35 protein-coding genes are annotated in these 45,134 nt (G+C 51.5%); 6 read left to right on the forward strand and 29 right to left on the reverse strand.

Features of this window, described 5'->3' with window-relative positions; genetic code table 11:
• From wzm to KQJ19_RS10520, 24 genes are all read right to left on the reverse strand, one after another.
• On the reverse strand, positions 1–544 hold a 544-nt coding region (wzm, locus tag KQJ19_RS10405; protein ID WP_216403630.1), incomplete at its 3' end, for an O89/O101/O162 family O-antigen export ABC transporter permease subunit.
• On the reverse strand, positions 541–2,757 hold the full coding sequence (locus tag KQJ19_RS10410) for a glycosyltransferase (protein ID WP_216403631.1): 2,217 nt from the start codon (positions 2,755–2,757) through the stop codon (positions 541–543). The genes wzm and KQJ19_RS10410, both read right to left, overlap by 4 nt.
• A 33-nt stretch (positions 2,758–2,790) precedes the next feature.
• Entirely contained in the window at positions 2,791–3,807 is a 1,017-nt protein-coding gene (gene galE, locus KQJ19_RS10415; protein ID WP_216403632.1) for a UDP-glucose 4-epimerase GalE, read from the reverse strand.
• Between the two features lie 444 nt (positions 3,808–4,251).
• Positions 4,252–5,145, reverse strand: coding sequence for a GalU regulator GalF (gene galF / locus KQJ19_RS10420; protein WP_000609089.1), 894 nt, complete (start codon positions 5,143–5,145; stop codon positions 4,252–4,254).
• A 164-nt stretch (positions 5,146–5,309) separates the two neighbouring features.
• Positions 5,310–6,704, reverse strand: coding sequence for a colanic acid biosynthesis protein WcaM (gene wcaM, locus KQJ19_RS10425; protein WP_216403633.1), 1,395 nt, complete (start codon positions 6,702–6,704; stop codon positions 5,310–5,312).
• 11 nt (positions 6,705–6,715) lie between these two features.
• Entirely contained in the window at positions 6,716–7,936 is a 1,221-nt protein-coding gene (wcaL, locus tag KQJ19_RS10430) for a colanic acid biosynthesis glycosyltransferase WcaL (RefSeq protein WP_181221557.1), read from the reverse strand.
• Complete coding sequence (gene wcaK, locus KQJ19_RS10435) at positions 7,933–9,213, reverse strand: colanic acid biosynthesis pyruvyl transferase WcaK (protein ID WP_216403634.1); 1,281 nt, start codon at positions 9,211–9,213, stop codon at positions 7,933–7,935. Before wcaK ends, wcaL begins: the two co-directional genes overlap by 4 nt.
• A 23-nt stretch (positions 9,214–9,236) precedes the next feature.
• Entirely contained in the window at positions 9,237–10,715 is a 1,479-nt protein-coding gene (gene wzxC / locus KQJ19_RS10440) for a colanic acid undecaprenyl disphosphate flippase WzxC (RefSeq protein WP_200051503.1), read from the reverse strand.
• Position 10,716: 1 nt separating this feature from the next.
• Positions 10,717–12,111: an undecaprenyl-phosphate glucose phosphotransferase gene (gene wcaJ / locus KQJ19_RS10445; RefSeq protein WP_016156914.1), complete on the reverse strand. Its 1,395-nt coding sequence runs from the start codon at positions 12,109–12,111 to the stop codon at positions 10,717–10,719.
• Between the two features lie 54 nt (positions 12,112–12,165).
• Positions 12,166–13,536 carry a colanic acid biosynthesis phosphomannomutase CpsG gene (cpsG, locus tag KQJ19_RS10450; RefSeq protein ID WP_181221553.1) on the reverse strand — a complete coding sequence of 457 codons (1,371 nt, stop codon included), beginning with the start codon at positions 13,534–13,536 and terminating at the stop codon, positions 12,166–12,168.
• A gap of 127 nt (positions 13,537–13,663) precedes the next feature.
• Positions 13,664–15,100 carry a mannose-1-phosphate guanyltransferase gene (cpsB, locus tag KQJ19_RS10455; RefSeq protein WP_053388855.1) on the reverse strand — a complete coding sequence of 479 codons (1,437 nt, stop codon included), beginning with the start codon at positions 15,098–15,100 and terminating at the stop codon, positions 13,664–13,666.
• Complete coding sequence (gene wcaI / locus KQJ19_RS10460; RefSeq protein ID WP_216403635.1) at positions 15,100–16,326, reverse strand: colanic acid biosynthesis fucosyltransferase WcaI; 1,227 nt, start codon at positions 16,324–16,326, stop codon at positions 15,100–15,102. The genes cpsB and wcaI overlap by 1 nt, the downstream gene beginning before the upstream one ends.
• Complete coding sequence (locus KQJ19_RS10465) at positions 16,323–16,802, reverse strand: GDP-mannose mannosyl hydrolase (RefSeq protein WP_049281947.1); 480 nt, start codon at positions 16,800–16,802, stop codon at positions 16,323–16,325. Before KQJ19_RS10465 ends, wcaI begins: the two co-directional genes overlap by 4 nt.
• A gap of 2 nt (positions 16,803–16,804) precedes the next feature.
• A complete protein-coding gene (locus tag KQJ19_RS10470; RefSeq protein ID WP_049281948.1) occupies positions 16,805–17,770 on the reverse strand; it encodes a GDP-L-fucose synthase in 966 nt (321 codons plus the stop codon).
• 2 nt (positions 17,771–17,772) lie between these two features.
• Complete coding sequence (gene gmd, locus KQJ19_RS10475) at positions 17,773–18,894, reverse strand: GDP-mannose 4,6-dehydratase (RefSeq protein WP_016156920.1); 1,122 nt, start codon at positions 18,892–18,894, stop codon at positions 17,773–17,775.
• Positions 18,895–18,918: 24 nt separating this feature from the next.
• A complete protein-coding gene (gene wcaF / locus KQJ19_RS10480) occupies positions 18,919–19,473 on the reverse strand; it encodes a colanic acid biosynthesis acetyltransferase WcaF (RefSeq protein ID WP_016153587.1) in 555 nt (184 codons plus the stop codon).
• Positions 19,474–19,482: 9 nt separating this feature from the next.
• Positions 19,483–20,229 (reverse strand): colanic acid biosynthesis glycosyltransferase WcaE, encoded by a 747-nt coding sequence (gene wcaE / locus KQJ19_RS10485; RefSeq protein ID WP_049270706.1) that lies wholly within the window; start codon positions 20,227–20,229, stop codon positions 19,483–19,485.
• A 5-nt stretch (positions 20,230–20,234) separates the two neighbouring features.
• Entirely contained in the window at positions 20,235–21,452 is a 1,218-nt protein-coding gene (wcaD, locus tag KQJ19_RS10490; RefSeq protein ID WP_216403636.1) for a colanic acid polymerase WcaD, read from the reverse strand.
• Positions 21,427–22,644 (reverse strand): colanic acid biosynthesis glycosyltransferase WcaC, encoded by a 1,218-nt coding sequence (wcaC, locus tag KQJ19_RS10495; RefSeq protein WP_216403637.1) that lies wholly within the window; start codon positions 22,642–22,644, stop codon positions 21,427–21,429. The genes wcaD and wcaC overlap by 26 nt, the downstream gene beginning before the upstream one ends.
• Complete coding sequence (gene wcaB, locus KQJ19_RS10500) at positions 22,641–23,129, reverse strand: colanic acid biosynthesis acetyltransferase WcaB (protein WP_016156923.1); 489 nt, start codon at positions 23,127–23,129, stop codon at positions 22,641–22,643. Before wcaB ends, wcaC begins: the two co-directional genes overlap by 4 nt.
• A 2-nt stretch (positions 23,130–23,131) precedes the next feature.
• On the reverse strand, positions 23,132–23,974 hold the full coding sequence (gene wcaA, locus KQJ19_RS10505; protein ID WP_016153592.1) for a colanic acid biosynthesis glycosyltransferase WcaA: 843 nt from the start codon (positions 23,972–23,974) through the stop codon (positions 23,132–23,134).
• Positions 23,975–24,094: 120 nt separating this feature from the next.
• A complete protein-coding gene (gene wzc / locus KQJ19_RS10510; protein ID WP_016156924.1) occupies positions 24,095–26,257 on the reverse strand; it encodes a tyrosine-protein kinase Wzc in 2,163 nt (720 codons plus the stop codon).
• Entirely contained in the window at positions 26,254–26,703 is a 450-nt protein-coding gene (gene wzb, locus KQJ19_RS10515; protein WP_016156925.1) for a low molecular weight protein-tyrosine-phosphatase Wzb, read from the reverse strand. Before wzb ends, wzc begins: the two co-directional genes overlap by 4 nt.
• 5 nt (positions 26,704–26,708) lie before the next feature.
• Positions 26,709–27,848, reverse strand: a complete 1,140-nt coding sequence (locus tag KQJ19_RS10520) for a polysaccharide export protein (protein ID WP_047499630.1) — start codon at positions 27,846–27,848, stop codon at positions 26,709–26,711.
• Positions 27,849–28,502: 654 nt separating this feature from the next.
• On the opposite strand from KQJ19_RS10520, the gene KQJ19_RS10525 reads away from it, so the two are divergent.
• Positions 28,503–30,086 (forward strand): TerC family protein, encoded by a 1,584-nt coding sequence (locus tag KQJ19_RS10525; protein ID WP_019077138.1) that lies wholly within the window; start codon positions 28,503–28,505, stop codon positions 30,084–30,086.
• 44 nt (positions 30,087–30,130) lie between these two features.
• On the opposite strand, the gene asmA is transcribed toward KQJ19_RS10525, so the two are convergent.
• From asmA to udk, 3 genes are all read right to left on the reverse strand, one after another.
• On the reverse strand, positions 30,131–31,981 hold the full coding sequence (asmA, locus tag KQJ19_RS10530; RefSeq protein WP_047501043.1) for an outer membrane assembly protein AsmA: 1,851 nt from the start codon (positions 31,979–31,981) through the stop codon (positions 30,131–30,133).
• A gap of 25 nt (positions 31,982–32,006) precedes the next feature.
• Positions 32,007–32,588, reverse strand: coding sequence for a dCTP deaminase (gene dcd, locus KQJ19_RS10535; protein ID WP_016153598.1), 582 nt, complete (start codon positions 32,586–32,588; stop codon positions 32,007–32,009).
• Between the two features lie 91 nt (positions 32,589–32,679).
• A complete protein-coding gene (udk, locus tag KQJ19_RS10540; RefSeq protein WP_003036776.1) occupies positions 32,680–33,321 on the reverse strand; it encodes a uridine kinase in 642 nt (213 codons plus the stop codon).
• Between the two features lie 315 nt (positions 33,322–33,636).
• On the opposite strand from udk, the gene KQJ19_RS10545 reads away from it, so the two are divergent.
• The gene (locus tag KQJ19_RS10545; protein ID WP_019077140.1) at positions 33,637–36,966 is read left to right on the forward strand and encodes a diguanylate cyclase; all 3,330 of its coding nucleotides are present in this window, start codon (positions 33,637–33,639) and stop codon (positions 36,964–36,966) included.
• Here the strand turns inward: KQJ19_RS10545 and alkA are convergent.
• Positions 36,934–37,803: a DNA-3-methyladenine glycosylase 2 gene (gene alkA, locus KQJ19_RS10550; RefSeq protein WP_216403638.1), complete on the reverse strand. Its 870-nt coding sequence runs from the start codon at positions 37,801–37,803 to the stop codon at positions 36,934–36,936. The two genes, KQJ19_RS10545 and alkA, sit on opposite strands and share 33 nt — an antisense overlap.
• A gap of 136 nt (positions 37,804–37,939) precedes the next feature.
• On the opposite strand from alkA, the gene yegD reads away from it, so the two are divergent.
• Entirely contained in the window at positions 37,940–39,292 is a 1,353-nt protein-coding gene (yegD, locus tag KQJ19_RS10555) for a molecular chaperone (RefSeq protein ID WP_216403639.1), read from the forward strand.
• A 99-nt stretch (positions 39,293–39,391) separates the two neighbouring features.
• On the opposite strand, the gene KQJ19_RS10560 is transcribed toward yegD, so the two are convergent.
• Positions 39,392–39,451 (reverse strand): type I toxin-antitoxin system Ibs family toxin, encoded by a 60-nt coding sequence (locus tag KQJ19_RS10560; RefSeq protein ID WP_109017525.1) that lies wholly within the window; start codon positions 39,449–39,451, stop codon positions 39,392–39,394.
• Positions 39,452–39,730: 279 nt separating this feature from the next.
• Between KQJ19_RS10560 and KQJ19_RS10565 the strand changes: the two genes are divergently transcribed.
• The 3 genes from KQJ19_RS10565 to KQJ19_RS10575 all read left to right on the forward strand — a co-directional run.
• On the forward strand, positions 39,731–40,978 hold the full coding sequence (locus KQJ19_RS10565) for an MdtA/MuxA family multidrug efflux RND transporter periplasmic adaptor subunit (protein ID WP_216403640.1): 1,248 nt from the start codon (positions 39,731–39,733) through the stop codon (positions 40,976–40,978).
• Positions 40,978–44,100 carry an MdtB/MuxB family multidrug efflux RND transporter permease subunit gene (locus KQJ19_RS10570; protein WP_216403641.1) on the forward strand — a complete coding sequence of 1,041 codons (3,123 nt, stop codon included), beginning with the start codon at positions 40,978–40,980 and terminating at the stop codon, positions 44,098–44,100. The genes KQJ19_RS10565 and KQJ19_RS10570 overlap by 1 nt, the downstream gene beginning before the upstream one ends.
• A partial coding sequence (locus tag KQJ19_RS10575) for an efflux RND transporter permease subunit (protein ID WP_216403642.1) occupies positions 44,101–45,134 on the forward strand: 1,034 nt, incomplete at its 3' end.

Here is a 45,134-nt window from a genome sequence, read left to right on the forward strand (position 1 = left end):
GCATAAAACTCATGACCATTTGCGGAAAATCTCTAAAACGTACAGAAATTACTGCAAATAAAGTTGCAATCCAGATCAGATTAACAACTACGATCATAAATCCAAGTATAAAAAGCGGGAAATTCTTCAACGAAAAAACGTTGAATATAATCAACACACCAATCACTATTACTATATTATGGCAAAGCATCATGAAATTTCGCCATAACATTTGCATAATGTATATGAATTTTTTAGTTGGTAACTGACTTATAAAAGAGCTGGACGATATGAAAGTTACACACCCTTCATTTATAACGCCACTAATAAAGTTCCAGAACACCAAACCAACTGCTAGCATCGGGAGATACTCTTTAACTTCTAATTTAAATAGTTCCCCATAAATTACCCCTAAGGCAATAATAAGGACCGCCATACTTAATGTAATCCAAAACGGTCCAACAATGGATCTTTTATATCTCTGCCTTAATTCCAACCAACCTAATGTAGTCCAAAGATGCCAGGATTTTATTGACAAATATATATCTGTTAATGATTCTTTCATTGCTTCAGCTCTTTATACATCTTCTCTTTAATTAGTTCTAACCTGGAATTGTATTCCAAAACAAATGCGTTAAGTAAAACCTTAACTTCCGCGTAATTATCACGAACTAATTGTAACCGATTCCTGATTGCAGTTGGATTATCAACCTCTTTTTCAACCAAATACAATTCTAACTCAGGAAAACCTTTATATATGTTTCCGGCTGGACCTACAACGCATGGCGTTCCAACGCTTGCTGATTCCAGCGCGATCATTGGTGAACATTCCGTATTCGTTACATAGCACACAACATGTAAACGAGATAGCAGCTCGATAAACCGCTTATTATTTAAATTCTCTGATAATGCCGTAAGTTTGATGTTTGAGGTAATCCACTTCATATTATTTTCAAGATGCAAGTTGGTAACCAGCTCACACCCTTTTAATGAACCAATCGCTAGTAACTGAGGAAATGGATTTTTATACCAACTGAACATTGCGGCAAACAAACCGACGCGGAAATTGGCCGAATCAGGTACAGCTAACTTTTTAGAAAACGAAGTGCCTGATACAACATAGTTCGATACTGAGAATGCACGAATACCGTATGCATTGAGTATTTCATCTAGCTCAGGCTTAAACGAGATGACCCCATCAACAATCCCTTCCCGATAAAGTTCATACCATCCATCAAAAGTTGAATATTGCGAGGAGTCAACCCACTGAGCAGGTGAGCCATGCCATGCAAAAAATATTTTTATTTTTGGATTTAAATCCTTAATCTTTTTGGCAAGTTCCATTTGTAATTGTGTTCCACCGCTCATGATCACACTTTTTAGTGTCTTCGAAGCAGCAAGTTTTTCAGCCAACCTGTTTAGATAGATATGGTTAGAAACTTGTGGGAACTCATATGAATAGTATGGATATTGGATGCTATCATCTTTAAAGAAACTGGCTGTTGATGTGGCAACACCAGACCAATAGGCGGAGTAAAATGCTAAGACTTCTTTATCCGCTATTGCATTACTATAGAACTCATCCAACAAATCATAATCAACTTGATTTGTAGTTGTACCAGCAACCTTATAATATATTTTTCGTAGCAGGCTGTATTGCTTCAGCGTATTCATCAAATTCAAACGGAGAGCAAGCCTGCTTAGATTATAAATAGTTTTTGATATTAAACGTTCTTTCAAAGATGGAGCTTTTTGCTCGCGAAGGAATATATTCTTAAATTCATTTTGCGATTTTGAACACATGTCTTTGAAGAACAATGCCCATTTATCAGCTATAAGGACATTATCTACAAATTGCTGACGATATGCTAAATAATTCATTCTTTGTAATTCTTTAAGACCACGTTGATCATCAAGAAGATTTCTCAAAGAATCATAAAATGCCTCGGCATCCCGAGACACAATATACTGCCGCTGCTTTTCAGGTAACACTTCATTTGCTATGCCGACGTCTGTTGACACAATAGCGCAACTATTTGCCATTGCTTCAAGAAGTGGCAATGGCGTACCTTCACATTCAGAACTGATGAGTAGAATATCTGCATCAGACAGTGTTTTAAGAATTACTTCACGTTCGGTCTTGCCCTTAGAACTATCAAACTCAATAAAATCAAACGTATATCCAGATTTTTTTAATTTATCCAGAGCCGGCAAAACTATTTTATTTAGGCCTTTATAATCTTTATAACCAAGATATTCGCCCCATTTGCTATTTCCAATCCATACGATTTTTTTTCTATCGCTATTATCATGACTATTTCCTTCGCTCATAGGAATTTCTGGATTATCATAGATAACACTATGAGGAGGTGGAAAATCAGACAGTTCAGAATATAGCTCTTTCAACTTTGCGGATGTAACAAAATACCCATCCACAAAATTCATAAGAGGAATTCGTCTCTCATAGTTCGCGATATCATCATAAGTGAATAGGTGATCAGGAATATGTGTGGTGACAATATTACTGATCAAAATTTCTTTATATTGGGGATTCCGCTGAGTGAAGTTCATCACTTCCATGAGATAGTCACGCCAGAAAAAGTGTAAGATACTCTTTTCTTTTACGTTTTTATCCAAGTGTAAAACAAGGTCCGCCACCGTTTTAAAATCATCGGTGCAAACTATTTTTACATTAAAGTCACTCAACTCTTTTGCTATATTTTGGGCTATTTTTCCGAATGCCCAATCCAACTTATCGACTATGAAAAATAAATTCATTGATACGCCATTATGATATTAAATAGATAAGTACTAGCTTCCATAGCCATTAGGGTTTTGCTTTTGCCAATTCCAGGTATGAGCCATCATATCTTCAATATTGTACTTGGCTTTCCAGCCTAAAACCCTTTCTGCTTTAGACACATCAGCCCAAGAAGATCCTATATCGCCCTCTCGCCTGGCGACAATTTCATAGTTAACTTTCTGGTCACTTGCCTTTTCAAAGGCATCAATTACTTGTAAAACTGATACACCATTGCCGGTGCCAAGATTAAAAACGTCATATCCTTGTAATTTATCAATATGCCTTAAAGCACTAACATGGCCTGAGGCAAGATCTACTACATGGATAAAGTCGCGTACCCCTGTTCCATCAATGGTTTCATAATCGCCACCATAAACGGACAATTTTTCTAATTTTCCAATAGCAACCTGAGAAATATAAGGGACAAGATTATTTGGAATGCCGTTCGGGTCCTCCCCAATAAGACCACTAGGATGTGCGCCTGTAGGGTTAAAATAACGAAGAGCAATAATCTTCAATTTATCATCAGATTTCGCATAGTCTGATAAAACCTGCTCCAGCATGACTTTAGTAGTTCCATAGGGGCAGGAAGCATTTCCAATAGGATATTCCTCCAGGTTGGGAACCGGAGAATGGTTACCATAAACAGTTGCGGACGAACTAAAAATGAACTTATAAACACTTGCTTGCTTCATAACTTCAAGCAGGGTGAGGGTCCCACTGACATTATTAATATAATATTCCAGCGGTTTTTTTACCGACTCACCCACAGATTTTAATCCTGCAAAATGAATCACTGCATCGATATCGTAGTTTTTAAAAACTTCTTCAAGTTTTTGTTTATCGTTGATATCAGCTTCAATGAATGTAATTTTTTTCGAAACCAAAGAACCAACACGATGAAGTGACTCTTGAGATGAATTACTCAGGTTATCAAGCACAATCACATCATATCCGCCCTCAATTAACTGTAAAACGGTATGTGAACCAATATAACCAGCGCCACCTGTCACAAGTATAGTCATGTAGTCTCCGAAATTGTATTAATCTTTTATGCTAATTACGTGTTAAATTATTTAATTTTATATTTTTCTAAATTAGCCTTTAACATAAAATTAGCTTATTTTGCCACAAAAATGTTAATTTAATCAGGCACGCTACCGCCCCTGGCTCAACAGCTACCAGTGTACTGTACACTCCAATTTTTGAGGGGTCTTAGCCTATCAATTATTGATTAGATTTTGACACATTTAGCCCCAAAACATCCCAAATATTGTCGTATTAATCTAACTAAGAAACAAGAAGAAATCGATTTTTGCTACAAGAAAAGGTAGAGCATTGATCTTTTTACTACTTGATTTTTATCATAAAAAAGGCAGTGAAGACATGCCTGTATACTGATAGCATCATGAGTCTTCCCCTGCCATTTTTCATGAAGTATTACTAATATAATTAATCTTTCGTCTTGCCTATTCTCCGAGCAACTTCTCAATGCTCTTACGGAACTTTGGCCCTTCCTTCAGGTTACGCAGGCCGTACTTAACAAACGCCTGCATATAGCCCATTTTCTTCCCGCAATCGTAGCTATCGCCTGTCATCAGCATGGCATCAACAGACTGTTTTTTCGCCAGCTCAGCAATAGCATCCGTCAACTGAATACGTCCCCAGGCACCTGGCTGGGTATGCTCCAGTTCTGCCCAAATATCAGCAGAAAGCACGTAGCGCCCTACTGCCATCAGATCGGAATCCAGAGTCTGCGGCTGGTCTGGTTTTTCAATGAATTCAACGATACGGCTGACTTTGCCTTCGTTATCTAAAGGCTCTTTGGTCTGAATAACAGAGTACTCAGACAGATCGCCTTCCATACGCTTAGCCAGCACCTGACTACGCCCGGTCTCATTAAAACGAGCAACCATGGCAGCCAGGTTGTAGCGCAGCGGATCCGCGCTCGCTGTATCAAGAACCACATCAGGTAATACGACGACGAAAGGGTTATCCCCAACAATTGGGCGAGCACAAAGAATTGAATGGCCCAGGCCCAGTAACTGAGCCTGACGAACGTTCATAATAGTCACGCCTGGAGGACAGATAGACTGCACCTCGGCTAATAGCTGGCGCTTAACACGCTGCTCAAGCAACGATTCGAGTTCGTAAGAGGTGTCGAAGTGGTTCTCAACCGCGTTCTTAGACGCATGAGTCACCAGCACGATTTCTTTGATACCTGCAGCTACAATTTCGTCGACAATGTATTGAATCATCGGCTTGTCTACGATCGGTAGCATCTCTTTAGGGATTGCCTTCGTGGCAGGCAACATGTGCATCCCCAGACCTGCTACCGGAATAACTGCTTTCAAATTAATCATTAAGTCATTCACCTATTCAATTGTTGCTGAATTATAGCTTTTTAGCTTGTTTTAGCCAGTATGAATTACATTACTCCGATGCAGCGTATGTTACGCCGCTTAACTTCGCAATGCAGTAATCTTAATCCCAGGGAGTGTCACTTTAGCCAGGAATGGTCGCAAAGTTACAGCTCCCGTCCCGGGAGTCGAAAATTCACCGCTTCGACATTCACCACCTGATGGTTTACCCGGTCGATGTCAACTGAGCTTTGCCCGGTTTCGTTTACCGCATGGACATTCGCCAGCGAGAGTAATGTGTCCTGTTTAGCCATAAACTTGCCCCGCACATCCTGACGGAGATCGAAGTGCATCTTGAGTGCAGGTCCCGTCGCGGATTGCTGCATAACCCTGATGTTACGTAAAAAAAGGTGCTGTGGTTGGTTATGCAACTCAAGCGTGGCATGCTTCATCTCCACGTTGGTGATCGCCACAAATGAAGTCGCATTACCAGAGGAGATCTGAATACCGCGCAATTTGTATTCACGTTTCGTATTATCCAGATGAATATTATTTAACTTAAAGTTTTGTGGAATGGATAAATAACGCCCTTTGATTACGCCGTAACCAATGAGCATACCTGCGCTATTCTCCATATTGATATTATCAATTACGAAATTATCACATCCGTAAATAGCGACCGTCGCATTATCAATGCCCGCTTTCTTACTGAAATCCGGGGTGATATTTCGCGCGGTAATATTACGAATAATAAAGTGTTTGCCGTTCTCTACATGGACTAGCTGTCGACAGTCGCTACCGGTGATGTTCGCTACCACAAAGTTTTTTACCGCCAGTTCATCAGGATAGGTATTGTCATAGGTACTCCCCGCCAGACCGATGCCGATGCCCCAGTTCACGTTGCCGTTGGTACAGTTGATACGTTCAATGACATGGTCAGAAATGAGGATATTGCTGTCGTTTATCGCCACATTCCACTCAATTGCATCACCCTGTAAATCGCTAAAACGGCTGTTCGTGATCTTTACGCCGTCCATTCGATTATGAAAACCCTGACGCAAAATGCCATAGTTAGCGCGCGTGACGGTAATATCATCGATCGTCAGATTACGCATCAGCCTCGAGGTTTTACCGCCGATATAGATTTGCGTCACCGGACCGAAACCGCTCATGGCAATCCCTTTTATCACACAGTCCGCCCCCCGCACATCGAGGGTAACGTTCCTCAGGCTCCCGCCCTGCTCGCCCATCACCTTGCATCCATCCTGCAGAACAAAGCGCCCACGGCCATTGCCACTTATTCGCCCTTGCAGGAATAGCGTTTTGCCTGGCGGGATAACGATGGCGGTATTGATATCCTTACATTCCAGGCCTGTTGGTACGACGACCGTTTGTCCTTCTTTGAACGCCTGCCTGAAAGAAGCCACCCAATCCTGTGGGTTGTAATCCTGAATGTTGACGCTGCCCGGTGATTCTAGCGCCCGAACAACGGGAGAATGCAGCACGACAAGCGCAGAGCCTGCCGCCAGAAAAGTACGGCGTGAGAGTTTTTTCTCTGACATACAACCTCGATTTACATCGTTTGCAGCAGACTGGCTAACTGTTTATTGATCGCTAACTGATTAAATTCAGCTGCAATTTTTTCTCGCGCGCACTGCACAATCGGCTGCACCTGCTCACTGTCGAGCAGGCTAAATGCCGCTAATCGCTCTGCCAGCGCCTGCGCATCGTTTTCCGGTGCCAGCCAGCCAGACTTGCCCGACTCGACCAGTTCAGGGATCCCACTATGGACGGTGGAAATCACCGGGATCCCCACTGCCATCGCCTCCATCAGCGCCACCGGGATCCCCTCCATATCGCCATCCCTTCCGGTGATCGACGGCAGCAAAAAGACATCCGCCTGCTCAAGCATTTCCTTCACCTGATGGCTGGGTTTAAAGCCAGGCATCTCAATCACATCATCAAGTTGATATTGCTCAATTAGCGTACGCAGACGACGCTCCCAGGGGCCAATGCCAAGGATGCGATAACGGAATGCAACGCCCTGCTCTTTCAACTGACGACAGGCTTCGATGGCAACGTGCAGTCCTTTTTTCTCAGTTAACCGGGCTACAGAGATAATCTCCAGCGGTGCGGCTGGCGATTTCAACTGGCGGGGCGTAAAGCGCGTCATATCGATTCCCATGCGCGAGACCGCGATTTTCTGCGGCGGGCACCCCATATTTTTTAAACGTCCGGCCCAGAGGTTGCTGATGGGTAACATCAAATCCCCACGTTCAAACAGTTGCTGATATTCAGGGGTGTAGTGGGCAAGCACATCCCGATGCGAAACATCAATGCCGTGAAATACCGTGGCGATTTTGCCGCGGATCATCCCTAGCTCACGCAGCTTGGCGGCCGTTACGCCTGCGGGTCCAAAATGAGCGATAAACACATCCGCTTCAAACGCCCGCGGGTTCGCGCCACAAATGGCCGCCAAAATCAGATTGCGCGCCTCATCGCCATAGCGTGAAACATTCAGCGCTTTCCAGGTGGCTGAGCGGGTAATACCGCGCAGGGCCGCCACTGCCCTATACTTAAGCTTCGCCAGTTTGCTGTTCGGCTCATTCAGTAACCAGCGCGTTTTTTCACCCAGACGGTAGGTATTAAATGAAGCATGGGTATTTTCAAGATCGCCCTTGTGCAACGCGACAATTTCCACGTCGTAGCCCATGTCGATAAATGCGGTAATCTGATTGAGTACAAAGGTCTCGGAGGAGAGCGGAAATTTAAGCAGGAAAAAGCCAACCTTCATTTTTCCCCCTCAATACGCGTTAAAACCGATTGCACCATGTTCACCCCACGTTCACGCTCACGCCTAACCGCGTCGCCGAGACGTATGTTCAGCTCAGGTAGCTGTCCGAGAGCATCGTCGACCTTCCCTTCCAGGCTGCCATCGAGCAGATGGCGAATATCGACGGCCATCTCTGCTAACCCCAGTTGTTGCATGATCCCTGCCGATTTATGCTCATAATTAATGGCGATGGCTGGCGTCATAAAATTCATCGAGATGATGGCCGAGTGTAAACGAGTCCCCACCGTCAGATCGCATGCAGCCAAAATTTTCCCCATCTCCAGGTCGTTGAGTTCATCCATCACCACGTGATAACGGCCTGGGTCGTTAATATACTGGCGCAGGTTCAACGCCACCATGCGGTCATCTTTGTTGTAACTATCAATACCGGTACAGGTTGACAGCGCTATCACCTGGTAACCTTCATCAAGGATGCGGTTCACTACCCCAGCAAAAGCTTGCTCATAGGCCTGCTGCGTTGTCCCCAGACGCTTATCAAAAGGAGCCAGCTCACGCAGAGTAATGGCAACAGTCTTCTGTTTTGCCGCCATGTGTAACCAGTGCTGTACGGCATAACCAGGCTCATAATCCTCATCATGGTTATTTACCAGCCAGGCGGTATCTACCCCGGTTTCGACTTTATCCGTGTTTATTGCACTGCGCTTCATCAGATCCAGACTGACGGATTCACGCAAAATCAACGCATTACAGTGTCCAAAAACGTAGTTCGCCAGTTGATTAAACTGTTCATCCTGGAATGGCCCCACGCTGTGGCCAATCATGTACAGCGGTTTTTTCGCCATAAACGTACACAGGGCATGTTCAAACTGCGGTACGCCATACAAATCGACAAAAAACGATCCGCCGACCTGGATAATGGCGTCGTAGCGCGACAGCAGACGAACAAAATCGGTAAACCCCTGGGCGATAGCGATATTGCGCAGATTACCGGAATCGGTGACACGCGAGAGCAGCACCTGATGCTGATAGCGACGACGCAACACTTTCTTCACGCGTCCCATAACGCCCGCAGCATTATTGTGTTGCTTCATCTGCGAATACAGCGGATCGCCCATCACCGGGCGGTTCAGCAACCACGAAGAACTCACCGGATAACGGCTCATAACATCCACTTCAGTCTCAGGACGCAACGCGTTAATGGCATCCAGCAAACCGCGCAGAATCGCGCTATCCCCACGGTTCCCACAGGTATGGTTGCCTAAAATTAATAGTTTCATTATGACCTCTTAAAGCGTTGTTCTTATCCTGCACGAAGCAAGGTTTTCATTTTTTCACTGCGGCAGAGCTGGCGTTTTATTTCCACCACTAACGGATGGCGCGACACCACAATCATCGCCGCGAACGCCAGTGCTCCTGCCACTACCTGGATCCCCAGCAACGCGCCTGGCGACAGTTGGCTGCGCAGCATTACGTCCAGCGCATAGCTCACCACAAGGGTAGGTAAAGAGAGATATAACGGCAGCCACAGACTGAGCATGTACTGGCGGTAGCTGGAGCCAAGAACAGGTTTGATCATCACGAAGTAACTGAGGATCGTGTTAATCACCTGGACCAGCAAAAAGCCCAGCGTCACGCCAATCGCCCCGGCCTGATGACCACCGATGAAAATGGCGGGAATAAACAGAAAGGTTTTGAACACATTGAATTTGAAGCTGATGTCGACCCGTGCTTTCGCCATCAGCAGTGAACCGATCGGATTCCCCACAGAGCGCAGCAGTCCAACAATGCACAGCAGTTGCAAGACGGGAATAATACCGTTCCACTTCTCGCCAAATACCAGCGGCACCACATTGTTCGACACCACCATCAATCCCAGGAGTACCGGGAAGTTGATGATCCCGACCACCGACAGCAGCTTGTAAAAATTCACCCGTAGCTTTTCACTGTCGTCCTGAATTTTGGCAAACGCCGGAAACAGGACACGGGTAATAATCGGGTTCAGTTTGATCGGGGGAACAACCGCCACGTTCCAGGCGAGATTGAATCCGCCCGCCACACCTGCGCCCAACGTTCTGGCTAAAACCAACGTGGAAAGGTTGGTATTGAGGTAATTGATAATGCTGTCTGCCGTCAGCCACGCACCAAAACGCAGGTTCGACGAAACGGATGCCAGCGAAAAATGCAGCCCCGGACGGTAAATCCGGCGACCAAAATAGCCGAACAGCAGCGTTCGTAGCGTACTGTTCACCAGATACCCGAGAATGGCCGTCAGCGCGAGGGGCCAGAAATAGGCGCTGACCACGGTAAAGGTAAAACCGGCCAACACCGAACTGGTTTCAATCATGCCAATTTTGTTGAAGGCCAGCTCTTTTTGCATCAGCGCGCGAAACTGCTGCCCGTGCGGTATCACCACAAACGCCAGCGATAAGGTTTTGATGAGTGGCGCCAGTTCGGGATTGTTGAGCACGCTGGCAATCGTCCCGCTAAGCAGAAACATCACCACACATACCACCATACCCAGCCCAACGTTGAGCCAGTACAGCGTCGTCAGCTCAAGATAACCGATGTCTTTGCGCTGAATAATTGAATTGGCGATACCGAAATCCGACAGCGTATCGGCCAGCGCAATGATCACCAGCGACACGGTTAGCAACCCAAACTGGTGGTTATCAATAATCCGCGCCAGGACGGTCATCTGGATAAGTCCCAGACCAATAATGATCACCGTGGCAATCGCCGACCACTTTGCGCCATTAAGCGTTTTTTCTCGTAAGCTCATGTTAATACGCCGCTTTGTTCACAAAGCCTTTAAATACCGTCAGAAAAACAATTTTGATATCGAACCACACGCTCCACTCGCGAATGTATTCGAGGTCAAACTCCACACGTTTTTCCATTTTTTCCAGCGTATCGGTTTCACCGCGCCAGCCGTTGATTTGCGCCCAGCCGGTAATGCCCGGTTTCACCTTATGGCGTAACATGTACCCCTCGATCAGTTGGCGGTACTGTTCGTTATGCGCCACCGCATGCGGACGTGGCCCGACGATAGACATCCCCCCGGTCAGGACGTTAATAAACTGCGGCAGTTCATCGAGCGACGTCCGGCGCAGGAAATTTCCCACAGGGGTAACGCGCGGATCGTTTTGCGTCGCCTGCGTTACCACCGCGTCGTTCTCCATCACTTTCATCGAGCGAAACTTCCAGACTTTGATCGGCTTCCCGTCCATGCCATAGCGGGTCTGGCGGAAAATCACCGGACCTTTGGAGGTCAGTTTTACCAGCAACGCAATACCACACAGCACCGGGGAAATAAGCAGCAGGATCAGTGAAGCCAGCACGATATCTTCCGCGCGCTTTAACAGGCGATTAATCCCCGAAAGCGGCGTGTCATACAGCGGCACTACCGGAACGCCGTTCATCTCTTCAATCCGTGAATGCAGAATATTGAAGGTAAAGACATCAGGAATGAGGATCACCGAGCAGGTGGTGTCGGCCAACTCACGCACCAGTTTTTTTACGCTGGCGCCATCGCTCATCGACATGGCGATATAAACGTTATGAATGCGTGAAGCTTTGGCGTCGTCCACCAGTTGTTGCAGATTACCGGCCCAGTCGCGGGAGTTTTTTCCAGGGATTGGGTCGTGATAGACCCCCGCCACTTCAAATCCCAGCCACGGTTCATGGCGAAAACTGTCCAGCAGCATTTGTCCGGCGGGCAGGTCGCCAGCCACCGCCACCCGGCGGGTGTTGTAACCACGATTACGCAACCACCCCGCACCGTAGCGAATAAACGAACGACTCAACACCAGGCCGACGCTTGAAAGCAGATACCATGCCAGCCAGACGGCGAGACGGTTATCGAAATCGTTATTAAAGGCGATCAGACCTGCGCTAAAAATCAGACTCAGCGTCCAGTTTTGTAGTAACAGCACCAGCTCAGTGGAAATTTTGACGCCGCGCCAGGAGCGATAAAAATCCGTTATGCCACCGAGCATCTGAAAAACGACCAGCGTGATCAGCGCCACCAGCAGGTGCATATACAGGAAAGGCAAACCGCTTAATTCGCAGATCACCCACAACCCGCCAAACATGATGGTGATATCTGAAAAGCGTTGCACCATCGAAATTAACGACGCATTGGTTTTGGCGCGTTCGCGCTTTTTTAGATGTGTCATCGTGGTTCCTGTTAGTCACCCTTTGCCCATAAGCGGGCAAAGGAAGCACCGGCATTACTGATTCAGTAACGCCAGAAGAGTGCGCGTTCGCGCTTCCATCAACGGAATATTTCCGCGCGATTCCACGTTCAGGCGCACCACCGGTTCGGTATTGGAAGAGCGTAAATTGAAGCGCCAGTCGACAAACGCCATGCTGATACCGTCCGTTCTGTCCACCGTCAGCGCCTCACGGGAAAAGTGCTGCTCCACACGCGCAATCGCTGCCGCCGGCTCTGCCAGCGTGCTGTTGATTTCCCCACTCGCCGGATAGGCCACCATCCGGTCACGGACCAGTTCACCCAGCGACTGTCCTTTCAGACTCAGCAGTTCCGCCACCAGCAGCCACGGGATCATTCCGCTGTCGCAGTAAGCAAAATCACGGAAATAGTGATGCGCGCTCATTTCACCGCCATAAATGGCATCTTCATGGCGCATGCGCTCTTTGATAAACGCGTGCCCGGTTTTTGACATCACCGGTTTACCGCCTGCCGCCGTCACCACGTCCACGGTATTCCAGGACAGGCGCGGGTCGTGGATAATTTTCGCCCCCGGATTCTTCTCCAGAAACGCTTCTGCCAGCAGGCCGACAATGTAGTAGCCCTCAATGAACTGACCTTTTTCATCGAACAGGAAGCAGCGGTCAAAATCACCGTCGAAGGCAATCCCCATATCCGCACCGTGTTCAATCACCGCATTGCGCGTGTCGGCCCGGCATTCCGGCAGCAGAGGATTGGGGATACCGTTGGGGAAGTTGCCATCCGGCGTATTGTGAATTTTGATGAACTCGACCGGCACCCCCAGCGCCTTAAAACGGGCTTCAATGACGTCAACCACTGGACCTGCCGCACCGTTGCCGGAGTTGAGCACCAGCTTCATCGGTTTCAGGCTGCCGGGATTGATGTAACCCAGCAGGTGGTCGATGTAGGCATCGCGGGTAGTAATACGCTGATAGTGACCACGTTTTGTCGCATCAACCGCCGGGAAGTCGTTGGCTTCCGCCAGGCGCTGCACGTCGCGCAGACCGGTATCACCGCTGATGGGCCGCGCCCCTTCCCGCACCAGCTTCATGCCGTTGTAATCCATCGGATTATGGCTGGCGGTCACTTCAATACCGCCGTCAATGCCAAGGTGGAAGGTGGCGAAGTAAATCTCTTCGGTGCCCGACATGCCAATATCCAGCACATTCACCCCCGCATCCTGCAGCCCTTTCGCCAGCGCCAGCTTTAGCGTCTCGCTGGTCAGACGCACATCGCCGCCCAGAACAATAGATTTAGGCTTCAGGAACTCGCCGTAAGCGCGGCCAATTCGCCACGCAATCTCTTCATTCAGCTCTTCGCCCAGCCTGCCGCGAATATCGTAGGCTTTGAAACAGGTTAATTTCGTCATGATTTCCCCTTCTTCAGGCAACAGTTAGCCCTCTCCTGACTGGAGATATTTTTCACAAAATGACTAGCCGTTAGTTTTTAGGCCGGATAAGGTGTTCACGCCGCCATCCGGCAACGATGATGTTGTGTTACGCGCGCCCGTAGCGATCCGCAAACCGCACCACATCATCCTCATCGAGGTAAGATCCGGAGCGCACTTCAATCAGATCGAGCGGGATTTTCCCGGGGTTCTCCAGACAATGGGTCGCCCCCAGCGGAATATAGACAGACTCGTTTTCAGCAAGCAGTTTGATATCATCATTGATTGTCACCTTCGCGGTACCGGCAACCACAACCCAGTGTTCAGCCCGGTGATGATGCATCTGCACAGACAATCCCTCACCAGGCTTGACGGTAATTCGCTTCACCTGGTAACGTTCTCCGGCATCAATTGAGTCGTACTTGCCCCACGGACGATAAACTTCGCGGTGAATATGATGCTCATGACGCCCGTCAGCCTTAATTTGCTCTACCACTTTTTTGACGTCCTGCACCGCGTTGCGATCGGCTATCAGCACCGCGTCTTTGGTCTGCACCACCACCAGATCTTTCACCCCGACGGTCGTCACCAGGCCGGATTCGGCATACACGTAACTGTTTTCCGTTTTGTGGCTAATGACGTCGCCGTGATGCACATTGCCTTCAGCGGTATGGGCACTGATTTCCCACAGCGATGACCAGGAGCCAACATCGCTCCAGCCTGCGTTCATTGGCATCACCACCGCATCGGCGGTACGTTCCATTACCGCATAGTCCACAGACTCTTCCGGGCAGGCGAGAAACGCCTGTTCATCAACGCGGATAAAATCGAGATCGGGGTCGACCGTACTCATGGCGTTCTCACAGGCTTCGAGAATGTCGGGACGATACTTTTTCAGTTCTTCCAGGTAACGTCCGGCCCGGAACAAGAACATGCCGCTGTTCCAGTAGTAGTCGCCGCTCGTCACGTAAGCCTGCGCGGTTTCCAGATTGGGCTTTTCAACAAACTGTGCCACTTCAAAAGCCACGGCGTCGGTATTCGTCGGCGAGACTTCCCCCCGGCGGATATAGCCATAGCCGGTTTCCGGCTGGTCCGGCACGATACCAAACGTCACCAGCTTACCCGCTCCGGCATAGGGCATCGCATTGCGAACCGCCTCGCGGAATGCCTCTTCGTTGGCAATCATGTGATCGGCCGCCAAGACCAGCAGCAGCGGATCCTCACCCGGACTTTGACGTTTTGCCGCCAGCGCGGCCAGCGCTATCGCCGGTGCCGTATTACGCCCGGCAGGTTCGAGAATGATGTTCTCAGTCAGCTTGTGCAGTTGTCGTAGCTGTTCCGCTACGATAAAACGGTGTTGTTCATTACAGATAACCACCGGGCTTTCGCACTCCACGCCGTTCAGACGGCAAATCGTCGTCTGCAGCATGGTGAGATCGCCTTTCAGGCACAGGAACTGCTTTGGGTACAGCACGCGGGACAGTGGCCATAAACGGCTCCCTGAGCCACCGGCCATCACCACCGGAAAGAGTTTGCTTTGACTCATCATGTACCCCGTATATCTGCAAGAAATTGACTCAGCACGTTTTCTTTATCCAGCGTGCGTTCGGCATAATCACGTGCCACCGTGTTTACTTTTGGCATCATCAGCGCCCGTTTAATACCGCAAACCAGCGCGTTTACCGACTCCGGCTCCACGCACACCGCAATGCCAGGGTGAGCGTCACAAAGCTGACCCAGCTCGGTTTCAGGTTCGGCAGTAATAACTGCGTTACCACCAACAGCGAGGATATTGGTCAATTTGGAGGGCAGTACGGCATCTGCCGCACCACGCTTTTGCACGACCAGATGACAATCCGCCATCTTGAGCAGCGCAGGCAGCGCGTCATATGATTGCAGCGGAAAGAACATCACGTTGTTCAGGCCGCGTTCGCTGACCATACTCTCCAGCCGCGCTTTACCACCGCCCTGCCCGACAATCACAAACAGCCAGGGTTGTTCGCTCAACTCGACCGCTGCGTCTATCACGCTCTCCAGCCCCTGCTTTTCACCGATATTGCCTGAGTAAAGAACGATCTTTTGATCGGCAGGCAATCCCAGTTGCTGGGACAACGCCAGGGCATCGGCGTCGCTCACATCACGAAAGCGCGTCACTTCTGACCAGTTCGGAAAGAAAATAACCTTGTGCGGCGCAACGCCTTTTTCCATGGCTTTGTGCATCATGGAACGGGAAATCGTCGAAATATGGTCCATATTCAACAGCCCACTGCGCTCAAAGGCGCTGGCCAGTTTTGCCACCATACCGCGCGTGCCTTTGCCCGCCATTCCTAGCCCCAACATGGCATCGACTTCGTAATCCTGAACGTGCAATAGCGTACGTGCGCCACAAAGCTTTGCCAGCAGGCGCATGCCTGGCGTGCAAAACAGCGTCGGCACTACGCCGATAATGCGATCCGGCTTCCAGCGACGTTGCGCCAGTAGCGGGAAAAAACTGCTCAGGGCGAAACTGCCCAAATGCAGCAGGCGCTTGAGCGTTGAGGGTTGCTCAGGCACATACAGCGGACAACGCCAGACGAGGGCGTCGCCCTCTTCGCGACGGTAGCGCCAGGATGAATAACTGCCGTTTACCTTCCACTGGGGATAATAAGGCGGTGCGGTGATCACCCGAACGTCATGCCCCTGCTGCGCCATCCACTCCACCATTTCACCGGTGTATTTGCCGATACCGGTCAACTCCGGCGAATAGTTGATGCCATACACGAGGATCTTCATAGCCCGGGTACTCCGGCTTGACTTGTTTTACAGAAGTAAGCCCGACTGTTGTCGTGTACGTGGTCACTGGCCAGAATCTGTGTAGACGCCATCCATCGGTACGCATCATGTTGGACATTGGGCAGTTGCAAGTCGTTTTCCGACACCCGCAGACGAAATCCCAGCACGATGTAATGCGTTGAGAAATCATCCCCAGAAAAGTTGTCGTCATAGAAGTGCTGCCAGACACCGTAAAACTCCGCAGCGGACAGCGGTAAACGTAACCCCAGCTCCGTTTCGGTAAGCCGTTCAAAGGCCACGTGCAGCGGTTCATCTTTTTGCACCCGACCGCCGGGCACGAACCAGTAACCCTGCGCCGGACGATTGAGACGCTTACCGAGCAGAAATTCACCGTGGGTGTTTTCCACGATCAAATCGATGGAAATCAGCGGAGTTGAACGTACTACGGTGGCAAAATCCTCATGACGTAAAAACATGCTTACCCCCGGTAGCGCTGCTGGTTTTCAAGGAACCACTGCCAGGTACTGGCAAGCCCCGCTTCCAGTGATATCTCGTGATACCAGCCCAACTGATGCAGACGCGTAACATCGAGCAATTTGCGCGGCGTTCCATCCGGTTTGCTGGCGTCGAACACCACGCGCCCCTTGTAACCCACGACCTGCGCGATGGTTTGCGCCAGTTCGCGGATGGTGCAGTCCACGCCGGTCCCCACGTTGATATGCGACAGCATCGGCTGGGTATATTCCTGCAAGACTTCCTGATCCAGCTCCATCACGTGGATACTGGCCGCTGCCATATCGTCAACATGCAGAAATTCACGCATTGGCGTCCCGCTTCCCCAAACCACCACATCCGGCGTATTGTGCTCTCGAGCGTCATGAAAGCGGCGCAGCAGCGCCGGGATCACATGCGAATTACTCGGGTGGAAGTTGTCATGCGGCCCATACAGATTGGTCGGCATCACCGAGCGATAATCGCGGCCATACTGGCGGTTATACGATTCGCACAGCTTGATCCCGGCAATTTTGGCAATCGCATACGGCTCATTGGTCGGTTCCAGCTGCCCCTGCAACAGCTCGCTTTCAGCTATTGGCTGGGTGGCTTGCTTTGGATAAATACAGGATGATCCGAGGAACAGCAGTTTATTCACGTTATGCAAATGCGCAGCATGAATAATGTTGCTCTCAATCATCATGTTTTCATAAATAAAATCAGCAGGATAAGTATTATTCGCCACGATCCCGCCGACTTTTGCCGCCGCCAGATAAACCTGGTCAATACGTTCAGTGGCAAAGAACGCCTGCACCGCACTGGCGTCCAGCAGGTTAAGTTGGTCGCGGCTACGCAGCACCAGCTCGACATTATCTCGCTGCGACAATTGTCTGACGATGGCGGACCCCACCATCCCGCGATGGCCCGCCACAAAAATACGTTGTGTCTTCATCCTCAGTACTCCAGCGCGATGGCTACCTCGTAACCGTGCGACTTCAGCAGGGAATGCTTCTTCGCTGCTTCAAGATCGTTGGCAACCATTTCCGAGATCATCTGGCGCAACGTGATTTCCGGCTTCCAGCCCAGTTTTTCATGTGCTTTGGCCGGATCGCCCAGCAGCGTTTCCACCTCTGCCGGACGGAAATAGCGCGGATCGACGGCAATCATGACATCCCCAGGTTTCACACCCGGCGCGTCGTGTCCGGTTACGGAAACCACAATGCCTTTCTCATTCACGCCCTCGCCTTCAAAGCGCAATTTAATCCCCAACTGAGCGGCGGCCATTTCCACAAACTGGCGCACGGAATACTGCACGCCGGTGGCAATCACGAAATCTTCCGGCTTGTCCTGCTGCAGCATCATCCACTGCATCCTGACGTAATCTTTGGCATGCCCCCAGTCACGCAGCGAATCCATATTGCCCAGGTACAGGCAAGACTCCAGCCCCTGCGCGATGTTGGCGATCGCACGCGTAATTTTGCGCGTGACAAAGGTTTCGCCGCGGCGCGGAGATTCGTGGTTAAACAGAATGCCGTTACAGGCATACATACCGTAAGATTCGCGGTAGTTGACGGTTATCCAGTAGGCGTACAGCTTGGCAACGGCATACGGCGAGCGCGGGTAGAACGGCGTGCTCTCTTTCTGCGGGATTTCCTGTACCAGGCCGTACAGTTCAGAGGTGGAAGCCTGATAAAAACGGGTCTTCTTTTCCAGGCCGAGGAAGCGGATAGCTTCCAGCAAACGCAAGGTGCCGATAGCATCGACATCCGCGGTGTATTCCGGTGAATCAAACGACACCGCGACATGACTCATGGCGCCGAGGTTATAGACCTCATCCGGTTGCACTTCCTGTAAAATACGGGTCAGGTTGGAGGAGTCCGTCAAATCGCCATAGTGCAGATGGAATTTGGGATTGCCCGAATGCGGATCCTGATAGATGTGGTCCACACGTTCGGTGTTGAATGATGAAGCGCGGCGCTTAATACCGTGCACTTCATACCCTTTTTCCAGCAGGAACTCTGCCAGGTAAGAACCATCCTGCCCGGTTACGCCAGTGATGAGAGCGACTTTTGACATGTTATTACCTCTTAAATGATCCCCTCAGGGAGTAACTTTCTCGACGCGTTCGCGTGTGACTATTGCGGGATTTCCCCGACAAACGACATTGGCTGGCAGCGATTTAAATACACTGCTGCGTGCTCCGACGACGGTGCCATCGCCAATCGTCACGCCAGGCGCGACAAAGACATCTGTCGCCAGCCAGCATTTATCACCAACTACAATTGGTGTGGCGTTAATATCAAAATGTTGACTGGCATAATCATGACTCCCGGTGCATAAATAACTTTTTTGCGAAATAACCGCGTGCGCACCAATCGTAATATCACCCAGCGTATATAAAACCGCGTCATCACCCACCCAGGAATAATCTCCCAGGGTTAATTTCCACGGATAAGTAATTTTTACTGAAGGTCGAATAACTACGTTTTTTCCTATTTTTGCGCCAAACATTCGCAATAAAAACGCACGCCAGCGATACATTACCTGTGGGGACCAGCGAAATAATGTGGCTTGCACTGCCCACCATAATTGCACTTTAATGGCACCGCCGCCGCGAAAACCTCCCGGCACGTTGAAGCCGCTTAAATCCTGCATAATGTACCCTTACGCTTTTCCATATAAGGTTTTTGTTTTACCGGTTGTGCGCAGACGTAAATATTCTGACAACCCGGTCCAAAACCCTGGCATGTGTAATATCTGGCGCTGTACCTTTTTTGCATCCCGGCACAATTCCAGATTATTCGTCGTTGACACCCCACCCATGGAAAACTCTGACACCAGCCCGCTCAGCTTTTTAAACGCGTAACCTGACTTGTATAATTTGGCTGCCAGTGCGTAATCAGACGATATCTTATATTGCAAATCATAGCGCCAGACATTCAGTCCAGAGAGAGGAAAGAAGATGGCCTGATGGCTGGCGGGAAGGCTGTGATAAATATACCAACCCGGCTTGGCCCGCCGCTTAATTTTGTTACCATTACCGAAATCCAGCAACGCATCGCCAATGACCATCGCTTTATCGCTCTGCGTTTTTAGCTGGCGGATAAAATGAGCCGCATCTGCATGCAGAATATCCCCGGAGTTGAGGAACAGCGCAAACCGCCCGCGCGCCATAGCGATACCTTTGTTCATTGCATCATAGATGCCCTTATCCGGCTCGCTGACAAACCGTAACCGGTGCTCTCCACTGAGCCCTTCAAGAAAGGCCGAGGTACCGTCAGAAGAGCCGCCATCAACAACAATCCACTCAAAACTGATATCACCCGCCTGCGTCAGATGAGCTAACGACGCGTGAGTTTTGACGATCCCTTCCAGATTACGAAAGGCGACGGTAATAATACTGAGCAGCATGCGTTCTACCTCGCTATATTCAGTGCCTTGCGCAAAATAAACGGACATACAATTAAAAATGCGTATTCCGGACTAAATACTGAACCTGTAAAAAACAGCGACAGCGGCGTAAAAAGATAAAGCTGCACCCGATAATTCTGATTATCACCAAACGCATTGATCATCATCTTCATGACTTTCCCCATGTACCACAGGGCTAATATCACCGCGAGCCATGAGAAATAAATAATCAGCAGATACAAGCCATTGTCTATCGTTTTACCAACATCTGCACCGTTAAAAATTCCGAATGACGCAACATATTCATAAAGTGAGCCGAATCTCACTACCCCATCAACGTTAAGTAACGAATAACCGACCATTACTAATGGTCCCACGATACGATAATACGATGATGAGCCTTCAGTTCCTAAATCTCCAAGCCGTGTCGCGATGTACGGAAACGCAAATATCACACCAACAACAAACACGCTTAATGAGATTATCGCCAGCGGCAACTTCTTTTTTATCGCATCTTTATTCAGATACTGGAACGCCCACTCCAGGAGGTAAAACAAAATAAATGTCATTACCCCTGAAAACGATCCTGATAATATTATCCCTGCCAGAATCATAGCATCGGACTTAGGCGTTTTGATACCAAACTGTTTGATACTGAGCCAAATTGAGATTAACGCCAGAGCGAAGAATGCCGGTTCGAAATAGAGTGCAGTGGTACGCTTCCCACCAAACTTAATAAAGTTCAGAACATAGCTATTACTGTAAATAAGATATTTCGAAATAACTTCCATTAAACTGCTGCCGCCACTAAGAATTATCTGCGCCATTTCCACCGCAGCTAACCCCACCACCAGGCCCACAACCAGCCAGAAAAAACGCAAGATCTTAATGTAGTTATGCGGCGAAATGGTTTTGAAGCGAATACTCCACACCATACCGATAATCACCACGGTATAGACAAACAGCATTGCGGACGTCACGTACTTGCTGGCATCCAGTGATTGTCCGAACAGATAGTTAAACGCCGTCAGTCCGCCTCCTACGCCCAGCGCAATCATTAATTTTTTAATATTGATGCGCTCGACAAACAGCAACAGCAGAACGGGCAAAAACGTGACGATAGTTATCGGGAAGCTCTCGCCAAGCTGGGCGAGTTTGACGTTAACCAGCAGATAAAGCAGCGGTAGCACCAGATAGCTACAGATTCTGATAGAACGAGACATACTCCTCCAGCATCTGTTGCCCACTATATGCCACCCGGCTGCGCTGGCTGAACGCGGCAAGCGACGTGTCAAATACCGCCTGCGCAATGTCTGATCTTTTCAGTTGCACCAGGTGCAAAACGTCCGCTTCGCTGAACGTTTTGCCGCCCGATTTCGCCAGCACTTCCTGCGCGGCATCGCTATGCGTAGCAATAACCGGTACGCCGATGGAAAGCGCTTCACACAGAATCAGCGGGTAGTTATCAACGCGCGAGCTGAACACCAGCCCATCCATCTCGTTAAGCGCGCTCATCAACGTGCGCTTATCGCTCTCAAACCCGTGATTGATGACGTTATCCCCGACAAACGGAGAAAATTTGCCGAAGGTATGCAGCTCAATTTTGTCTCCGAGCGCAATCATCGCTCGCACCAGTTGCTGACTGGTTTTTCCGTCATAGCGCAGGTCATGGGCCACCACGGCGATTTTCGGTCTGCCGCTTTCCTCATGCTTAGCGGGAAGTTCGGCAAGAATGGCTTCCGTTACCACATCGATGCCGTTGTTAATAATGCGGCAACGACCGGCGCCATACAGACTGTTGAATGCATCGGCCACATGCTGACTGGGCGAGATGAACTGGCAGCCCAGCGCCAGCATGGCGCGAAACATCTGCCGTTTACCAGGCAACTGTTGATGGGCTTTATCGATTTTTACCGGCGGATAGTTACTGAGCGTTGGACATTTCTGACAGCCCGTTTTCCAGCTTTCGCAGCCATCGGTAAAGGCACAGCGCCCGGTCACGCTCCAGTGATCGTGCAGCGTCCAGACGAAGGTGATATCCGGTTTATGCACCTTCACTTTTTGGCAAAAGGTGACCACCTCTTCCAGATTCAACCAGTAGCTGTGCAACACATGAAAATGCAGTACCAGTGGGCCGGAAGTGCGGGTAACCGTACGGTACAACTTGTCGAGATTGCCAAACATGTCGCGGTTCGCGAAACGAAACAGCGCAATGTTCGCCGCCGACGTCAGACGCGGCGTATGTTTGATAACCTGCGGGTAATTCTCGTGACTGACGCTTTTCTTACCGCCTTTGCCATAGCCGTAGACAAAATGCGACGACAGCCCTTTCTCCAGCGCCCTCAGATGCAAATCTAACGCCACGCCTGCCGCCCCGCCTTCTGCGAGCCGCACATTAAACTGTAATATCTTCATTTTATTACCTTCACCCGTGCCTTCTCGCCCACGACCAGCGTATTGTCCGGGATGCTGTCCACTACGACGCTCCCGGCGCCAATCGTCACGTTATCGCCAATGGCAACGCCGCCAAGCAGAGTGACATTGGCCCCCAGCTCAACGCCGTTACCGATGACCGGACAGGACAGATCGTTGCCGCCAAGATTGCCGATGGTGACGCCATGGCGCAGGGTGAAATCATCCCCCGCCACCACGTGTTTATTGATCACCACCCCATAGCCATGATGGATGGTGAAACGACGACCAATAGATGCAGCGGCCTGGATTTCATAGCCAAACACGCATTCAGTGATAAGGCGATACATCACCAGCACCGGCGCCGCCCACAGGTTGTTCAAGACATTTTTTTTACGCCAGACGGAGCAAAAATGGGCAATCCGATAGGCCACCACCATGCAGCAGGGTCGCAGACTCCAGCCGTTCGCGCGTAAATCTTCCAGCATACTTAGCGTCCTCGCAGTCCGTCGGCCAGGCGCTTACTATTGCGAACAGAAAGCAGCGTCAGCAACGTGCGCCAGTTCATCCGTTTATTGCGGATTTGGTAGAGGGTAAACAGCTGATATTTCTTGCTGGCCCGGTCAAATTTGCCTTTGTGCTTACGGTAGAACTGAAAGTAGCCAGAGAATTTATGCGGGGATGAGGTAATACGCATTTCACCGTGATTCACATGCAGGATCTGCGTTGCCTCTTTTACCTTCCACGGTTTGCCATACGCCACCACCATGCGCAGGAAAATGTCATAATCCTGCGCCGCTTTCAGCGTGGTATCGAACAGGCATGCTTTAAACCGCCAGGCCCAGGTAAACACCTGATTACCAATAATATTGCGCTTATAAAATTTACGGCGTGAATAAACGGCCTTCGGATAGAGCGGCAAACTGGTCGGCTGCGAATATACTTCGCCTTCACAGACATAGTCATTGGCATACAGAAACGCCCGCGTCACCAGATGATGGCGATAATTGAGAAATACGCTCAGGCGGTTCGGCGTCCATTCATCATCATCATCAATACCCGTAATATATTGCCCACTGGCCTGCATGATGGCCTGATTACGCACCGCACAGGCTCCGGAGTTAGTTGGATTACGCGTATACGACACACGCGGATCGTTGAGCTCTTCAACAAATTGCTGCAGTTGCTCATACGAGGAAGAGCAATCATCCACAATGATCATCTCCCAGTGAGGATAGTCCTGGCGCAGTACCGATTTAATCGCCCGGATGGCCAGTTGCTGACGGTTCCAGGTGGGCATATAAATTGAAATTAGCGGGTTGTCTGTCGTCATTTTCGTTTCCCAGATATCCCCGTCATACTTCAAGTTGCATCTGCGTTGGCTTTCCTGCAACTCGAATTATTTAGGGTATAAATATGTTTTTGTGGGCCGCTATCCGGCAATGTTCGTAATCTATTTCGTATCCGAGGTGTACTCGTATTCGTAGTAACCGTAATCCTGATACCCGCTGGCACGGCGGAAGATCGAGTTCAGGATCACCCCTTTCACCTGAATGCCGTTTTGCTCGAAGCGACTCAGGCTGGTTTCCACCTCTTTCAGCGTGTTGACCGCGTAACGCGCCACCATCAGCGTGGTTCCAACGTGACGACCCACGATAGCCGCGTCGGTCACCGCCAGTATTGGCGGGGTATCGATCAGCACCAGGTCATAGTGCGAGCTGGCCCATGCAATCAGTTCGCCAAAGCGTTCACTCATCAGCAGTTCGGAGGGGTTGGGGGGAATTTGTCCGCGAGGGATCAGATCGAAATGTGGAATCGATGTCGGTTTCGCGCTGGATGAGATATCCCCCTTGCCGATGAGGATCTCAGACAGACCGTTAACGTTATTGGTCCCCAGCAGCTCGTGGGTATAACCTTTGCGCATGTCGCAGTCGATCAACAGCACGCGTTTGTTGGTCTGACTAACGACCGCCGCCAGGTTGGCGCAGACAAACGTTTTACCAATTGACGGGCTGACGCCGGTCAGCATCAAGACGTTGTTGCGCGCCTGCATCATGGCAAAGTGCAGGCTGGTACGCAGGCTGCGGACCGCTTCTATCGCAAGATCCGTCGGATTCCCCACTGCCAGCAACTGGCTTTGCTTGTAGCGTTTCACGCCTTTAATGGTTTGCACGTTATCGCGAGCTTTTTGCCATTCTGATAGTGGAATGCTGGCATACACGCTGATGCCATGCTCTTCCAGCGCCTGTGGGCTTTCAATGCCGCGATTAAACAGGGAACGCAGCAGTACGCCCACCACTGAAAGCATCAAACCAAGAATGATGCTGCCGAGAATAATCAGCGTCGTTTTCGGCTTCAGCACGCCTGGCTGGGCAATCGCGGGATCGACGATGCGTACATCTCCGACCGTACTGGCCTCGGTAATCTTCAGCTCCTGCTGCTTGTTCAGCAGTTGCATATAGACCTGCTGGCCGGACTCCACGTCACGCGTCAGGCGGACAATTTCCTGCTGCGTTTTCGGCATCGCCGTTACGCGCCCGTTCAGCTTGCTTTTCTCATCTTCCAGCGCCTGGCGTTTTTCCAGCAAGGTGCGGTACGCAGGGTGCGCTTTGGTGAACAGCTTGGAAATCTCAGCTTCTTTGAAGGTCAGCTCATTAAGCTGCGCATCAATATTCACCATGGAATCCAGCACCGCTTTGGCTTCCAGCGGCAAATCCACGGAGTCTTTGTCCTGACGAAAGGCATTCAGCTTGTTTTCGGCAACGTCCAGCCGGTTACGTACCTCGGGCAACTGCTTTGCCAGAAACGCCAGACTTTTGGCGGCCTCTTCAGATTTACGCTCCACGTTTTGTTGCAGGTAGTTGCGGGTAATACTGTCAAGGATCTGGCGGATTTGCTCGCGGTCTTCGCCGGTAAAGGTCAGGCTCAGTACGCCAGTGTCTTTGCCGGTTTCCGTCACCATCAGATTATTTTGCAGGGTGTTGATCATGCCCAGCGTGGAGAATTTGCTGACGGTAAATTGGCTCTCAGGGCTGGCATGGATAGCCTCGACCAGCATCGTCACGCCGTCATGTTTCAGCACCTGCCCAACCTGCCCCTGGGCGCTAAAACCTCCGTCACTCACCAGCTGATAACTTTTGTCATTCAGCACGCTTAGCGTGAAGGTCTGTTCATTCATTGCCTTTGGCAGCGTGAAAGTCGTCACGTTAACCGTTTCGTTCTGGCGCCCCATCAACCGATCCCAACCCGCGCCAAAAATGGGGAACGTATCTTTGGTAACCGCGATATCCAGGTTGAGATCGTCTACCGTTTTCCCCAATACCAGCCGTGACTGGATGAGCTGAATTTCCGCTTCAGAGGCCGGAGGTTTGTTCGACAACGCCGAGCCAATATCCTGCACCAGTGAATTTCCGGTATTTTGCTCAATTTGCACCAGCGCGTCCGCACTGTAGATCGGAGTGGCAAACAGCGTGTAGACCGCTGCGCATAATGCAAATGCCGCAGTAATACCAAGCACCCACCAGCGGGCTTCCACCACCGTTGCCACCAGACGGCCAATATCAATTTCATCATTGCCCGTTACCGGCGCAGCAGACTGTTTTACTTTTTCTGTCATTGTTTTCCCTGCTCTGCGTTCAATGCCTGAGCCCATTGGCGTGCAGACCGTTCAAGTAATGCGTACACCGCGTCAAACGCATCACGACTTTTACGATACGGATCGGGAATTTCGCGCTCGCTGTCCCAGTGACCAAACAGCATCACTTTGCCGCGCATCTCCGGCACCATTTCACACAGGGCAGAGATATGGCGTTTTTCCATGGTCAGGATCAGGTCATACTCCCGGCACATTCGTCCCGAGATCTGCCGGGCACAATGATTCTCCAGTGACAGGTTGTGCGCCTGCGCCACGCTGATGGCGCACGGGTCCGCGCCTTTGCCTACCAACGCCCCGAGGCCGGCAGAAGAGACCGTCAGCGCCGGGTGAAATTGCCTTAACAAGCGCTCTGCCGTCGGAGAGCGGCAAATGTTCCCCACACAGACAACTAAGATTTTGTTAAACATGACGATTACCAGTTGTGAAGGTCGCTGGCCGTGTCCGTCATATAGCGAACACCGCTGATAGTCGGCAGCAACTGATTGATCAAACGGTTCCAGCGAGCAACCGGCGCGGTAGTGACGTACACCACATCGTATGGCTGGAGTCGGAATGACGTCGCCATCACCAGCGATGTCGCATCGGACATATCAAGCTGATAGATATTGGCAATCTTGCCGTTGTTCCCGCCCTCGCCTTTCAATGGACGAATAACGAAAATGCCGCTGGCATTGGAGGTGGTCAGGTCAATACCTTCCGCGTTGCCGAGCGCTTCGGTGAGCGTCATGCCGCTGAAGTCCATTTTGAGGGTGCTCTGTTTTTTCACTTCCCCCATTACGAAGACTTTCAAATCGTCATTACGCGGAACAAACAGGATGTCGCCAGGATAGAGCAGACGGTTCTGGCTCAGGTCGCCATTTTGCATTAGCGCTTGCAGTGAAATACGTTGCTCCTGACCTTTATGAGTCAGTACAACGTTGCGCCAGTCTGCCGCCTCGGTGAGACCGCCTGCGGCGTTAATGGCATCGAGAATGGTAAGCGGCACGTTGGTGATGGCCTGCTGGCCGGATTTGTTCACCTGCCCGGAGACATAGGCCTTCTGCGAACGGAAAGCGGCGATATTAACGTCCACCTGCGGGTCAGCAATGTACTTCGCTAAGCGCCCGGTAATATCACTACGAATTTCGGCCAACGTTTTCCCTGACACGCTAACTTTGCCGATGTAGGGGTAAAACATGGTGCCATCAGGCTGCACCCAGTTGCCGGCATCACTTGAGCTACGATACTGCCCGGCCGGCGTGGTGAGTTCAGGATGATCCCAGACGGTAACATTCAGGACATCGCCCGGGCCGACCCGGTACTGATACCCGGAAATCTCCTGGTCGAGAGACATATTAGGCTGCGCAACATTTGGTCGGGGACGTAATTGTTCGACCAGTCGTGGGGTGAGTGGATAAACATTCACCATGCGATCGATATCAAAATCAGCGTCCTGCTGTTTAATCACATCTTTGCCCATCGTAGACATATTGCTGCCCGGAAGCACGGTACAACCGTTTATCAAGATTACCGATACCAATACAGGCATCAATTTAAGTTTGGATTTCATCATTGATTATTTATCACTTTGGCAGAGTAATTATCACGTGCGATCTAAATAGCGACTTCGCCTGTACGCATTTACCTTGCCGTTAATTGAAAAGGAATTTAACTGGCATCTGTCCTAAAAAAAATGAATTCATCTGCGGTCTCTTGACAGAATAATTTAGGCTCGTCTCAGGCGACCAGACACGCTACCGCCCCTGGCTTCATTAGCTACCAATGCACTGATTAATTTAAATTTTTATCTTCCCCTTTATTTTCATCACATTCACAGCGGGAACGCATCAGGAATAGCGCCGCTGGTTGATAAGGAAATATTTATCTTTTGATTATTACCGGAGGAATTGTTGCAGCTAAGCGAATATCAGGCAAGGTAACAAGTTACCGACAACTTGCTTTTAAGATTAATATTAAGCGTTGAATTTGTATATTTTTAGGATTTTATTGATATTGACAACATTAATATATAAATATCCCACCTGCGATATTTCTTAAAGAGCTTTGGATTAATAATATTATTTCCTGTAGTTACATTAAGGCTAATATCCCGTACCTGGTTGTAATAGGCTACAGAGAAATCCCTCCTCGCCATTGCATTTTTCGCCAGTTTTACCCATGATCGAATTGTGACAATTGTCATACAACTATGGGTATAGCATTTACTATGGAATGGATTGCCGATCCGTCAATCTGGGCCGGACTCGTCACGCTAATCGTGATCGAACTTGTTCTTGGCATTGATAATCTTGTTTTTATTGCCATCCTCGCGGAGAAACTGCCTCCTGCCCAGCGGGATAAGGCGCGTATTACCGGGCTACTGCTGGCGATGGTCATGCGCCTGCTGCTGTTGGCATCAATATCATGGCTGGTAACGCTGACCACGCCGCTGTTCAGCATTCGCGGCCTGAGCTTCAGCGCGCGCGATCTGATCATGCTGTTCGGCGGTTTCTTCCTGCTGTTTAAAGCCACCATGGAGCTAAACGAACGGCTGGAAGGCAAAGACAGCGAGAACCCGACCCAGCGTAAAGGCGCTAAGTTCTGGGGCGTCGTCGCGCAAATAGTCGTGCTGGACGCCATCTTCTCCCTGGATTCCGTCATTACCGCCGTGGGGATGGTCGATCACCTGGCAGTAATGATGGCTGCGGTGATTATTGCCATCAGCCTGATGGTGCTTGCCAGCAAGTCGCTGACGCGCTTTGTCAACAGCCATCCCACTATCGTCATTCTGTGCCTGAGCTTCTTGCTGATGATTGGTTTCAGCCTAGTCGCCGATGGGTTTGGTTTCCATATTCCGAAAGGTTACCTGTACGCCGCCATCGGCTTCTCGGTCATGATAGAAGCATTAAACCAGTTGGCTATCTTTAACCGCCGTCGCTTCCTGTCAGCCAACCATACCCTGCGCCAGCGCACCGCCGAGGCGGTAATGCGACTGCTGAGCGGGCAAAAAGAAGACGCCGAACTGGATGCCGAAACCGCGGCAATGCTGGCAGACCATCATGAAGGCCAAATTTTTGCCCCTCAGGAACGGCGGATGATTGAACGTGTGCTGAACCTTAATCAGCGTACGGTCAGCAGCATCATGACCTCGCGCCATGATATTGAGCACATCGACCTCAATGCGCCGGAAACAGAAATCCGCGCTTTGCTGGAAAAAAACCAGCATACGCGTCTGGTGGTCACCGGCGAAGATGAGCAGGAAGACTTGCTGGGCGTGGTGCATGTCATCGACCTGCTACAGCAATCTCTTCGCGGCGAGCCGCTCGACTTACGCGTCTTGATTCGCCAGCCGTTGGTGTTCCCGGAAACTCTGCCGCTGCTTCCGGCGCTTGAGCAGTTCCGTAACGCCCGGACGCACTTCGCTTTTGTGGCCGATGAATTTGGGTCAGTTGAAGGGATTGTAACGCTCAGTGACGTGATGGAAACCATCGCCGGTAACCTGCCAAATGAGGTAGAGGAGATTGACGCCCGCCATGACATTCAGAAAAACGCGGATGGTTCATGGACCGCTAACGGACACATGCCGCTGGAAGATCTGGTGCAGTACGTGCCTATCCCGTTAGATGATAAGCGTGAATATCACACCATTGCCGGACTGTTAATGGAGTATTTGCAGCGCATCCCGAAAACCGGGGAGGAAGTTCAGGTTGGCGACTATCGACTAAAAACCCTGCAGGTGGAAAATCATCGCGTGCAAAAAGTCCAACTGATACCGCTGCACAGTGAAGAAGAGATGGATTACGAGGTGTAAATCACGAGCCGGAGGCGGCATCAACCGCCATCCGGCAATATGAATCAGAGTTTATCCAGCAACTTTTTAACATCTTTACCGTTGCGGGAGTCTTTATTGCGATCGGCCCAGTCGTTAAGGCGACGTTTCGCTTCATCCTGCAAATGCTTACGCAAAATCTGGTCGACCTGCAGACTGTAGTTTAGCGCCTGCCACTGACCGTAGACTCTGAGAGGAACCGGGGTAGCCTTCAGGAAGTTAATCAGCTTACTTTCGCCATCCCAGCCGCCCAGCACGCGAATGTTAAACAGCGTGTCGCAATTCAGCTTCACCAGATCCAGCGTTCCCTTGCCGGTCAGCGCCAGCATCGCCGACTCACCCGCCATGTTATCCAGCGTAACCTCGCCGTTATCCAGCGTCATATCGGTTACAAAATGATCCAACCGGGTCACGTTATCCAGGTTTTGCTGAGCTTTAACATCCCCACCGCTACGTTCGACGGCCTGTTGTATCATCTGCTGGAAGTTCATTCCTTCCATTCGCGTATCGCTCATTTCGACATGGGCCTGCCCTTGCCAGCTATGACGAAACGCCTGGGCATCAATATCTGAGCCAGAGAAATCCCCTGCCAGTGACAGCTTACCGGTGAGGGCGATGGGGTAGTCGAAGGCTTTCAGGATAGTACCAATTTCTACGCCTTCCAGGCGCGGATGGAAGACCGCTCGCGGCTGTCCTTTTCTGGCATCCAGCATACCAGGAAGCGACACCAGCCCACCGTCACTTTTCCCCTGCAACTGCGTAACGTTCAACAAGCCGAACTGGTTGTCAATTTTTGCCGAGACATTGTCAAACGCCATTTTCCGCCACAGCACTTTGTCAGCTTGCAACGCGATGTCTGCCGAAAATCCCTTCAGTCCCTGATACGAAACGGCATCAACTTGAGAAGCAATAACGGGGCGCGCCAGCGTTGACTGACTCTGACCTTGCTGAACCTCACCGTTCGTCGTCACAGCCTCACGTTGTACGAGCAGATTGTCCAGATTGAGCTGACCAAACTTCAGGTCGACGGCCCATTCTGGTTTATCCAACAATGTCACATGAGCTTGCCCGGCGAGAGAGCTGTCGTTAGCGGTCAAATGAATCTGGCTAAACGCGAGCTGTTTTTTCTCTTCCAGCCACTGCGCCTGAAACTGTCCCTGGCCTTTGATCCCCTGCGCCGGTAGATCGGCCCCCTGCAATTGCCAGCTTAGCTGCTCAATATTCGCGGATAAGTTATGCGGATAGTCGGAGGCATCAACGCTGCCGTTGAAGGATAACGCGAGGTCACGCTGATCGCGGTTAACGCGCCCGGAGAAATCAAACGTGCCGCGGTGCTGGTTATCCTGTTCCATATCCAGACGAATATCGCGAACCGTGACCTGTTCATCGTCTTCATGCTGGAATACCAGAACGCTATCGGCAACACGCAGGCGGGCAATATCAAACGACCATCCTCTGTCTTCAGCCAGGTCGGGCAACGTATTGTCTTTTGGGGCAACGGGCGCATCTTTGCCGCGCACCGCTTCAGTTTGCGGGGTCAGTTGAATCACCGCGCCTTTGAGCATCACCTGCTTCACGCTGAGCTGGTGACTCAACAGGGGCCACAACGCGACGTCAAGACGCATATTGTCGGCACGAATCAGGGGTTCGCTGGCGCCTTCAGCCGTTAACACCATGCGCCCCGAGAGGATACTCAGCTGAGGCCATACGTGCCAACGCAGAGGGCCATCCAACTGCAGCTGATATCCGCTACGCGCAGCAACCTGCTTGACCATATATGCGCGGAAATCATTCGGATTCACCAACAGAACTAACGCAGAAAAACCGGCCACCAGCACGACCAGTAGAATCATCAGCGTCGTCAGAAATCGTCTCATGCTATCCCCAATGGACTGAAAATACTCAGTCTTTATCGATCCGGCTGGCAACGGCGCCCTGCTGATCGCGATACTTTGCATCCTGACGACGGTTGTAAGGTCGCGCCGCCGGACCGGAAAGCGGTTCGAAGCTTAATGCGCCAATCGGCATGCCAGGACGCAGGGCCAGCGGTAGTTTTCCGGAGTTGTAAAACTCCAGTACGATGCAGCCAGACCAGCCCGGATCGATACGGTGTGCGGTGACGTGTACCATCAGTCCCAGACGCGCCAGCGAAGAGCGGCCATCTAACCAACCCACAAGATCGGAAGGCAGCGTCACGGATTCGAACGTCACTGCCAGCGCCAGTTCGCCCGGATGCAGGAAAAATGCCTCGCCGTCTTTGAGGACGATTTCATCACTCATCACGCGATCCAGCGCGGCGCTGACTTCATCTTTCGGTCCGCTCAGATCGATATACGCCGCCGTATGCCCGCGGAACGTACGGAATTTGTTGCCAAGGCGCACATCTACCGTGGCGCCGTTGATTCGCTCGACAGGAGGGCGTGGATTGATCGACAGACGACCTTGATCCAACCAGGCTTCAATATCTCGGTCACATAAACGCATGGCACTTTCTCCTTTCGTGCTTCAACCCCTTAATGCCAGGTGCATTAAGGGTGAACCAGGTTATCACTGAACGGTACACAATTCGCTGAACTTATTCAAAGAACTGACTGATTTTAGCCTTCAGAATATCGATGGCGATGCGGTTTTTACCCCCGCGCGGCACAATGATGTCGGCGTATTGTTTTGAAGGCTCAATAAATTGCAGGAACATCGGACGGACGGTTTTCTGATATTGCGCCATCACTGAATCCATTGAACGACCACGTTCGTTCACATCGCGCTTGATACGGCGCATCAGGCAAATATCCAGCGGGGTATCAACAAAAATAGAGAAGTTCATCTCATCACGCAAACGCGCATCCGTCAGCAGCAAAATGCCTTCCAGGATGATGACTTTCTTGGGTTCGATATGAATAGTGTCTTGCGTGCGCGTGTGCTCAACGTAGCTGTACACCGGCAGCTCAATGGCACTACCGCGTTTCAGCGTTTGCAGATGTTGGAACAGCAGGCTGTGATCCATCGCGTTCGGATGGTCGTAGTTGGTTTTTACACGCTCTTCCATCGATAGATGGCTTTGATCTTTGTAATAGCTGTCTTCGGGAATAACGCCAATATGTTCGTCACCGACTTGTTCACGCAATTCGCGATAAAGAGTACTGGCAATAAGACTCTTGCCGGAAGCCGATGCGCCGGCAATGCCGATAATGACGCACTGATGGGACTGATCAGTCATAAATTTAGCGACCTGATTAACCTGGATGTTAGGAAGGGCGGCGCCGAAACGCCAAACGCGGCAATTATAGGGATTTCAGCGGCGCGACGCCAGCCCAGGCTGCACCAATGCCTTCCCTGTCGCAAATTAAAACGGTCATATTTAAAGCATGCGCTACATTTATTCGCCAGCCTTAGTAATTAATAGCTTGAGAGTGTTAATTTATGAGCAGCTGGCGTATAAATTGTAAATTATTTGTACTAGCATAAACCCAGATTAAATGTGATGCGTCCGGCATCTCTACTGGGCGACAACGGCTATTTGGGTAGAGTGGTAATGAGTAAACAATCCCAACATGTTTTAGTTACCTTACCTCATCCTCTACTGCGCCTGGCCAGTTTAGGTCTGGTGGCTTTCATCTTTACGCTGTTCTCGCTGGAACTGTCTCGTTTCGGTGCGCAGCTGGCGCCGCTGTGGTTTCCGACCTCAATCATGATGGTGGCTTTTTACCGCCATGCGGGAAAAATGTGGCCGGGGATCGCGCTGGCGTGCTCATTGGGTAACATCGCGGGTTCTTTGCTCTTCTTCCCCGGCGAGTCGCTTAGCTTTACCTACACGGCCATCAACATTATTGAGGCTGTCGTGGGGGCAATGTTATTGCGCAAACTGCTGCCCTGGTACAATCCTTTACAAAATCTCAACGACTGGGCGCGCCTGGCATTCGGCAGCGCAGTGGTCCCTCCGCTGCTGGGCGGCGTATTACTCTGGTTATTATTACCGCAAGAAACGTCGTTAAATACCTTCCTCATTTGGGTGCTGTCAGAATCCATCGGCGCGCTGGCGCTGGTACCATTAGGTTTACTGTTTAAGCCACATTATCTGCTGCGCCACCGCAATCCGCGATTACTGCTTGAAACTCTGATTACGCTTCTGGTGACGTTAACGTTCAGTTGGCTGTCGATGATGTTCATTCCATGGCCGTTTACCTGCGTTATTGTCCTGTTGATGTGGAGCGCTGTCCGTCTGCCGCGTATGGAGGCGTTTTTAATTTTCCTCAGCACCGTGATGATGGTTTCGCTGATGTTGGCCGCTGACCCTTCGCTGCTCTACACCCCCAAACAGAACATGATGACCAGCATACCGTGGCTGCCGTTTTTGATGATCCTGTTGCCAGCCAATATGATGACCATGGTGATGTACGCGTTTCGGGCAGAACGCAAACACATCTCAGAAAGCGAAGCGCGCTTTCGCAATGCTATGGAATATTCCGCAATTGGCATGGCGCTGGTCGGGACCGAGGGGCAATGGCTGCAGGCCAATAAAGCCTTGTGCCAGTTTCTGGGCTATAGCCAGGAGGAGCTACGTTCGCTCACCTTCCAGCAATTAACCTGGCCGGAAGATTTGAACAATGACCTCGAACAGTTAAACATGCTGGCGCGCGGGGAAATTAACAGCTATTCCATGGAGAAACGCTATTACACGCGCGCAGGCGAGGTGGTATGGGCCTTGCTGGCCGTTTCGCTGGTGCGCCATAGCGACACCACCCCACTCTACTTTATTGCGCAGATTGAGGATATTAACGATCTGAAGCATACCGAGTGGATGAACAAACGGCTGATGGAGCGCATTACGCTCGCTAATGAAGCCGGGGGGATCGGCATTTGGGAATGGGAACTGCAGCCTGATGTGATCAGCTGGGATAAGCGTATGTTCGATCTCTACGAAGTCCCGGCACATATCAAGCCCAGCTGGCAAGTCTGGTATGAATGCGTTGTGCCTGAAGATCGCGAACACGCCGAAAATGTGATTCGCGATTCGCTGGCCGCACGAGCCCCGTTTAAGCTTGAGTTTCGTATCGCAGTAAAAGGTGGCATACGGCATATCCGCTCGTTGGCCAACCGGGTACTGAATAAAGACGGTGAAGTTGAACGCTTACTTGGCATCAATATGGATATGACCGAGGTGAAGCAGCTCAACGAAGCGCTGTTTCAAGAAAAAGAGCGTTTGCATATTACGCTGGACTCCATCGGCGAGGCGGTGATTTGTATTGATGTCGACATGAATGTGACCTTTATGAATCCGGTCGCTGAGAAAATGAGCGGCTGGCAGCAGGAAAACGCAATTGGCATTCCGCTCCTGACGGTACTGCGTATTACTTTCGGCGATAACGGTCCGCTGATGGAAAATATCTACAGCGCCGACATGTCGCGTAAGGCAATGGAACAAGAAGTCGTCCTGCATTGTCGCAACGGCAACAGTTATGACATTCAGTACAGCATCACGCCCCTCAGTACCCTTGATGGCGGCAGCATTGGCTCGGTGCTGGTCATTCAGGATGTCACCGAGTCACGTAAGATGCTGCGCCAGCTTAGCTACAGCGCTTCGCATGACGACCTGACGCAGTTGGCCAATCGGGTCAGCTTTGAAAACCATCTCAAACAGTTGCTGCATACGGTACACGACGCGCACCAGAGTCATGTGCTGGTTTTTATCGATCTTGATCGTTTTAAAGCGGTGAACGATAGCGCAGGGCATGCCGCTGGCGATGCCCTGCTGCGCGAACTCTCTTCACTGATGCTAAGCATGCTGCGGTCCAGCGATATGCTGGCGCGCCTTGGCGGCGACGAGTTTGGTCTGTTGCTGCCGGATTGTAATATCGAAAGCGCCCGCTTCATCTCAGGTCGCATCATCAGTGCTATTAACGATTACCACTTCATGTGGGATGGCCGCTTGCACCGCATTGGCGCCAGTGCGGGAATTACGCTGATTGATGACAAAAACCATATCGCGACTGACGTCATGTCTCAGGCGGATATCGCCTGCTACGCGGCGAAAAACAGCGGACGTGGGCGTGTCTGCGTCTATGAACCCCAGCAAAGCCAGGCGCATGCCGCGCGTAGCCAACTGTCATTGGACGAACAAAAGCATACCATTATGCATAGCCCCATGCTGATGATCGCCAGAGGCGTGGCTTCTCCACGTATACCTGAGACGTTTAGCTTCTGGCTTATATCGCTACGCTTAGGGACCGCTGAAGGCGAAGTGATTGAAGAGCAAACATTCCGTACCGGGCTGGTCGATCCCACATTGAATCAAGCGCTCGACCGTCGGGTATTCAGCGAATTCTTCCAGAATGCTGCCCCGGCAGTCGCCAGCAAGGGCCTCAGTGTTGCGCTCCCCCTTTCCGCCGCCGGGCTGCTCAATTCAGAACTTGTTGATGAGCTGCTGGAACAATTGCAACATAGCCCGTTACCGCCACGGCTGCTGCACCTGACCGTTCCGGCCAGCGTCATCAAAACGAATCCAACGCAGGCGATATCCGCCCTGCATCGGCTACGTCAGTTCGGTTGTCGAATTGTGTTAAGTCAGGTCGGTCGTGATTTAGAGCTTTTTGACAATCTGAAATACCACATTGTCGATTACCTTTTGCTCGACAGCGAGCTAAGCGCCAGCGCTCACGGAGACCTGATTGACGAGATGTGGGTGTCCATTATCCAGGGACATGCCCAGCGTCTGGACATTAAAAGCATCGCCGGTCCGGTGCAGTTGCCGCTTATCATGGATGCGCTTTCCGGCATCGGTATTGATATGATTTATGGCGACATTATTGCCAACGCCCAACCGCTGGATCTGCTACTGAATACCAGTAATTTCGCCATCAACTGACGGTTGCCAGCCATCCGTGTACCAGATATGCAAGAGTGCATAGGAGCGCCAGGGTTTCCAACGCTCTGCATACCGCCGGATCTGGGCTGGCGTCATGCCGGGAAAACGCTGTTTAATCAGATAATCATCCGGCAGAAAAACATCCTTCGCCTGCCAACCACGCAGCGCAAAATAGTTGGCGGTCCAGCGCCCTATTCCGGGAAACGTTTGTAGTTGCTTAACGCCTTGCTCAATATCGTCAGGCGCTACTGTCGCAAGCGTTCCTTCAAGCGTTGCACGCGCCAGGTGAATCAACGCTTCAGCGCGTTTGAGCGGCATCCCTAACGCTTTCAGGTGCAGCGGTTCGGCGTCAGCAAGCGCTTCAGGCGTGGGAAAAGAAACATACCCTGGCGCATCCTCCAGCGTGTCGCCATAAGCATGCGCGACTTTCGCTGTCAGTTTTGCCGCCATAGCCACGCTGACTAACTGCCCTAAAATCGCCCGTACCCCTTGCTCAAAAGCATCGACACATCCCGGCAGGCGCAGTCCCGGACGCGCCGCACCAAGGCTTCCCAGCGCGCTGACTATTTGCTGCGGGCAACAGGTAAGATCAAACAAGCGGGTTATTTTCGCCAGGCACTCGGGGGCGGCGAGTTGTAATCCCGAACTTAACGTCACGTGTAGCACATTGGCGTGCAAATCCGGTACGACGCGCACTAGACCCCGATGCTCCCCTACGGACAGGCTTCTGGTATAACTCAGTTCCTCCACCGTTTCGACACCGTCAACCGCACGGGCGGCAAGAAATCCCAGCATCCAGGGCCAGTCATAAGGCGGTTGCCAGCTCAGCGTGAACATTCAGTTTTCCTTTTTATGCAAACCTACAGCATAAACGGTATTCAATCGATGCGCCTTGCTTTCACATTCCAGTTGTCGGAGCGTCAACATTTCGTTAAAGTCACGCCCCTTCTTCACTGGCATGGGGATTTTTACGGTGTTTATTGGTTTTGACTACGGTACGGCAAACTGTTCAGTGGCCGTTATGCGTGACGGGCAGCCTCACCTGCTCAAAATGGAAAATAACAGCACGCTTCTGCCTTCAATGCTGTGCGCGCCAACGCGCGAAGCGGTCAGCGAGTGGCTGTATCGCCATCACGACATCCCAACCACTGACGACGAAACGCAGGCGCTGCTTCGCCGCGCGATGCGCTATAACCGCGAAGAAGACATCGACGTTAACGCCAACAGCGTGCAGTTCGGTCTGGCATCGCTGGGTCAATATATTGAAGACCCGGAAGAGGTGTACTTCGTTAAATCGCCAAAATCATTTTTGGGTGCCAGCGGTCTGAAGCCGCAGCAGGTTGCGCTGTTTGAAGATCTGGTCTGCGCGATGATGCTGCACATACGCAACCAGGCACAAAATCAGTTGCCGGAAGCCATCACCCAGGCCGTTATTGGTCGTCCCATCAACTTCCAGGGGTTAGGGGGCGATGATGCCAACGCCCAGGCGCAGGGTATTCTTGAACGTGCGGCCAAACGCGCCGGTTTTCAGGATGTCGTCTTCCAGTACGAGCCGGTAGCGGCTGGTCTGGATTACGAAGCCACGCTGCAGGAAGAAAAACGCGTGCTGGTGGTGGATATTGGCGGGGGTACAACCGACTGTTCACTGCTGCTGATGGGGCCGCAATGGCATCAGCGCGCCGATCGCGAAAACAGCCTGCTGGGGCATAGCGGCTGCCGCGTTGGCGGGAACGATCTGGATATTGCGCTGGCGTTTAAACATCTGATGCCGCTGCTCGGTATGGGGGGAGAAACGGAAAAAGGGATCGCCTTACCTATTCTGCCCTGGTGGAACGCGGTCGCGATCAACGATGTTCCCGCGCAAAGTGACTTCTACAGTAGCGCCAACGGTCGCTTGCTCAACGATCTTGTCCGTGACGCGAAAGAAGCCGATAAAGTCGCCCTACTGCTTAAAGTCTGGCGCGAGCGTCTGAGCTATCGCCTGGTGCGCAGCGCAGAAGAGAGCAAAATCGCGCTTTCCGATCAGACCATTGTGACGGCGGCGATACCGTTTATCAGCAACACGCTGGCAACCGATATCAGTCAACACGGGCTGGAAGCTGCGCTCAATCATCCCCTGGCGCGCATTCTGGAGCAGGTTCAACTGGCGCTGGAAAACGCGCAGGAAAAACCGGACGTGATTTACCTGACCGGCGGTAGCGCGCGTTCGCCGCTGATTAAAAAAGCCCTCGCCCAGCAACTTCCCGGGATTCCGATCGCGGGGGGCGATGATTTCGGTTCCGTTACTGCCGGACTGGCCCGCTGGGCTGACGTTGTTTTCCGCTAAGCGGCTCGCATGCTGAAAAGTACGCGTATTGACATCACCATTGCTGTGGCTTATTTACAGGAATGAGGGTTAGGGAGGGCTTCCCCTCCTCCTGGTGTCTTAGTAAGCCGGTAAGCTAATCACTAAGAGTATCACCAGGATGATGACCTGCTTCATCATAACCCTTTCCCTATTTTGGCCCCTTCCTCGGGAGGGGCTTTTCCGTTCCAGCGTCCCGCTGAAATCTCTGGCTTTCCTCCTTTTTGCCTTGTCAGCACTCTAACGCACAATCACGTATTCGCTATCTTCACCACCGATTGTTGCGTAACGCTTCGCAAAGCCGCATCGGCATTCAGACGAATCCCGACAGTGTTTCATAATTCCTCCATTTTTCTCCCTTGTTCGCTGGCTAAACTAGTATCATTCCGCGAATCGTTTCAGGATGAGAAACTTATAACAATGAAAGGCAGTAAAAAATCCCGCTGGGTGATAGCAATCGCGATCGTTGTGGCCACCGTCGCCGCCATCTGGTTCTGGCAAAGCCGTAACGACGCCCAGGAAAACGCACCGGGCGCGACCAAACCAGCGCAGCACACGCCAGGTTCGGGACGGCGTGGAATGCGCTCCGGGCCGTTGGCTCCCGTTCAGGCTGCCACCGCCGCCATGGAAGCCGTTCCGCGTTACCTAACAGGACTGGGTACCATTACTGCCGCAAATACCGCCACGGTACGTAGCCGGGTGGATGGTCAGCTCATTGCCTTACACTTCGAGGAAGGACAGCAGGTAAAAGCCGGCGACCTGCTGGCAGAGATAGATCCCAGCCAGTTCAAAGTTGCTCTGGCTCAGGCGCAAGGCCAACTGGCCAAAGATAAAGCCACGCTGGCAAATGCCCGTCGCGATCTTGCCCGCTATCAACAACTGGTGAAAACTAATCTGGTCTCTCGCCAGGAGCTGGATGCCCAGCAGGCGCTGGTAAATGAAACGTTAGGGACAATCAAAGCCGATGAAGCCAGCGTCGCCAGCGCCCAATTGCAGCTTGACTGGAGCCGGATAACCGCGCCTGTAGAGGGGCGTGTCGGTCTGAAGCAGGTCGACGTCGGTAACCAAATTTCCAGCGGCGATACCACCGGAATCGTCGTCATTACGCAAACCCATCCTATCGACCTGATATTCACCTTGCCTGAAAACGACATTGCCACCGTGTTGCGGGCGCAAAAATCGGGGACTCCGTTAAAGGTCGAAGCCTGGGACCGAACCAATTCGCAAAAACTGAGCGAAGGCGTCCTGCTCAGTCTCGACAATCAGATTGATGCCACGACCGGAACCATCAAAGTTAAAGCCCGTTTTGACAATCAGGATGATGCTTTATTCCCTAACCAGTTCGTTAACGCCCGCATGCTGGTCGACACGGAACAAAACGCCGTGGTGATCCCAACGGCCGCCCTGCAGATGGGCAATGAGGGCCATTTTGTCTGGGTGCTGAACAGCGAGAATAAAGTGAGCAAACATCTGGTTAAACCAGGTATTCAGGATAGCCAAAAAGTAGTGATCGCCGCCGGGTTGTCCGCAGGTGTTCGGGTCGTAACCGACGGTATTGACCGCCTGACGGAAGGCGCAAAAGTAGAAGTTGTAGAGGCGCATGACGCCTCAGTTCAGGACGAGAAAACTGCGCCCCGCGGATACGGCAAAAAAGGAGCTAACTCCTGATGCAGGTGTTACCTCCGCACAACACAGGCGGGCCATCACGCCTGTTTATTCTGCGACCTGTCGCCACCACGCTGCTGATGGTCGCGATTTTGCTTGCCGGTATTATCGGTTATCGTTTCCTGCCGATCGCTGCCTTACCGGAAGTCGATTACCCCACGATTCAGGTCGTTACGCTGTACCCTGGCGCCAGCCCGGACGTCATGACCTCGGCGGTAACCGCACCGCTTGAGCGTCAGTTCGGACAGATGTCCGGCTTAAAACAGATGTCCTCGCAAAGTTCCGGCGGCGCATCGGTCGTCACGTTGCAGTTTCAACTGACACTCCCGCTGGATGTTGCCGAGCAGGAAGTTCAGGCGGCGATTAACGCCGCCACCAATTTATTACCGGGCGATCTGCCCAATCCGCCGGTCTACAGCAAGGTAAACCCGGCAGATCCACCGATCATGACGCTGGCGGTCACGTCCAGCGCCATGCCGATGACGCAGGTGGAAGATATGGTCGAAACCCGCGTCGCGCAGAAAATCTCTCAGGTTTCCGGTGTCGGTCTGGTAACACTTTCCGGCGGGCAACGGCCGGCGGTCCGCGTGAAGCTTAACGCACAGGCTATTGCCGCACTCGGTCTGACCAGCGAAACCATCCGTACAGCCATTACCGGGGCTAACGTCAATTCGGCAAAAGGGAGTCTTGATGGCCCAACGCGTGCTGTCACCCTTTCCGCCAACGACCAGATGCAGTCCGCAGACGAATATCGCCAGCTCATTGTTGCCTATAAAAACGGTGCGCCGGTTCGTCTGGGCGATGTCGCCACCGTCGAACAAGGGGCAGAAAATAGCTGGCTGGGCGCATGGGCCAATAAGCAACAAGCCATTGTGATGAATGTTCAGCGCCAGCCTGGGGCGAACATCATCTCCACGGCAGACAGTATCCGTCAAATGCTGCCGCAGCTCACCGAAAGCCTGCCCAAATCAGTTAAGGTCAGCGTGCTTTCGGATCGTACGACCAATATTCGTGCGTCCGTTGCAGACACCCAGTTTGAGCTAATGCTGGCGATTGCGCTGGTGGTGATGATCATCTACCTGTTCCTGCGCAATATTCCGGCGACGATTATTCCTGCGGTCGCCGTTCCATTGTCGCTCATCGGTACTTTCGCGGTGATGGTATTTCTTGATTTCTCCATCAATAACCTGACCCTAATGGCGCTAACCATCGCGACAGGATTCGTAGTGGATGACGCTATCGTGGTTATCGAGAATATTTCACGCTATATCGAAAAAGGCGAAAAACCGCTGACTGCCGCCCTGAAGGGGGCTGGTGAGATTGGTTTTACCATCATCTCTCTGACATTTTCGCTAATTGCCGTGCTGATCCCGCTGTTGTTTATGGGTGATATCGTTGGCCGATTATTCCGCGAGTTTGCCGTTACGCTGGCCGTGGCAATTCTGATTTCCGCCGTCGTCTCGCTCACCCTCACGCCGATGATGTGCGCGCGCATGCTTAATCAGGCCTCGTTGCGCAAGCAAAACCGCTTTTCCCGTGCCTCGGAGCGTATGTTCGATCGCGTCATTGCCGGGTACGGTCACTGGCTGGCAAAAGTGCTGAACCATCCGTGGCTCACGCTGGGCGTGGCGCTCGGCACGCTGGCACTGAGCGTTATGTTATGGGTCTTTATCCCCAAAGGATTCTTCCCGATCCAGGACAACGGCATCATCCAGGGTACGCTGCAGGCGCCGCAGTCCAGTTCATTTGCCAGCATGGCCCAGCGCCAGCGCCAGGTTTCCGATGTCATCCTTCAAGATCCGGCGGTAGAGAGCCTGACCGCTTTTGTCGGCGTGGATGGTACTAATCCGGCATTAAACAGCGCGCGTCTGCAAATCAACCTTAAGCCGCTGGACGATCGCGACGATCGCGTGCAGAAAGTGATCGCACGCCTACAGGACGCGGTTGACAGAGTACCCGGCGTTGATCTCTATCTTCAGCCCACCCAGGACCTGACGATTGATACCCAGGTCAGCCGGACGCAATATCAGTTTACGCTGCAAGCAACGTCCCTTGATGCCCTCAGCACCTGGGTTCCACAGCTGTTAGAAAAACTACACCAGCTACCGCAACTGTCCGATGTCAGTAGCGACTGGCAGGACAAAGGGCTGGTGGCGTATGTGAACGTTAATCGCGATAGCGCCAGCCGTTTAGGCATCAGCATGGCGGATGTCGATAACGCCCTGTACAACGCCTTCGGCCAGCGACTGATTTCAACCATCTACACCCAAGCCAACCAGTATCGCGTCGTGTTAGAGCATGACACCAATAGTACGCCGGGGCTTGCTGCACTGGACACTATCCGTCTGACCAGCAGCGACGGCGGCGTGGTTCCGCTTAGCGCAATCGCCAGCATTGAACAGCGTTTCGCTCCGCTGTCGATTAACCACCTCGATCAGTTCCCGGTCACCACCATCTCGTTCAACGTACCGGACGGTCATTCGCTGGGCGATGCGGTGCAGGCAGTTCTGGATGCCGAAAAAACGCTCAATCTGCCAGCAAATATTACCACCCAGTTCCAGGGCAGTACGCTCGCTTTCCAGGCCGCACTGGGTAATACCATTTGGTTGATTGTGGCTGCGGTTGTCGCGATGTATATCGTCCTCGGCGTGCTGTATGAGAGCTTTATTCACCCGATTACCATTCTCTCCACGCTACCCACGGCGGGCGTCGGCGCCCTCCTGGCGTTAATGATTGCCGGCAGTGAACTGGACGTCATCGCGATTATCGGCATTATTTTGCTTATCGGTATCGTCAAGAAAAACGCCATCATGATGATCGACTTCGCCCTTGCCGCGGAGCGCGAACAGGGCATGACCCCACGCGACGCTATTTTCCAGGCCTGTCTGCTGCGTTTTCGCCCGATTCTGATGACTACGCTGGCGGCACTGCTCGGCGCGTTGCCGCTGATGTTAAGTACCGGCGTGGGGGCCGAATTACGTCGTCCATTAGGAATTGGTATGGTCGGCGGTCTGCTGGTAAGCCAGGTATTAACCCTGTTTACCACCCCGGTGATTTATCTGCTGTTTGACCGTCTGTCGCTGTACGTGAAAAGCCGCTTCCCGCGTCAGGAAGAGGAAGCGTAAATGAAATTTTTCGCGCTTTTCATTCATCGTCCGGTGGCGACCATTCTCATTTCGGTGGCCATCACCCTGTGCGGGATACTGGGCTTTCGTCTGCTGCCGGTAGCTCCGCTGCCGCAGGTGGATTTCCCGGTGATCATGGTCAGCGCATCATTACCCGGCGCTTCCCCTGAAACGATGGCGTCTTCGGTAGCCACCCCGCTGGAGCGCTCACTGGGGCGCATCGCGGGCGTGAACGAAATGACCTCGAGCAGTTCCCTTGGCAGTACGCGCATTATTCTTGAATTCAAATTCGACCGTGACATCAATGGCGCGGCGCGGGATGTTCAGGCCGCGATCAACGCAGCGCAAAGCCTGCTACCCAGCGGCATGCCAAGCCGCCCCACGTACCGCAAAGCCAACCCTTCCGATGCGCCAATCATGATCCTGACGCTCACGTCGGACACTTACTCGCAGGGTGAGCTGTACGATTTCGCATCAACCCAATTAGCACAGACCATCGCGCAAATCGACGGCGTGGGTGACGTCGACGTTGGGGGCAGCTCTCTGCCTGCCGTGCGCGTAGGGCTTAATCCGCAAGCGCTGTTTAATCAGGGCGTGTCGCTGGACGACGTGCGTAGCGCGATTGCTAACGCCAATGTGCGTAAGCCGCAGGGAGCTATCGAGAATGATACCCACCGCTGGCAGGTACAAACCAACGATGAGCTGAAAACCGCCGCCGAGTACCAGCCGATTATCATCCACTATAATAACGGCGCTGCGGTGCGGCTGGGCGATGTTGCGTCTGTGAGCGACTCGGTGCAGGACGTACGTAACGCGGGGATGACCAACGCAAAACCGGCTATCCTGCTGATGATCCGCAAGCTGCCAGAAGCCAATATTATTCAGACGGTAGACAGCATTCGGGCCAAATTACCGGAGTTACAAACGCTGGTCCCGGCCGCCATCGATCTGCAAATTGCCCAGGACCGTTCACCGACCATTCGCGCCTCGCTGGAGGAAGTCGAACAGACGCTGATTATCTCCGTTGCGCTGGT

It is taken from the genome of Citrobacter sp. S46_ASV_140, from assembly GCF_018919545.1.
GTDB lineage: Bacteria > Pseudomonadota > Gammaproteobacteria > Enterobacterales > Enterobacteriaceae > Citrobacter > Citrobacter braakii.

What these genes read in the sequence shown, in the direction of transcription:
- dcd (WP_016153598.1), bottom strand. Translation starts at nt 32,588, where the DNA reads ATGCGTTTATGTGACCGAGATATTGAAGCCTGGTTGGATCAAGGTCGT.
- wcaC (WP_216403637.1), bottom strand. Translation starts at nt 22,644, where the DNA reads ATGAAGATATTACAGTTTAATGTGCGGCTCGCAGAAGGCGGGGCGGCA.
- udk (WP_003036776.1), bottom strand. Translation starts at nt 33,321, where the DNA reads ATGACTGATCAGTCCCATCAGTGCGTCATTATCGGCATTGCCGGCGCA.
- galF (WP_000609089.1), bottom strand. Translation starts at nt 5,145, where the DNA reads ATGATTAATTTGAAAGCAGTTATTCCGGTAGCAGGTCTGGGGATGCAC.
- wcaM (WP_216403633.1), bottom strand. Translation starts at nt 6,704, where the DNA reads ATGTCAGAGAAAAAACTCTCACGCCGTACTTTTCTGGCGGCAGGCTCT.
- wcaK (WP_216403634.1), bottom strand. Translation starts at nt 9,213, where the DNA reads ATGAAACTATTAATTTTAGGCAACCATACCTGTGGGAACCGTGGGGAT.
- wcaE (WP_049270706.1), bottom strand. Translation starts at nt 20,229, where the DNA reads ATGCTGCTCAGTATTATTACCGTCGCCTTTCGTAATCTGGAAGGGATC.
- galE (WP_216403632.1), bottom strand. Translation starts at nt 3,807, where the DNA reads ATGACTATACTTGTGACAGGTGGCGCTGGTTATATTGGTTCACATACC.
- cpsB (WP_053388855.1), bottom strand. Translation starts at nt 15,100, where the DNA reads ATGAGTCAAAGCAAACTCTTTCCGGTGGTGATGGCCGGTGGCTCAGGG.
- wcaB (WP_016156923.1), bottom strand. Translation starts at nt 23,129, where the DNA reads ATGCTGGAAGATTTACGCGCGAACGGCTGGAGTCTGCGACCCTGCTGC.
- wcaA (WP_016153592.1), bottom strand. Translation starts at nt 23,974, where the DNA reads ATGACGACAGACAACCCGCTAATTTCAATTTATATGCCCACCTGGAAC.
- wzb (WP_016156925.1), bottom strand. Translation starts at nt 26,703, where the DNA reads ATGTTTAACAAAATCTTAGTTGTCTGTGTGGGGAACATTTGCCGCTCT.
- wcaI (WP_216403635.1), bottom strand. Translation starts at nt 16,326, where the DNA reads ATGAAGATCCTCGTGTATGGCATCAACTATTCGCCGGAGTTGACCGGT.
- alkA (WP_216403638.1), bottom strand. Translation starts at nt 37,803, where the DNA reads ATGTTCACGCTGAGCTGGCAACCGCCTTATGACTGGCCCTGGATGCTG.
- wzxC (WP_200051503.1), bottom strand. Translation starts at nt 10,715, where the DNA reads ATGAGCTTACGAGAAAAAACGCTTAATGGCGCAAAGTGGTCGGCGATT.
- wcaJ (WP_016156914.1), bottom strand. Translation starts at nt 12,111, where the DNA reads ATGACACATCTAAAAAAGCGCGAACGCGCCAAAACCAATGCGTCGTTA.
- KQJ19_RS10465 (WP_049281947.1), bottom strand. Translation starts at nt 16,802, where the DNA reads ATGTTTTTACGTCATGAGGATTTTGCCACCGTAGTACGTTCAACTCCG.
- KQJ19_RS10545 (WP_019077140.1), top strand. Translation starts at nt 33,637, where the DNA reads ATGAGTAAACAATCCCAACATGTTTTAGTTACCTTACCTCATCCTCTA.
- KQJ19_RS10470 (WP_049281948.1), bottom strand. Translation starts at nt 17,770, where the DNA reads ATGAAGACACAACGTATTTTTGTGGCGGGCCATCGCGGGATGGTGGGG.
- KQJ19_RS10570 (WP_216403641.1), top strand. Translation starts at nt 40,978, where the DNA reads ATGCAGGTGTTACCTCCGCACAACACAGGCGGGCCATCACGCCTGTTT.
- wzc (WP_016156924.1), bottom strand. Translation starts at nt 26,257, where the DNA reads ATGACAGAAAAAGTAAAACAGTCTGCTGCGCCGGTAACGGGCAATGAT.
- KQJ19_RS10410 (WP_216403631.1), bottom strand. Translation starts at nt 2,757, where the DNA reads ATGAATTTATTTTTCATAGTCGATAAGTTGGATTGGGCATTCGGAAAA.
- wcaD (WP_216403636.1), bottom strand. Translation starts at nt 21,452, where the DNA reads ATGTCTCGTTCTATCAGAATCTGTAGCTATCTGGTGCTACCGCTGCTT.
- wcaF (WP_016153587.1), bottom strand. Translation starts at nt 19,473, where the DNA reads ATGCAGGATTTAAGCGGCTTCAACGTGCCGGGAGGTTTTCGCGGCGGC.
- asmA (WP_047501043.1), bottom strand. Translation starts at nt 31,981, where the DNA reads ATGAGACGATTTCTGACGACGCTGATGATTCTACTGGTCGTGCTGGTG.
- wcaL (WP_181221557.1), bottom strand. Translation starts at nt 7,936, where the DNA reads ATGAAGGTTGGCTTTTTCCTGCTTAAATTTCCGCTCTCCTCCGAGACC.
- gmd (WP_016156920.1), bottom strand. Translation starts at nt 18,894, where the DNA reads ATGTCAAAAGTCGCTCTCATCACTGGCGTAACCGGGCAGGATGGTTCT.
- cpsG (WP_181221553.1), bottom strand. Translation starts at nt 13,536, where the DNA reads ATGACGAAATTAACCTGTTTCAAAGCCTACGATATTCGCGGCAGGCTG.
- KQJ19_RS10525 (WP_019077138.1), top strand. Translation starts at nt 28,503, where the DNA reads ATGGAATGGATTGCCGATCCGTCAATCTGGGCCGGACTCGTCACGCTA.
- KQJ19_RS10520 (WP_047499630.1), bottom strand. Translation starts at nt 27,848, where the DNA reads ATGATGAAATCCAAACTTAAATTGATGCCTGTATTGGTATCGGTAATC.
- KQJ19_RS10565 (WP_216403640.1), top strand. Translation starts at nt 39,731, where the DNA reads ATGAAAGGCAGTAAAAAATCCCGCTGGGTGATAGCAATCGCGATCGTT.